This window comes from Methanococcoides sp. LMO-2 (assembly GCF_038432375.1).
Taxonomy (GTDB): domain Archaea; phylum Halobacteriota; class Methanosarcinia; order Methanosarcinales; family Methanosarcinaceae; genus Methanococcoides; species Methanococcoides cohabitans.
Genome location: NZ_JBCAUS010000006.1, coordinates 288,358 through 344,831, shown reverse-complemented (window position 1 = coordinate 344,831; position 56,474 = coordinate 288,358). Strand labels below are relative to the sequence as shown.

The 56,474-nt window shown below is 46.7% G+C and carries 58 protein-coding genes and 1 tRNA gene (2 of these 59 only partly in view); 38 read left to right on the top strand and 21 right to left on the bottom strand.

The genetic code is table 11. The annotated features are described in order from the left end of the window. The 4 genes in view from WOA13_RS09325 to cyaB are tightly spaced (at most 11 nt apart) and all read left to right on the top strand, a layout consistent with a single transcriptional unit that may run on beyond the window. Positions 1–877, top strand: partial view of a hydroxymethylglutaryl-CoA synthase gene (locus WOA13_RS09325; protein WP_342127625.1) — the 3' portion only. The gene continues 173 nt to the left of window position 1, outside the view; 877 of the gene's 1,050 nt are visible here — the last part of the coding sequence; its start codon lies off the left edge, out of view; it ends in the stop codon at positions 875–877. A gap of 11 nt (positions 878–888) precedes the next feature. After that, positions 889–2,061, top strand: a complete 1,173-nt coding sequence (locus WOA13_RS09320) for an acetyl-CoA acetyltransferase (RefSeq protein WP_342127624.1) — start codon at positions 889–891, stop codon at positions 2,059–2,061. A 5-nt stretch (positions 2,062–2,066) separates the two neighbouring features. Next, a complete protein-coding gene (locus WOA13_RS09315) occupies positions 2,067–2,456 on the top strand; it encodes a Zn-ribbon domain-containing OB-fold protein (protein ID WP_342127623.1) in 390 nt (129 codons plus the stop codon). A 1-nt stretch (position 2,457) separates the two neighbouring features. Beyond that, the gene (gene cyaB / locus WOA13_RS09310) at positions 2,458–2,976 is read left to right on the top strand and encodes a class IV adenylate cyclase (RefSeq protein ID WP_342127622.1); all 519 of its coding nucleotides are present in this window, start codon (positions 2,458–2,460) and stop codon (positions 2,974–2,976) included. Positions 2,977–3,049: 73 nt separating this feature from the next. On the opposite strand, the gene metG is transcribed toward cyaB, so the two are convergent. Next, complete coding sequence (metG, locus tag WOA13_RS09305; RefSeq protein ID WP_342127621.1) at positions 3,050–5,095, bottom strand: methionine--tRNA ligase; 2,046 nt, start codon at positions 5,093–5,095, stop codon at positions 3,050–3,052. A 130-nt stretch (positions 5,096–5,225) separates the two neighbouring features. On the opposite strand from metG, the gene sppA reads away from it, so the two are divergent. Continuing rightward, positions 5,226–6,503 carry a signal peptide peptidase SppA gene (gene sppA, locus WOA13_RS09300; RefSeq protein ID WP_342127620.1) on the top strand — a complete coding sequence of 426 codons (1,278 nt, stop codon included), beginning with the start codon at positions 5,226–5,228 and terminating at the stop codon, positions 6,501–6,503. A gap of 72 nt (positions 6,504–6,575) precedes the next feature. On the opposite strand, the gene WOA13_RS09295 is transcribed toward sppA, so the two are convergent. Beyond that, positions 6,576–7,502 (bottom strand): ribose 1,5-bisphosphate isomerase, encoded by a 927-nt coding sequence (locus tag WOA13_RS09295; RefSeq protein WP_342127619.1) that lies wholly within the window; start codon positions 7,500–7,502, stop codon positions 6,576–6,578. A gap of 194 nt (positions 7,503–7,696) precedes the next feature. On the opposite strand from WOA13_RS09295, the gene WOA13_RS09290 reads away from it, so the two are divergent. From WOA13_RS09290 to rpl12p, 10 genes are all read left to right on the top strand, one after another. Beyond that, positions 7,697–9,061, top strand: coding sequence for an NAD-dependent succinate-semialdehyde dehydrogenase (locus tag WOA13_RS09290; protein ID WP_342127618.1), 1,365 nt, complete (start codon positions 7,697–7,699; stop codon positions 9,059–9,061). A 46-nt stretch (positions 9,062–9,107) separates the two neighbouring features. Further along, positions 9,108–9,902, top strand: a complete 795-nt coding sequence (locus tag WOA13_RS09285; RefSeq protein WP_342127617.1) for a class I SAM-dependent methyltransferase — start codon at positions 9,108–9,110, stop codon at positions 9,900–9,902. A gap of 139 nt (positions 9,903–10,041) precedes the next feature. After that, positions 10,042–11,478 (top strand): D-aminoacyl-tRNA deacylase, encoded by a 1,437-nt coding sequence (locus tag WOA13_RS09280; protein ID WP_342127616.1) that lies wholly within the window; start codon positions 10,042–10,044, stop codon positions 11,476–11,478. Positions 11,479–11,581: 103 nt separating this feature from the next. After that, positions 11,582–12,685, top strand: a complete 1,104-nt coding sequence (gene ftsZ / locus WOA13_RS09275) for a cell division protein FtsZ (protein ID WP_048204453.1) — start codon at positions 11,582–11,584, stop codon at positions 12,683–12,685. A 194-nt stretch (positions 12,686–12,879) separates the two neighbouring features. Further along, positions 12,880–13,077 carry a protein translocase SEC61 complex subunit gamma gene (locus tag WOA13_RS09270; protein WP_342127753.1) on the top strand — a complete coding sequence of 66 codons (198 nt, stop codon included), beginning with the start codon at positions 12,880–12,882 and terminating at the stop codon, positions 13,075–13,077. Between the two features lie 4 nt (positions 13,078–13,081). Further along, positions 13,082–13,540, top strand: a complete 459-nt coding sequence (locus WOA13_RS09265) for a transcription elongation factor Spt5 (RefSeq protein ID WP_342127615.1) — start codon at positions 13,082–13,084, stop codon at positions 13,538–13,540. Between the two features lie 72 nt (positions 13,541–13,612). Further along, entirely contained in the window at positions 13,613–14,098 is a 486-nt protein-coding gene (locus WOA13_RS09260; protein WP_342127614.1) for a 50S ribosomal protein L11, read from the top strand. Positions 14,099–14,335: 237 nt separating this feature from the next. Beyond that, positions 14,336–14,977 carry a 50S ribosomal protein L1 gene (locus WOA13_RS09255; RefSeq protein WP_342127613.1) on the top strand — a complete coding sequence of 214 codons (642 nt, stop codon included), beginning with the start codon at positions 14,336–14,338 and terminating at the stop codon, positions 14,975–14,977. Next, the gene (locus tag WOA13_RS09250) at positions 14,974–15,999 is read left to right on the top strand and encodes a 50S ribosomal protein L10 (protein ID WP_342127752.1); all 1,026 of its coding nucleotides are present in this window, start codon (positions 14,974–14,976) and stop codon (positions 15,997–15,999) included. The genes WOA13_RS09255 and WOA13_RS09250 overlap by 4 nt, the downstream gene beginning before the upstream one ends. Before the next feature lie 45 nt (positions 16,000–16,044). After that, the gene (rpl12p, locus tag WOA13_RS09245; RefSeq protein ID WP_342127612.1) at positions 16,045–16,347 is read left to right on the top strand and encodes a 50S ribosomal protein P1; all 303 of its coding nucleotides are present in this window, start codon (positions 16,045–16,047) and stop codon (positions 16,345–16,347) included. 234 nt (positions 16,348–16,581) lie between these two features. On the opposite strand, the gene WOA13_RS09240 is transcribed toward rpl12p, so the two are convergent. Beyond that, positions 16,582–17,604, bottom strand: coding sequence for a DUF7544 domain-containing protein (locus WOA13_RS09240; RefSeq protein ID WP_342127611.1), 1,023 nt, complete (start codon positions 17,602–17,604; stop codon positions 16,582–16,584). 44 nt (positions 17,605–17,648) lie between these two features. Beyond that, positions 17,649–19,028: a DEAD/DEAH box helicase gene (locus WOA13_RS09235; protein WP_342127610.1), complete on the bottom strand. Its 1,380-nt coding sequence runs from the start codon at positions 19,026–19,028 to the stop codon at positions 17,649–17,651. A gap of 373 nt (positions 19,029–19,401) precedes the next feature. Here WOA13_RS09235 and WOA13_RS09230 point away from each other — a divergent pair, with 373 nt between their 5' ends. From WOA13_RS09230 to WOA13_RS09220, 3 genes are all read left to right on the top strand, one after another. After that, the gene (locus tag WOA13_RS09230) at positions 19,402–20,376 is read left to right on the top strand and encodes a radical SAM protein (RefSeq protein WP_342127609.1); all 975 of its coding nucleotides are present in this window, start codon (positions 19,402–19,404) and stop codon (positions 20,374–20,376) included. 240 nt (positions 20,377–20,616) lie between these two features. After that, a complete protein-coding gene (locus tag WOA13_RS09225; protein WP_342127608.1) occupies positions 20,617–22,533 on the top strand; it encodes a sodium:solute symporter family protein in 1,917 nt (638 codons plus the stop codon). Between the two features lie 108 nt (positions 22,534–22,641). After that, positions 22,642–23,562, top strand: coding sequence for a DUF5803 family protein (locus WOA13_RS09220; RefSeq protein WP_342127607.1), 921 nt, complete (start codon positions 22,642–22,644; stop codon positions 23,560–23,562). A 57-nt stretch (positions 23,563–23,619) separates the two neighbouring features. Here the strand turns inward: WOA13_RS09220 and WOA13_RS09215 are convergent, their stop codons facing one another. The 3 genes from WOA13_RS09215 to WOA13_RS09205 form a co-directional block, all read right to left on the bottom strand. Then, complete coding sequence (locus tag WOA13_RS09215; protein WP_342127606.1) at positions 23,620–24,366, bottom strand: MBL fold metallo-hydrolase; 747 nt, start codon at positions 24,364–24,366, stop codon at positions 23,620–23,622. A gap of 6 nt (positions 24,367–24,372) precedes the next feature. Then, positions 24,373–25,662 (bottom strand): ATP-binding protein, encoded by a 1,290-nt coding sequence (locus WOA13_RS09210; protein WP_342127605.1) that lies wholly within the window; start codon positions 25,660–25,662, stop codon positions 24,373–24,375. Positions 25,663–25,809: 147 nt separating this feature from the next. Beyond that, positions 25,810–26,361 carry a DUF5817 domain-containing protein gene (locus WOA13_RS09205; protein ID WP_342127604.1) on the bottom strand — a complete coding sequence of 184 codons (552 nt, stop codon included), beginning with the start codon at positions 26,359–26,361 and terminating at the stop codon, positions 25,810–25,812. A gap of 88 nt (positions 26,362–26,449) precedes the next feature. On the opposite strand from WOA13_RS09205, the gene rimI reads away from it, so the two are divergent. Next, positions 26,450–26,869, top strand: coding sequence for a ribosomal protein S18-alanine N-acetyltransferase (rimI, locus tag WOA13_RS09200; RefSeq protein ID WP_342127603.1), 420 nt, complete (start codon positions 26,450–26,452; stop codon positions 26,867–26,869). An 18-nt stretch (positions 26,870–26,887) separates the two neighbouring features. Here rimI and WOA13_RS09195 read toward each other — a convergent pair whose 3' ends face one another. Together WOA13_RS09195 and WOA13_RS09190 are read right to left on the bottom strand one after the other, a co-directional pair. Then, entirely contained in the window at positions 26,888–27,547 is a 660-nt protein-coding gene (locus tag WOA13_RS09195) for an undecaprenyl diphosphate synthase family protein (protein WP_342127602.1), read from the bottom strand. Between the two features lie 40 nt (positions 27,548–27,587). Beyond that, on the bottom strand, positions 27,588–28,775 hold the full coding sequence (locus WOA13_RS09190; protein ID WP_342127601.1) for a redox-regulated ATPase YchF: 1,188 nt from the start codon (positions 28,773–28,775) through the stop codon (positions 27,588–27,590). A 142-nt stretch (positions 28,776–28,917) separates the two neighbouring features. On the opposite strand from WOA13_RS09190, the gene WOA13_RS09185 reads away from it, so the two are divergent. From WOA13_RS09185 to WOA13_RS09150, 8 genes are all read left to right on the top strand, one after another. After that, positions 28,918–28,989 (top strand) — tRNA-Arg (locus WOA13_RS09185). A 215-nt stretch (positions 28,990–29,204) separates the two neighbouring features. Further along, positions 29,205–30,848 (top strand): thermosome subunit alpha, encoded by a 1,644-nt coding sequence (thsA, locus tag WOA13_RS09180; RefSeq protein WP_419095420.1) that lies wholly within the window; start codon positions 29,205–29,207, stop codon positions 30,846–30,848. 522 nt (positions 30,849–31,370) lie between these two features. After that, on the top strand, positions 31,371–31,931 hold the full coding sequence (locus WOA13_RS09175) for a biotin transporter BioY (protein ID WP_342127600.1): 561 nt from the start codon (positions 31,371–31,373) through the stop codon (positions 31,929–31,931). 22 nt (positions 31,932–31,953) lie between these two features. Then, on the top strand, positions 31,954–32,763 hold the full coding sequence (locus tag WOA13_RS09170) for an ATP-binding cassette domain-containing protein (protein ID WP_342127599.1): 810 nt from the start codon (positions 31,954–31,956) through the stop codon (positions 32,761–32,763). Continuing rightward, positions 32,748–33,572: an ATP-binding cassette domain-containing protein gene (locus WOA13_RS09165; protein ID WP_342127598.1), complete on the top strand. Its 825-nt coding sequence runs from the start codon at positions 32,748–32,750 to the stop codon at positions 33,570–33,572. The genes WOA13_RS09170 and WOA13_RS09165 overlap by 16 nt, the downstream gene beginning before the upstream one ends. Continuing rightward, a complete protein-coding gene (locus WOA13_RS09160) occupies positions 33,572–34,342 on the top strand; it encodes an energy-coupling factor transporter transmembrane component T family protein (RefSeq protein ID WP_342127597.1) in 771 nt (256 codons plus the stop codon). Before WOA13_RS09165 ends, WOA13_RS09160 begins: the two co-directional genes overlap by 1 nt. An 18-nt stretch (positions 34,343–34,360) precedes the next feature. Continuing rightward, entirely contained in the window at positions 34,361–34,717 is a 357-nt protein-coding gene (locus WOA13_RS09155) for an ArsR/SmtB family transcription factor (protein ID WP_342127596.1), read from the top strand. Next, entirely contained in the window at positions 34,714–35,829 is a 1,116-nt protein-coding gene (locus tag WOA13_RS09150) for an SO_0444 family Cu/Zn efflux transporter (protein WP_342127595.1), read from the top strand. The genes WOA13_RS09155 and WOA13_RS09150 overlap by 4 nt, the downstream gene beginning before the upstream one ends. A 43-nt stretch (positions 35,830–35,872) precedes the next feature. On the opposite strand, the gene WOA13_RS09145 is transcribed toward WOA13_RS09150, so the two are convergent. Next, entirely contained in the window at positions 35,873–36,013 is a 141-nt protein-coding gene (locus WOA13_RS09145; protein WP_342127594.1) for a hypothetical protein, read from the bottom strand. Between the two features lie 533 nt (positions 36,014–36,546). Here WOA13_RS09145 and WOA13_RS09140 point away from each other — a divergent pair. Together WOA13_RS09140 and WOA13_RS09135 are read left to right on the top strand one after the other, a co-directional pair. After that, entirely contained in the window at positions 36,547–38,478 is a 1,932-nt protein-coding gene (locus WOA13_RS09140) for a hydantoinase/oxoprolinase family protein (protein ID WP_342127593.1), read from the top strand. Between the two features lie 237 nt (positions 38,479–38,715). Further along, entirely contained in the window at positions 38,716–38,862 is a 147-nt protein-coding gene (locus tag WOA13_RS09135; RefSeq protein ID WP_342127592.1) for a hypothetical protein, read from the top strand. Positions 38,863–38,920: 58 nt separating this feature from the next. Here WOA13_RS09135 and WOA13_RS09130 read toward each other — a convergent pair whose 3' ends face one another. Then, entirely contained in the window at positions 38,921–39,103 is a 183-nt protein-coding gene (locus WOA13_RS09130) for a hypothetical protein (protein ID WP_342127591.1), read from the bottom strand. Between the two features lie 167 nt (positions 39,104–39,270). On the opposite strand from WOA13_RS09130, the gene WOA13_RS09125 reads away from it, so the two are divergent. Beyond that, on the top strand, positions 39,271–40,410 hold the full coding sequence (locus WOA13_RS09125; protein WP_342127590.1) for a class II fructose-bisphosphate aldolase: 1,140 nt from the start codon (positions 39,271–39,273) through the stop codon (positions 40,408–40,410). Positions 40,411–40,444: 34 nt separating this feature from the next. Here the strand turns inward: WOA13_RS09125 and WOA13_RS09120 are convergent, their stop codons facing one another. Beyond that, on the bottom strand, positions 40,445–41,002 hold the full coding sequence (locus WOA13_RS09120) for a YdeI/OmpD-associated family protein (RefSeq protein ID WP_342127589.1): 558 nt from the start codon (positions 41,000–41,002) through the stop codon (positions 40,445–40,447). Positions 41,003–41,127: 125 nt separating this feature from the next. On the opposite strand from WOA13_RS09120, the gene WOA13_RS09115 reads away from it, so the two are divergent. Together WOA13_RS09115 and WOA13_RS09110 are read left to right on the top strand one after the other, a co-directional pair. After that, complete coding sequence (locus WOA13_RS09115; RefSeq protein WP_342127588.1) at positions 41,128–41,919, top strand: hypothetical protein; 792 nt, start codon at positions 41,128–41,130, stop codon at positions 41,917–41,919. A gap of 4 nt (positions 41,920–41,923) precedes the next feature. After that, positions 41,924–42,235, top strand: coding sequence for a hypothetical protein (locus WOA13_RS09110; protein ID WP_342127587.1), 312 nt, complete (start codon positions 41,924–41,926; stop codon positions 42,233–42,235). A gap of 73 nt (positions 42,236–42,308) precedes the next feature. On the opposite strand, the gene WOA13_RS09105 is transcribed toward WOA13_RS09110, so the two are convergent. The 5 genes from WOA13_RS09105 to WOA13_RS09085 all read right to left on the bottom strand — a co-directional run bounded on the left by WOA13_RS09105 (position 42,309) and on the right by WOA13_RS09085 (position 46,496). Beyond that, the gene (locus WOA13_RS09105; protein WP_342127586.1) at positions 42,309–43,472 is read right to left on the bottom strand and encodes an ABC transporter permease; all 1,164 of its coding nucleotides are present in this window, start codon (positions 43,470–43,472) and stop codon (positions 42,309–42,311) included. Next, positions 43,459–44,145, bottom strand: coding sequence for an ABC transporter ATP-binding protein (locus WOA13_RS09100; protein ID WP_342127585.1), 687 nt, complete (start codon positions 44,143–44,145; stop codon positions 43,459–43,461). Before WOA13_RS09100 ends, WOA13_RS09105 begins: the two co-directional genes overlap by 14 nt. 10 nt (positions 44,146–44,155) lie before the next feature. Next, the gene (locus WOA13_RS09095; protein ID WP_342127584.1) at positions 44,156–45,496 is read right to left on the bottom strand and encodes a COG1361 S-layer family protein; all 1,341 of its coding nucleotides are present in this window, start codon (positions 45,494–45,496) and stop codon (positions 44,156–44,158) included. Beyond that, positions 45,489–46,112 (bottom strand): Yip1 family protein, encoded by a 624-nt coding sequence (locus tag WOA13_RS09090; protein WP_342127583.1) that lies wholly within the window; start codon positions 46,110–46,112, stop codon positions 45,489–45,491. Before WOA13_RS09090 ends, WOA13_RS09095 begins: the two co-directional genes overlap by 8 nt. 72 nt (positions 46,113–46,184) lie before the next feature. Continuing rightward, positions 46,185–46,496 (bottom strand): DUF167 domain-containing protein, encoded by a 312-nt coding sequence (locus WOA13_RS09085; protein ID WP_342127582.1) that lies wholly within the window; start codon positions 46,494–46,496, stop codon positions 46,185–46,187. A gap of 82 nt (positions 46,497–46,578) precedes the next feature. On the opposite strand from WOA13_RS09085, the gene WOA13_RS09080 reads away from it, so the two are divergent. The 5 genes from WOA13_RS09080 (at position 46,579) to WOA13_RS09060 (ending at position 51,695) form a co-directional block, all read left to right on the top strand. Beyond that, positions 46,579–46,743, top strand: a complete 165-nt coding sequence (locus WOA13_RS09080; protein ID WP_342127581.1) for a hypothetical protein — start codon at positions 46,579–46,581, stop codon at positions 46,741–46,743. Between the two features lie 383 nt (positions 46,744–47,126). Then, positions 47,127–48,374 carry a Glu/Leu/Phe/Val family dehydrogenase gene (locus WOA13_RS09075; protein WP_342127580.1) on the top strand — a complete coding sequence of 416 codons (1,248 nt, stop codon included), beginning with the start codon at positions 47,127–47,129 and terminating at the stop codon, positions 48,372–48,374. 133 nt (positions 48,375–48,507) lie between these two features. Continuing rightward, the gene (locus WOA13_RS09070; protein ID WP_342127579.1) at positions 48,508–49,236 is read left to right on the top strand and encodes an NAD(P)-binding domain-containing protein; all 729 of its coding nucleotides are present in this window, start codon (positions 48,508–48,510) and stop codon (positions 49,234–49,236) included. A gap of 351 nt (positions 49,237–49,587) precedes the next feature. Next, positions 49,588–50,916: a type I glutamate--ammonia ligase gene (gene glnA, locus WOA13_RS09065; protein WP_342127578.1), complete on the top strand. Its 1,329-nt coding sequence runs from the start codon at positions 49,588–49,590 to the stop codon at positions 50,914–50,916. Positions 50,917–51,128: 212 nt separating this feature from the next. Further along, positions 51,129–51,695: a hypothetical protein gene (locus tag WOA13_RS09060; RefSeq protein WP_342127577.1), complete on the top strand. Its 567-nt coding sequence runs from the start codon at positions 51,129–51,131 to the stop codon at positions 51,693–51,695. Here the strand turns inward: WOA13_RS09060 and WOA13_RS09055 are convergent, their stop codons facing one another. The 4 genes from WOA13_RS09055 to WOA13_RS09040 form a co-directional block, all read right to left on the bottom strand. Further along, positions 51,696–51,974, bottom strand: a complete 279-nt coding sequence (locus WOA13_RS09055; protein ID WP_342127576.1) for a DUF1894 domain-containing protein — start codon at positions 51,972–51,974, stop codon at positions 51,696–51,698. A 2-nt stretch (positions 51,975–51,976) separates the two neighbouring features. Further along, entirely contained in the window at positions 51,977–52,978 is a 1,002-nt protein-coding gene (gene purM, locus WOA13_RS09050) for a phosphoribosylformylglycinamidine cyclo-ligase (RefSeq protein WP_342127575.1), read from the bottom strand. Positions 52,979–52,992: 14 nt separating this feature from the next. Further along, the gene (locus WOA13_RS09045; RefSeq protein WP_342127574.1) at positions 52,993–54,393 is read right to left on the bottom strand and encodes an aspartate kinase; all 1,401 of its coding nucleotides are present in this window, start codon (positions 54,391–54,393) and stop codon (positions 52,993–52,995) included. 141 nt (positions 54,394–54,534) lie between these two features. Beyond that, positions 54,535–55,752, bottom strand: coding sequence for an S-layer protein domain-containing protein (locus WOA13_RS09040; RefSeq protein WP_342127573.1), 1,218 nt, complete (start codon positions 55,750–55,752; stop codon positions 54,535–54,537). A gap of 120 nt (positions 55,753–55,872) precedes the next feature. On the opposite strand from WOA13_RS09040, the gene WOA13_RS09035 reads away from it, so the two are divergent. Next, positions 55,873–56,474, top strand: the beginning of a protein-coding gene (locus WOA13_RS09035; RefSeq protein WP_342127572.1) for a cofactor-independent phosphoglycerate mutase. 604 nt of this gene lie beyond the right edge of the window; only the first 602 of its 1,206 coding nucleotides appear in the window; the start codon lies at positions 55,873–55,875; its stop codon lies off the right edge, out of view.

Here is a 56,474-nt window from a genome sequence, read left to right as displayed (position 1 = left end):
TGCAAGGTCCGCAGTAGCACGAAACAACATAGATCCCAAACGTATCGGAGCCGTATATACCGGTTCTGAAAGCCATCCTTATGCTGTAAAGCCTACCAGTACCATTGTGGCTGAGGCAATTGAGGCAACTCCTGCCATGACAGCAGCTGATTTTGAATTTGCATGTAAGGCAGGTACGGCTGCTATCCAGGCATGTATGGGTCTGGTCTCCAGTGGAATGGTGGATCTCGGAATGGCCATCGGCGCAGATGTTTCCCAGGGAGCACCTGGCGATGCACTGGAATACACTGCAGCAGCAGGTGGTGTCGCCTGCATTATAGGTAACAAGGAATCTGAGATGGTGGCAGTTATTGAGGACACCTACTCATTTACCACTGATACTCCTGATTTCTGGAGGCGTGAAGGTATGCCTTATCCTGAGCACGGCGGAAGGTTCACCGGTGAGCCGGGATATTTCAAGCACGTTAGTGGTGCTGCAAAGGGCCTGATGGAAAAGATGGGTACATCACCTTCAGATTATGATAACGCTGTCTTCCACCAGCCAAACGGCAAGTTCCCTTCAAGGGTCGCCAAGATGCTGGGATTCAGCAAAGAGCAGATCAAACCGGGTCTGGTCGTGCCAAGGCTTGGTAACACTTACTCAGGTTCATGCATGATGGGCATTGCCGCAACACTTGACCAGGCAAAACCAGGTGACAGGATATTCGCAACAGCATTCGGTTCAGGTGCAGGTGGAGATGCATTCAGTCTCAGGGTTACCGACAAGATCGATGAGGTCCGCGATGCAGCACCAACAGTTGAAGGACTGCTGGCAGATCCGATCTACATGGACTATGCAATGTATGCCAAACACAAAGGAAAGATCAGGCTCGCATGAGGGGTGTTGATATGAGAGACGTAGCAATTATTGGTGTAAAGAACTCAAAGTTCGGAGAAATGTGGGACCGCTCCTTCAGGGACATCGTTGTGGAAGCAGGTGTCGGAGCTATTGAGGATTCAGGAGTTAGCGGCGACAGGCTTGATGGCATGTATGTCGGTAACATGAGTGGCGGACAGTTCGTTGAACAGGAGCACATTGGTGCATTGATAGCAGATTATTCAGGTCTGTCACTGGACCTTCATGTTCCTTCAACACGTGTTGAAGCAGCATGTGCCTCAGGCGGACTTGCATTCAGGCAGGCTGTGATGGCAGTTGCCTCAGGGCATGAGGACATTGTGATGGCAGCAGGTGTCGAGAAGATGACCGATGTCTCATCCACAGCAGCTTCTGCAGCTCTTGCAGCAGCGGCAGACCGTGAGTGGGAAGGCATAATGGGTGCAACGTTCCCTGGCCTTTATGCAATGATCGCAAGGATGCACATGCACGAGTATGGCACCACCAGTGAACAAATGGCAGAAGTTGCTGTCAAGAACCACAAGAACGGTTCCATGAACCCCATCGCACAGTACAAGAGCCCAATTACAGTGGACAGCGTACTGAACTCTATCATGGTAGCAGATCCACTGCACATATTCGACTGCTCCCCGATCACAGACGGTGCTTCAGCAGTTGTACTGGCACCTGCGGAGATCGCACACGAGTACACCGACACTCCTATTTACATAAAGGCAACAGCACAGGCAAGCGACACCATTGCACTGCATGACCGTCGTGATATCACAACACTGGATGCATCCGTTGCAGCAGGCAGGCGTGCATTCGAGATGGCAAAGATGACTACCAAAGACATCGACCTTGTAGAGGTCCATGACTGTTTCACCATTGCCGAGATATGTGCTATCGAGGACCTTGGTTTTGCAAAGAAAGGTGAGGGCGGAAAGATGACCGAAGAGGGAGAGACAGCAATCGGAGGTAAGATCGCTGTGAACACTTCCGGTGGTCTGAAGGCATGTGGTCACCCTGTAGGTGCTACCGGTATCAAGCAGGTGGTAGAGGTAACTCAGCAGTTGCGCGGTGAGGCCGGCGGACGTCAGGTCGATGGCGCAGAGGTTGGAATGACCCACAACGTCGGAGGTTCCGGCGCGACCGCAGTTGTACACATTCTAGCGAGGGAGAGGTGATATCGATGTCTGTAGCAAGATTCTGGAGAAAACAGATCAACAGGTACAACCTTGTCGGAACACACTGCAAGACCTGTGATACATACTATTATCCACCACGTAACGTCTGTCCCAAGTGCAGGCGTGACGGGGAGATCGAGTCACACAAGTTCTCCGGTCCCGGAGAGATCGTGACATACACTGTCATCCACACAGCAGCAGAAGGGTTTGAACACCAGGCTCCATATGTTCTTGGAATCATCCAGCTGGACGAGGGGCCAAGGTTCACAAGCCAGGTCGTCTGCAACCCCGAGGATGCACATATTGGTATGAGGGTCAAACCTGTGTTCAGGAAGCTCGGCGAGAGCGGTGACAAGGGTATGATCTACTACGGAACCAAATACGTTCCTGCATAAGATGATAGAGATCGAGATCAAAGTGCGTGCCGACCATGGTCCTGTCCTGGGCAGGATACTGGAAATGGGCGCACTCAAGGTCCGCACTGAAGATCACCTTGATGTGTATTACAATGCACCTCATCGTGATTTTGCTAAGACCGACGAAGCATTGAGATTGCGCAGTGTCAACGGCGGCACGCGCATGACATACAAGGGCAGGAAGCTCGACAGCATCTCCAAGACAAGGGAGGAATTTGAGACTCCTGTGGACGGGACAGCTGCAAAGGGCATTCTTGTCTCCCTTGGTTTTTTTGAATCCGGTATTGTGAAAAAGACACGTGATATCTATAGATACGGAGACATTACCATCTGCCTTGATTCGGTTGATGGTCTTGGAGAGTTCGTTGAAGTGGAAACCGTGGCAGATTCGGATATTGATCTTCACAGGGAACGGTTGTTCGATTTCCTTGAAAATATCGGAATAAAAAAAGAGGATTCCATCAGGACATCCTATCTTGAGATGCTGATGGAGAAGTAAAGGAGATAATTTCTCCTTTTTTGATTTTTAGAGTTTTTGAATATCAGTTATCTTAACAAATGTGATCGGATGATCACATTATGCTGTTTCCGGCACCGGTACCTTTCTCAGGCTGCAACAGGATAGCCTTGCCGTCCTCGTCGGTTCCTGCAAGTACCATGCCGTTGGACTCCACTCCGCAGAGCTTTGCAGGTGCGAGGTTTGCAAGTACAAGTACCTGCCTGCCAGGAAGTTCTTCCGGTGAGTGTGATTCCTTGATACCGGCAACTATCTGGCGTGTTTCTTCTTCGCCAAGGTCGACCTGCAGCTTGAGCAGTTTCTTGGATTTCTTTATCTCCTCAGCGGAAACAATGGTCCCTATTCTCAGGTCAAGTTTTGAAAAGTCGTCGAATGTGATCAGTTCTTTCATCTCCTTAGGTTCTTCTTTTTCTTCCTTGCCACTTTCTTTTGCAATGGCTTCCTTAACTCTTGCAGACGCAATGGCTTCCATCTGCTCGGTCTTCTCATCCTCGATCTTCTCGAAGAGGATGGATGGTTTTTCAAGTGGTGTGCCGGCCTTTACGAGCTCTGTAGCTTCGGCATATCCTGCTTCGTGTACATCGGTTGACATTCCGATCTGTTTCCATGCATCTTCCATTTTTTCCGGCAGGATCGGCTCAAAGAGCAGGCACAGTGCCTTTGCGAGCTGGATGCAGTTCGCAACAACCTCTCCGCATGCATCCTTATCCTCTTTTATGAGCTTCCATGGTTCGTTGGACTGGAAGTAGCTGTTTCCGTATGATGCAAGTGCCATAGCAGCGTCAGCATATTTCTTGAACTCATAGTTCTCCATGGCCTCGTTTGCAGCTTCGATGGTGGAATTGATCTCATCCAGGGTCTCCTGTTTGATGTCGCCTGCAGGGATCTCCTTGAAGTTCTTGTGTGTGAACAGGAGCGTCCTGTAGAGGAAGTTTCCGAAAACACCTACAAGTTCGGTGTTGATCTTGTCCTGGAATACCTCCCATGAGAAGTTCAGTTCCTTGGTGTGGGATGTGTAGCTTGCCAGGTAGTAACGGAGCAGGTCCGGGTGGAATCCGTGGTCAAGGTAGTCCTCTCCTACCCATACCACATATCCGCGGCTCTTTGAGAACGTCTTGTCCTCGATCTTCACCATTCCTGATGCAACAACTGCCCAGGGCTGGGTGTATCCGGCACCTTTGAGCATAGCAGGCCAGAAGATGCAGTGGTGGTATATGATATCTCCGCCGATGAAGTGAACGATGCGGGAATCTTCTTTCCAGAACTTTTCCCAGCTCTCATTATTTGCCTCTGCCCATTCTTCAGTGAATGCGATATATCCGATAGGTGCATCCACCCAAACATAGACCACAAGGTCATCATGACCCGGGAAGCGCACTCCCCATTCAAGGTTCCTTGTGATGCACCAGTCGGTGAGCTCCTGCTTGACCCATCCAAGGGCGTAGTTCCTTGCATTGAGTGTTCCTCCAAGGTTTTCAAGGTGCTCTATAAGATAATCCTTGAACTCGGACAGCTTGAAGAAAAAGTGTTCCTGGCTCCTGTATTCAGCAGGTCCGTTGCATGTTGTGCAGGTCGGGCTCTCAAGTTCTCCCGGCTCAAGATGCTTACCGCATCCCTGGTCACACTCGTCTCCCCTTGCTTCTTCCTTGCAGTGGGGGCATGTTCCTTTCACATACCTGTCAGGAAGGAAGCGGTCGCATGAAGGGCAGTATGCGATCTCGATGGTCTTCGGGAAAACGTAGCCATTCTCGATGAGCTTGTTGACAATATCGGTTGTGCGGTCGTGATTTGTCTGGTCATCGGTCGTGCCGAATGCATCGAACATCACGCCCATCTGCTTGAAGGTCTCATCGAAATGCTTGTGATATATCTTGATAAGCTCTTTTGGGGTTGTGTTCAGCTCTTCCGCGTTGAATACGATAGGTGTTCCGTGAGTGTCGGAACCACATACGAAAGTGACCTCCTGTCCTGTTTTTCGGAGGGATCTTGTGAATATATCCGCAGGGATATATGTACGCAAATGGCCGACGTGTGCCTTTCCATTTGCATATGGCAGTCCGCATGTTACGAGGACCGGTTCATCTGATGGGAATTTGGACATCTTTTATCTCCATTATCATTAGTTTCCTTTTGCATGGCGTGCAATAATAAAATATATTTCGCTTATAGTATCAGTAAGAGAAGCTTTTTGAATGTTCAGGTCAATTTACAATATATCTCAGAGGTATTTAATGACCGATAGTGAAGAACCCGTTAACAGAAAAGATGATACAGAGGAACTTCGGGAAGAGGTTCTGGTAGAATCCACCGAGGAGGTACCGGATCTCGGGGCATTTGAGATGACCCCTGAACCCGAGTATACGGAGATACTGGACAACGTTCATGAGGACGGTGACATGACGGAAAACGTTGTTGTGCCTTCGGATGAGTCTCCGGGAGAAGATATCGAAGCATATAATCCTCCTGTAGAGGTAAGTGAAGGGCCAGTCGGAAAGCCAGATGTAAAGGTCTCCGACAGGGTTCAAGGTACCGGGGAAAGTACACCATCTCCGGCCGTGACAAAAGAACCTCCTGTCACTCCACCAGCTCCAAAGAAGAGTCACAAGTTGCAGTATGCTGCATTGTTCGTTGCTCTGATGCTGATAATCGGTGGAAGTTTTGCGGTCATTTACCTGTCCTTTGGTGGCGAGATCTACACTCACGATGACAGGGTTGCAGTGATCTACGTCCAGGGAACCATGCTTACAGGTAATCTCCCTTCAGGTTTTGGATATGCAACATCCGAGGATATCTGTAACAGCCTGCGTGAAGCGGCAGCCGATGAGAGTGTAAAGGCCATTGTTCTCAGGGTGAACAGCGGAGGCGGATCGCCGGCAGCTGCCGAGGAGATCATCACTGAGATCGAGAATGTGCAGGCTCAGGGTATCCCGGTTGTAGTTTCCATGGGCGATGTGGCTGCAAGTGCCGCATATCATATTTCCGCACCTGCCGACCTTATCCTGGCAAACCCTTCTTCCATAACCGGAAGCATAGGTGTGATCGGGGTCTACACGAACCGTTCGGAGTATTATGATAAGGAAGGAATAGATTTCTACATCTCCAAGTCTGGTGAGTTCAAGGACATGGGCGGCGACTGGAGAGGCCTTACATCTGAGGAGAAGGAGTATGCTGACACTGTAGTTCTGAAGGTATATGACCTGTTCATCACCAGTGTTGCAGAGCACCGTAATATGACGAAGAGCGAGGTGAAGGATATTGCAGATGGCCGTATCTATATTGCTACGGAAGCAAAAGAGATCGGGTTGATCGATGACTTTGGCAATCTGTATGATGCTATCGATGCAGCCGCCGAACTTGGTGGCATCGAAGGTGAACCTGCAGTATATTATATTAATAGACCTTCCCTCTCGAGCATACTTTTCGGCACAGAGGAAACATTTTCAAAAGACACTGTAAAGCAACTGGCAAGTTATTATGAGGAAAGTCCGGTTGGAATGATCGTCGAGTGATCGGTGTTCAATCTTTCTGTTTTTGTTTTGATTAATGTGAAAAAAGGAAAGTGATCTTTTTATTGATCACTTTTATCCCATATGTGAGAGCTCCCATCCGAGATGTTCCTTGATGATGGTGTATGCCATCTGTGGGGGGAATGCTCCTACTTCTGTGATTATCATATCGATGTATTCAGCAGGCGTTATGTCGAATGCAGGGTTCTTTACCTTAACATTTGGAAGCTCTGCAAGGATCTCCTGATCAATGACTTCGTCTGCAGATCTCTCCTCGATGTCGATCATGTCTCCAAGGATGGTGTTCGGACTGAACTTGAAGGTCTCAGCAACACTTAACACATTCTTCCTTGCTTCATGTGCAGCATGTGCAAGCTGTGAGGTCCCGACCTTGTTCACAAGGGCACCATTTACCGTAATGGCATCCGCACCGACTATTACGGTGTCGACCTCCTTCATGCAATACCTGACAGCAGAATCCACTATCAATGTGGTAGGGATTCCGTAGTCGTTCAGTTCCCTTATAGTAATGAATCCCTGTCTCCTTGGGCGTGATTCAGTCGCAATGACCGAGATGTCCTTGCCCTGTTTGAAGGCTGTGGATATAACAGAAAGCGCTGCGTGGGAGTTGCAGTGTGTCATGATGACGTCGCCGTCATGTATCCTTTTGGCACCGATCTTTCCCATCCTTTCAAGAGCTTCTCCTGCCTGCTTCAGGAATACTTCTGCGTTGTGCAGTATCTCTTCCCTTGCTCCTGCAACATCTTCTGAAGTGTGGCGTTTAGTGATCTGAACTGCATTTGGGAGTGATACGGCTGTAGGTCTTGTCTGGATGAGGATATTGGCAGCCTCGTCGACCTTCTTGTTGAAATCCTTTATGTTGGTGACCTTCAGGTCCAGTACATAATCACGAAGTGCAGCAGAAGCGGCTTCAGCTATTCTTCCTGCTCCACGTATTTCCATCGTCCTGATCTTCTCTGCTGTGTCAAGTAATTGCTGCATGACGATATATTTGGAGTTTATGCATTTATATGTATTCGGTTGACCCCTTCCAACCTTAAGTGTATGTAGCTTTCTCTTAATAGGGTCGTTAAGCTTTGATCTGGTGTTATGTGTCATGAAGTGGGCTGGTATGATCTTGCGATATCAGGTTCAAATCCGCCTCACTTATATCGAATCAGTAACAATTCCCAACCATGAATTCGATGATATCGGTCAATCCCGCTACAGGGAAGGTCAATGGTGAGTTTGAGATGCACTCTCCTGAGGAGGTCGACACTATCCTCAAAAAAGCAGGTGATGCATTTCTTGAATGGAGCTCACTTGCTCCTGCAGAGCGGGCAGTTTATCTCGAGGAAGTGGCTGCTGTGCTTCGAAAGGACAAGCAGGAACTTGCAGAGACCATTACAAGGGAAATGGGCAAACCCATAAAACAGGCCCTTCCTGAGGTTGAGAAATGCGCTACCATGTTCGACTATTTTGCAGAGAACATTGAATCCCTAATGGAGCCTGAGGTAGTGGATGATGATCCCTCTGCCCTGATATCATTTGAGCCCATGGGTACCATTCTAGCCATCAAGCCCTGGAACTTCCCGATCTGGCAGGTCCTGAGTGCTGCTTCCCATGTACTTGCAGGCGGCAACACAATGTTGCTGAAACATTCCAGTTATGTTCCTATGTGTGCCCTCAAGATCCAGGATGTCTTTGAGAAGGCAGGAGTTCCGGAAGGTGTGTTCCAGACCCTTCTCGTGGACGGTGCAACGGCATCCTCACTGATCACAAGGCCGGAGATTGCAGCAGTTTCATTCACCGGCAGCCTGCCTTCAGGTCAGAAGGTGGCTGAAGCAGCCGGCAGGAACATGAAGAAATGTGTCCTTGAGCTCGGTGGCAGTGATCCTTTCATCGTACTGGATGATGCAGATCTCGAGGAGGCGGCAAAGGTCGCGGTTGCAGGCCGTTTTATCAACACGGGACAGACCTGTATCTCTTCCAAGCGCTTCATTGTGGCCGAATCAGTTGTGGATGAGTTCACAAACCTCTTTGTGGAGAAGACCCGTGCGCTTAAGCGTGGCGATCCAATAGATCCTGAAACAGACCTTGGGCCGCTGGTAAGTGAGGATCAAGTCTTACTGCTTGAAGAACAGGTACATGAAGCAGTTTCAATGGGTGCAAAAGTGGAACTTGAGGGTGGGATTGTGGAAGGTGAAGGTTACTATTTCTCACCGGTGGTATTGTCAAATGTGACCACAGAAATGGAGGTCATGAAGGAAGAAACATTCGGCCCTATAGCTCCTATCATTTCAGTTAATGATGAGGTAGAGGCTTTAAAGATCGCGAATGCAACTGAGTTCGGGCTGGGTGCAAGTGTCTGGAGCTCCGATGAAGTGAAAGCATCCTCCCTTGCCTGTCAGATCCAGGCCGGTGTTGTTGGTGTGAATGGTTTTTTCAGACCACAGGCTAACATGCCGTTTGGTGGTGTGAAGAAAAGCGGAATCGGAAGAGAACTTTCAAAGTTCGGATTCTATGAATTTATGAACATCAAATCTACAAGAGTTTACTGATGATCCCTGGAAGGTTGTGGTTTCTGCATATTACGGAAGCTTTCCAATGAAGTACTTTAAATGTCCCGAAGGTATTCCTGAAGATCTATGTCATCTGGTCCCAAAACGTTTTGATGCCATAGGGGATGTTGCAGTTGTATCGATCCCTCCTGAGCTGGAGGGTCATAAGGTCCCTGTTGCAGAGTACATCTCCTCAAAAAGAGGTAACATCAGGTCAGTGCTCAACAAGGTGACGAAGCTGGAAGGTGACCACAGGGTTGCAGGGTACGAGCTTCTGCTTGGTGACAGTTCGATAACGACGCATGTGGAATTCGGATTCAGGTACAGGATGGACCTAAATGATGTTTTTTTTAACGGAAGGCTTGCTTTTGAGAGAAAAAGGGTAGCTTCCATGGTTCGTGAGAGTGAGGATGTACTGGTCCCCTTCTGCGGGGTTGGGCCGTTTGCAATTCCCGCTGCAGCAAAGGGCGCAAAGGTCATTGCACTTGAGAAGAACCCTGCAGCCTGCAAGTGGCTGGCTGAGAATATCCGGCTGAACCATGTGGGGGATAATATCGCTCCTGTACTTGCAGATGCATCATGTATCGGAAACCTCCTGAAAACAAAGTTCGACAGGGCGATCATTCCGACACCTTACGGGATGGACCATTTCCTTGAGGGTGTGCTCCCTCTTGTGAAACATGGTGGGAATTTGCATTTTTATACGTTCAAGGCCCGGGAAGATGTCGGAGAAGTTATCGACCACTGTTCGGAAATGGGGCTTGAAGTTACAGGTTATCGAAGGTGCGGAAATGTTGCTCCTGGTATCAGCAGGTGGGTATTGGACATGTTGAAGTTATGATCTTCATGTCCTGCGATATGCAGGCGGTAAAGATTATTAGTTGTGCTATTCTAATTGTTGTGAAAAGTTTGTGAGTTAGGTATTAATTAAAAATGAGGCGTGAAACTAGAAAACAACTCACTATTGGAGCTCTTTGATCATGCAGAAAACAATCGATAAGGAAAATCCTGCCAACATAATCATAATCTGTTCTACTGTCGATATGGCGGGTCAGAACATAAAAGGTCATTTGCTTAATTTACGGGAATGGGATCAACCGGAGGTTCCTTTGCCTCTGGTCGAAGACGTGTCCGAGGTCTATGAAAGTGGAAATTTCCGGATCGTTGAGGTCAAAGAACATCATATTTACCAGGATGGGATCGATAGGAAGTTAAAGGAAGCAGGGTTGCCATGTGATCTCATTGTCTTTGCTTCCAAGCACAGGAGTGCGGATGGAAGGCGTTTGCTTACATCCCATTTCACAGGGAACCCGGGATCTGCTGATTTTGGTGGAAATCCGGGGGAGCTGGCAATGACCGCTCCTTTTGCTTTGCGTTCCATTTTGCTTTCAATGTCTGAAAAGGCAGATGATATCGGGTTCGACGTATCCATGGAATCAACACACCATGGTCCTTCGGACCTGAGCGTTCCTTCGGTGTATGCGGAGATAGGAAGTTCGGAATCCGAATGGGTGAACACTGATGCAGGTGCTATTGTTGCACGTGCCATTCTTGGGGTAAAGCAGGAGGTATGTCCTGTGGTACTTGGGTTTGGTGGCGGGCACTATGCTGCAAGGCAGACGAACCTAATTTTCGGTTCGGATGTGACATTCGGTCACAACTTCCCGGATTACCAGATACAGCATGTGGACGAGGAACTTTTCAGGCAGGCAGTTGAGAAATCCGGTGCTGATCTTGTGTACTGTGACAGGAAGTCCATGTCATCTAAGGACAGGAAGAAGATCAGTGATCTGGCAGAAGCATCAGGTCTTGAGCTGTTGAGGGAAAGTGACATCATGGAGATGAAAGGTCTCCACCTGGGCGATTTCAGGATCTTTCTGGACAAGGTAAGGGAGCATGATCCTTCAGGTCGTGTGAAGTTCTCCGATGGGTTCAGGAAAAGGCTTAATGAGGAGCGATCTGATGAATGGGATCTGGATGATGTGTCCGTCACAACAGTTAAGATGGACCCTCAGCTGATAAAGCTTACAAAATCTGTTGATCTTGCAGCTTTGAAGAAAGTGCTCCAGAGTTCGGATATGGTGTACTTCGAATTGGGGGATGCAACTGTTTCAAATGTGTTCTTTACTTTCTGGAAGCAAGATGCGGAGAGTTTCCTTACTTTTATGCTAAACGAATGCATTAAAATACTAAAAGAACGTTATGATACTGAATACATTTTCGATGAAAATGTATTGTGCATTACGGATGATAGGTTCAACCCCGATCTCGCACGTAAGATGGGAGTTCCTCCCGGTCCCATGTTCGGGAAACTGGCTGGAGGCGAACCAGTTACAGTAGATGGAAGGATCATCGAGCCAGGGATGGTACGTGAGAGGGTCAATAAAAGTTTTGTGCTGAATAACGCAATCTTTTGATTTAATGGTGGTAAATTCTATAGAAATCTAACATGTGTATTGCAGTAGTACTGTATAATACTAATAATACATTTGATCATTTCGCTATAGTGGAGGATAAGTTATGAAATCCATAGTAGAAGAGGCATTGGCACGATCTGCAGAAGAGGGGGATATACGTTCCGTTGCCCCACAACAGAATGACATCAATGCGGAACTCGAAGCAATGTTACGAGATCTGCAGACAAATATCAAGGTCATTGGTTGCGGTGGCGGTGGCTCGAACAGTGCTCAGCGCATGGCACAGGAAGGTATCAAGGGCGCAGAGCTTGTTGCAATAAACACGGATGCACAACATCTTTTGAATGTTTCTACCGAGAGTAAGATCCTTATCGGTAAGAAAAAGACAAGAGGTCTTGGTGCTGGCAGTCTGCCACAGATCGGCGAAGATGCTGCACTTGAAAGCATTGACGAGGTACGTGGGATCGTAGATGGCACTGACATGGTGTTCATTACAGCAGGACTCGGTGGAGGTACCGGTACCGGTTCCGCTCCGGTTGTTGCAGAGGCTGCACGTGATACAGGTGCACTGACGATCGCTGTGGTAACTCTTCCATTCGCTGTTGAAGGTCAGGTAAGGCGCACTAATGCCGAGGCAGGACTTGAAAGGCTCAGGGACGTTGCAGATACTGTTATCGTAGTTCCTAATGACAAACTCCTCGAGGTTGTTCCAAGGTTGCCATTACAGGCTGCTTTCAAGGTATCCGACGAAGTTCTTATGAGGGCTGTGAAAGGTATTACCGAACTTATCACAAAGCCTGGTCTTGTGAACCTTGACTTTGCTGATGTAAGGACCGTCATGCAGAACGGTGGCGTGGCAATGATAGGTCTTGGTGAGGCAGACGGTGAGAACAAGGCTGTGGAATCTGTCCAGAAGGCCCTGAGAAGCCCGCTTCTTGATGTGGATATCTCCGGTGCTACATCTGCTCTTGTGAACGTTGTTGGTGGTCCCGATATGACCATTGCAGAAGCAGAGAGCGTTGTACAGGAAGTCTACAGCAGGATCGATCCTAACGCAAGACTGATCTGGGGTGCCCAGGTTGATCCGGAGCTTGAACACTCCGTACGCACAATGCTTGTTGTGACCGGTGTAAAATCTCCGCAGATCTATGGAAGCGGAAGTTCCCAGAACGTTACCCGAAAATATGGTATCGATTTTGTAAAATGAAAAGGAGTGATCTCCTTCTCTTTTTAATTTGAGATGCCTCAGTTGCAGGGATCGAATCGAAAGGTATTTTATATAGTACGTTATTTAAACGCCGCTACTAATTTATACTATGATCGAGGTGTTGGTATTCCCGATTTGATCACCCCGATCAATCATATACAATATAACTGGTTGTGAGAAGTTTGGCAGATAATATGTTTGAAGCGCCTAAGATTAACCGCAATGTCGGTCAAGTCCTTAAGTCATACCTGAGGGTATTGAAATTGTCCAAAAAGCCTTCGGGAGAAGAGTTCTCCATGATATCCAAGGTCGCTGGCGCTGGTATCCTAGTGATAGGCTTTGTTGGCTTTGTCATCTATATACTGCTGACAGAAGTACCAAAGTGGGTGTAACTTTATGGTTGAAGATGCCGCTATATTTGTTGTTAAGACAACTGCTAATCAAGAGCGCTCAGTTGCCGGAATGCTGGCACAGGTTGCCAGGAAGGACAATCTTGATATCAGGGCAATAATCGCTCCTGATGAACTTAAAGGATATGTACTTCTGGAATCATCTGATTCTGGTGCTGTGGAACAGGCTATACAGACAGTTCCTCATGCAAGGGCTGTTGTTAAAGGTCAGTCCAGTATAGCGGAGATCGAACATTTCCTTACACCAAAACCAACCGTTACCGGTATTGTCGAAGGTGCAATTATCGAAGTAACTTCCGGTCCTTTCAAGGGCGAGAAGGCACGTGTCAAGCGTGTTGACGAAGGCCACGAGGAGATCACGGTCGAGTTGTTCGATGCTGTCGTACCAATACCTATAACTATACGTGGTGATACTGTACGGATACTTAGTAAGGAAGAGGAATGATCCTGATCCGTAACGTATGCTTATATTTATAAACAAAACTTAAATTACAAAATTTAAAAAGGTGAATCTCTAATGGCAAGTGTTGTAGAAGCCTTGGTTCCTGGAGGTAAAGCAAATCCGGGACCTCCACTTGGTCCGGCATTGGGACCTCTTGGTGTAAATATCAAAGATGTGATCGACCAGATCAACGAAAAAACTAAAGATTACAATGGAATGCAGGTTCCTGTTAAGGTAATTGTCGACGATGACAAGAGCATCGAGATCGAAGTGGGAACACCACCAACATCCGCATTGATCCTTAAGGAACTTAACATTGAGAAAGGCTCCGGCGAGTCCGGTACCGTCAATGTTGGCGATCTTAAGATTGCACAGGCTGCAAAGATCGCTCGTATGAAGAAGGATGATATCCTTTCCTATTCCCTCAAGGCTGCAGTGAAAGAGGTCATGGGTACTTGCGTACCAATGGGCGTAACTGTAGAAGGTCTTGATCCAAGGGAATGCCAGAAAGCTGTTGATGAGGGCCAGTTCGACGAAGCTCTTGCAGCAGAAGCATGGTAATTGGACTGATATCTGATATTAAATCCAAATAATTTGGTCGGCCTCTCAGGCTGACCGATAAGTTTAAAATAATTGCTTCATTATTGAAGTGCTCGTAATTGAGATGAAAATCTCCTTACTTTAACCGTAGTAGGCCGCAGCGGCCGCATCGGTTGGCATGCAATGCTGTGTGCCCGCCGGATGCCGGGTTAAGACCCGGTATCTGAACATTTGTTCATTAACTACGGGAGGAATAGAATGGTAGAAGAGACTACATTAAATATGGTAAAAGAGTTGGTCGAAGGATCACCGGAGCGTAAGTTCTCCGAAAGTGTGGATCTGGCAATCAACTTAAAGAACCTCGATATGAGTCAACCAAAGAATCGTGTGGATGAAGAGATCATTCTTCCTAACGGTCTTGGTAAATCCCTGAAGATCGCTGTTTTTGCAAAGGGTGAAGTTGGACTCAACGCTAAAGAAGCTGGTTCAGACTATGTTCTGACCGAAGAGGATATCAAGGAACTTGGCGAGGACAAGTCCAGAGCAAGAAGTCTTGCAAATGAGTGCGATTTCTTCATTTCAGAAGTGCAGTACATGCCTCTGATCGGTAAGACCCTCGGTGCAATTCTCGGTCCTCGTGGAAAGATGCCTGTACCTTTAACACCTGATAAGAACGTAACAGATCTTATCAACAGTACGAAGAACTCAATTCGTATAAGGTCAAAAGACAGACTTACCTTCCACGTATCAGTCGGTCGCAGGGACATGGATGTCGAGAAACTGGCAGAGAACATCGAGACAGTTCTGTACAGGATCGAACAATCACTCGAAAAAGGTAAACATAACCTTAAATCGGTCTATGTTACAACCACGATGGGTAAATCTGTGAGGTTGGTATAATGGCAGAAGTTCACCACAGTGAGCATATTCCTAAATGGAAGAAAGACGAGATTGAGGACATAAAGAACCTCATCGAATCCTATCCATTAGTAGGTGTCGTGGGTATTGGTGGCATTCCTGCAAAGCAGCTTCAGTCAATGAGAAGGAGCCTTAAGGATGTTGCTGTCCTGAAGGTGTCCAGGAACACTCTCATTAAGAGAGCACTTGATGAGTCATCCGATGATATCAAGAAGATGGATGATTTTATCGAGGTTCAGACTGCACTGATATTCACAGAACAGAACCCTTTCAAACTCTTCAAGTTGCTTGAGAAGAGCAAGAGCCCTTCCCCTATCAAAGGCGGAATGGTAACTCCAAATGATATTATTGTGGAAGCAGGCCCAACAAGCTTCCCACCAGGACCTATACTCGGTGACCTGCAGGCTGCAGGCATTCCTGCTGCTATCGACGGCGGCAAGGTTGTGGTCAGGGAGACATCCGCGGTCGCAAAGGCCGGAGAGGCCGTATCCCAGAAGCTCGCAGCCATGCTTACAAGGCTGGAGATCTATCCACTTGAAGTTGGTCTTGATCTAAGAGCAGTTATGGAAGAGGGTTCTATCTTCACTCCTGACGTCCTTGCAATTGACGAGGAGCAGGTCTTCGCAGACTTCGTACAGGCTAGCCAGCAGGCATTCAACCTGTCTGTCAACGCAGTCTATCCAACATCCGAGAACATCAGCACATTGCTTGCAAAGGCAGCTGCAGAATCCAAGAACCTTGGTATCAATGCTGTAGTATTCGAGCCAGATGTCATGGGCTCATTGCTTGGCAAGGCACAGTGCGAGATGCTGTCTGTTGCATCAGTAGCATCCGGTAAGGATGAAGGCGCAGTAGACGATGAGCTGAAAGAGGCACTTGGAGCAGCTGCATCCGCAGCACCAGTTGAATCTGCAGCTGAAGAGGTCGTTGAAGAGAAGGAAGAAGAAAAAGAAGAGGAAGAAGAGGGCGGCATGGCTGCTGGTCTTGGAGCACTCTTTGGATAAACTACTATCAAAAACTAATACTAATAACATAAAAGGTGATTTACAATGGAATACATATACGCAGCACTTTTACTACACAACGCTGAGAAAGACATTACAGAAGAAGCAGTTACTGCAGTACTTACTGCAGCAGGAGTAGACGTTAACGAAGCACGTGCAAAGGCACTCGTCGCAGCACTCGAGGACGTTGACATCGCAGACGCAATGGCAACCGCAGCAGTCGCAGCACCAGCAGCAGCAGCACCTGCAGCAGCAGCTGAGGAAGCAGCTGAGGAAGCACCTGCAGAAGAAGAGAAAGCTGAAGAAGAAGAGAGCGGCATGGCTGGTCTCGGAGCACTCTTCGGATAATTCTTTTCAAAACCGATGCTCGCATTATGCGAGTATCACCAATCTTTTTTTTCTTTGTTTAATTTCAATAACTGTTATTTCAATAACTTGTGTTTTCAACAAGTTTGTACTTTCAACAGTTAATTTTCAGTAGCTTTTCGCTTAAGCTGCTAGCTATTCAAATGATATTATCTCTATGCCGTATCCGGTTGGTCTTCTTACTAAATACTAAAACGAGTGGTTGTGAGAACAGACTCAGTTCTCATCTGTGAGCTCAAAGAAAGGGATCGTCGTAAGTGGTCTCCACTTCTTAAGAAACACCAGCATATGGTATTTCATAAAGATATGCAATGGCATAATTGCCATAATTGAAAGCATTATCAGCAACACTATCTCTATGATGGCAAACGGTGCAAGGGCCAGCCAGATAATGCTCTGTTGGAGTATTTCAGAAAGGATAAAGTAGATTATCCCATCGATGAGCAGGAAGAGCAAACCTGGTATCAGTATTATGGTGAGTGCAAGTATGCCGAAAGCAACTCCACCACCTGCCCACAACAAAAATCTTCCTGCCCAGTATCCTATAATTTGTTTCCAGTCCTGCCTGAAAGTTGCAACTACTTTTTCCAGTGCCTCGATTATTCCCACTTGATCATACATTGCGATAGGGATGCACAGATATATGAAAGAGTAAATGATGGAACTGAAAATAGATATCATCAATATGATTGCAATAAGACTTAATCCTCCGGCTATCAACATCGGCCAGAAATTGCCGGATGGATCATTTATTATCTGCAGGATCATTGGTAATGCTGCCATGGCAAATATGGCAAAGAATCCAATTGCCAGTACAAGACGCATTACAAAGAGGTTCAAACCCATTCTCATATACTTTCTAGTGTACTCTCGCAACCTCACCTCATTTTTTGTAACGGATTCTACAAGGACGAAGTCCATTACTGATGAGATATACCAGAAAATGAGGACCAATAGTATTATGGATCCTATGATCGCAATTATGATCGGAAGATCTTGCATGGATGTGATCGGGTCAAGGAATCGGTTTCCGTTTGCCGGATCAAAAAAAGGAAGTTGTGGTAATTCCCTGGTTTGGTAATCGGATGTTGAACCGTTGTATCCGGAACTTCCCCCGCCACCTGCCAGGGCGACGATGATGGCAAGTTTGAACCATTTCATCAGGTTGAATGGTTCCAGCAGGCATTTCCTTGTTCTTTTGAAGGATTCACCCACTGCATCTGCAACAAACCAGGTCATGTAAAAAACTAGATTATATTTATATAAAAAGGTGACCGGTATGGTCACTCCTTTCTGACCTTTACTCCCGTACGCTTCTTAAATCCGGTCTTTCCTTTTGGTTTCCTGGATTCGCCAGAACTTTTGAATCCTTTACGGTCATTTGATCTTTCAGTTTTCCCGGACCTCTCACGTCTGTCCCGTCTTTTCTGGCCTTCACCTTTTTCGGACTTCTTTGATTCTCCGCGACCTTCACCTTTCTTGAAGTTGCCACGGCCACCAGACTTCTTCCCACCTCTCTTGAAGCTGTTCTTGTCATGGCGTTTGTTCTTTTCGTCCTTTATAACGACTCTCTCGACCTCAGGTACATCTTCCTTTGTGATCGTGAATTTCCGGTGATGTCTCACTAACTTTCCGAAAGCATCTGCTTCCCTGTCTGTGACAACATTAATGACCTTTCCTTCCCTGCCGGCCCTTGCAGTCCTGCCTATCCTGTGAACATATTCATTCACATCTTCAGGGATATCATAGTTGTAGACGTGTGATACGTAAGGAATATCCAGGCCACGTGCAGCAACATCTGTGCAGACAAGTGCATGTGCTTCACTGGAGTGGAACTTGCTGAGTGTGCTCTTCCTCTTTGCCTGTGTGTGACCGCCGTGTATGGCAATAGCATCAACACCGTTCTTACGCAGGTTCTTCTGGACGAAGTCCACATTGCTTCTTGTGTTACAGAATACCATTACCAGTCCTGATTTCTCACTTTTCAGGAGGTGAACAAGAAGTGAGAACTTGATGGGCTTTGGTACATCATAATAGGTCTGTTCAAGCTTGCTGGAGTCCACATGAGCCTTTGCAAAGACCTTCTGTGGATCGTTCATGTACTTGCGTGAAAGGTATTTTATATCCTTTGAAACGGTTGCTGAGAACAGAAGTGTCTGCCTGTCATCCGGGCATTCCAGTACGATCTCTTCCACATCATCGATGAATCCCATGTCAAGCATCCTGTCCGCTTCATCAAGAACAAGCATTTCCACGTTGTCCAGATCGATGGTTCCTCTTCCTATATGGTCCAGCAGTCTTCCGGGGGTTGCAACAACAATATCTGCCCTTTCCAGCTTTTTGACCTGTGGTCCAATTGCAACTCCGCCGTAAACGGATGCAATTTTAAGTTTCTTATGACGTGAGAATTCTTTCAGTGAGTTATGAACCTGCTCGGCAAGTTCCCTTGTAGGTGTCAGTACCAGAGCCCCGATACCGTGTCCTCTTTCGATCTTTTGGATGATGCCGCATCCAAAAGCAAGCGTTTTACCGGATCCGGTAGCAGCTCCTCCGATGATGTCCTTTCCTTCCAGGATAAGCGGGATAGCCATTTCCTGAATCTCAGTGGGAGCCTCAAAACATTTTTCTTCGATTGATCTCAGGATCGCGTCTTCGATCCCCAAGTTTTTAAATGATTCCATGGTGATTACCTGTTAATTATATCTAATTCTTAAAAGAAGAAGAGCGCCTTGTCTCTCTTTCTTGGCAAATCCCCACCGGAAATCTTGTCAGAAATCATTTTTTATGTTAAATTATGATGGGAATTTAGGCTTTTTAGTTTCAGATGCCCTCTCATACATCTTTCTACTTATAAACATTGTCCTATGTGAGGTATATGAAAATTTTTTATTTTTCCCTTCCAAAAAGATAGTGTGGGACGAAATGACTGGTAAGGGGGTGGGGTTGCAGGGCGAATGTCGGAAAAATGCCAAGTTTTATCAATAACGATAAAAGATATAGACCACCTTAAAAGAGCATTCTATCAAAGAGATTACCATGTCAAAATTTTCTCCCGTCATCGCAGCACGTGCGGTCTGGCAGATGAGAGTCCGAAAGAGGCCTTTTGTTCTCTCACATGCGGTCAATTCCAGATGTAACATGAGCTGTAGCTTTTGTGAATACTGGAAGGAGCAGGGCGAGGAGATGGGTCTTGATGAAATTTTCAGGATGCTTGATGATGCCAGCTCTTTTGGTATCGGTGTTTATAATGCCTGGACCGTTGAACCTCTTCTTCGGGAGGACCTGCCACAGATCCTTGCTTATGCAAAAAGTAAGGGTATGATAACTTCCCTGATTACCAACGGAAAATTGCTGAAAGAGAGAGTTAACGATTTCGGTGACCTTGATTATCTCTCTGTTTCCGTGGACGGGACTAAAAGCTACAGGGAGATCCGGGGCATGGATTTTGAGGTCCTTCTTGATGCGATAATGACCGTTAAGGACAAACTGAAGAATCCTCTGCTTATGAACTGTGTGATCAGCGGAAAGAATCTCGATGACATCGAAGAGCTCATTCAGCTGGCACGAGATATCGATGTGAAGATATCCTTTGAACCGCTGTATGAGTTCAGCGGGATCAGGGAGAATGTATGGGAAAGCATGGGCATTCGTGACGTGGACAAATATCACAGTACCATCGATCGGATCATTGAGATGAAAAAGGAAGGTTATCCTGTCATAAATTCGTTTACATATCTTGAAATGATCCGGGAGCTGAAAAAAGGCTATAACTGCCATGTCAACAACCTGATCCTGGATGTGACTGCAGATGGTTCCATTGAGCATTGCCGTGTTCACAGGGAGAAGATGGGTAATGTAAAGGATGGTATCATCAATGTGTGGAATGTTTCAAAGGACAGGCAAAAGGCACTGGCAAAGAATTGTGAGGGGTGCTTTTTCTTTGGCTATGTTGAGAACAGCCTGATGTATGACCTGAACCTTGAGGTCATGCAGCATTATGAGTGGATGTGATCTCACTTCATTTGATCATTATCCGGAACTATCAGTTAATCCATTGGTTTTAACTTCGATTATTATGTGTAAGGATATTTTCCCGGATTTCTTTTGAAAGAGCTTATATATTAAAGCAAATATGTCCTTATTGCCTTTTAATAGGTGAATCTTTAGTTTGTTAATTAGTTAGTTAGTTTGTATCAATGTTTCAGGAATAACATTTGGATAAATAAAAAATTATTATTTTGAGGTTTAGTTATGGATGGTTATCAATTATTTATGGCAATGCTTGCAGTCTACCTTTGTGGATTGATCGGCATTGGCTGGTACTTTACAAAAAGACAAAAGACAGTAACCGATTTCTGGCTTGCCGGTCGTAAGATCGGTACGATAGGGGTCGGATTTTCCTCGGCAGCTTCATGGCTGACCGCTGGTGGAATATTAGCCGTGATAGGATTCTTCATGCTACTTGGAATGGGCTCCATATGGGGTTTCGTAGCACCGAACATTCTTGCACTGCTTATAATCGCTATATTCGTGAAGAGGATCAAACACCTTCCTGCTATCACACAGGCAGAGCTGCTTGAGCAGAGGTACAGTTCCGCTATCCGTGCTCCTGTGGGAATTATCATCACTATCGTAATGATCCTTTTCGCAGTTGCTGATATTAAGGGATTCGCTCTTGTGCTGCAGATATTCTACGGCCTTGATCCGATATATGCAGCTCTGATAGTTGCCCTTGCGGTATCCGTGTATGTTACCCTTGGTGGTCTGCATGCCGTTGTCTGGACCGATGTGATCCAGTTCGCGTTCCTTTCCATATTCGCGATCATTATGGCATTCCTTGCAGTTGATTCAGTTACTTCAAATGTTGCTACTATCTCAACAGCATCCGATCTTTTCTCCGGTGTTTCTGGCGACTGGTGGAACCCGTTCATCATCGGTATGCCTATGGTCCTGATCTTCGTATTTGCTATCGTCCCCGGATGGATCACTGAGCAGGACCCATGGCAGAAGGTCTGGGCAGCTAAGGATTCAACATCCGCAAGGAATGGTCTTGTACTTGGTTCTCTTCTTGTAACAATTGTGTTTGCTGCATGCGCGGTAATTGCTATTGCCCTTAGTGCATTGTATCCGGAGATCCCTGCAGCAGGGTTCCCAATGGGAATGGCACAGGCAGAACCTGCATTGCTGACCTACATCGTAAGCACATTCTCTCCTGCAATTATCGGCCTCAGCGCGATCGGTCTTGCAGCAGCTTCCATGTCCTGTGCTGATACCTTTGCTACATCCGGTGCATCATGTGTTTCACGTGATATCTACCAGAGGTTCGTAAAGCCTGATGCAACAATGAAGCAGATGCTCGCTATCAACAGGCTTAGTGTCCTTTTCATAGTCGCTGCAGCAACTGTGGCTTCATTCTTCATTGACGGTATCATCGATGCGATCCACATTGCAACCTTCATTGCAAGTGCATCCTACTTCTTCCCGCTCATGGGCGGACTTTACTGGAAGCGTGCTACCAAGGAAGGTGCACTGGCCGGTCTTATTGTCGGTGCTGTTGCACAGATCAGCTTTACAGTATATGATCTCTCAATGACCGCACCTATGGCTCCACCATATCTTGAGACCGTAAATCCTATTCTCATGGGTCATGGTGTTATTGTGGGAATGGCCCTTAGCGGAGTTGCATTCTTCGGTGTTTCATTCATGACAAGACCATCAAACATTGTCAACCTTGCTCCTTTCTTCAAGGAAGCAGCAGAAGAGCTGGCAAGCCACGAGGCTCAGGCTGTTGATGAGGAAAGTGCAGAGTACAAGAAGTTCCTGAAGAACGTCGATGAGCAGATCACAGGAGAACGTGCACACCTTCACCTGAGACTTGAAGGTTCTGCAACTGTTAACTGGACAAGGTTCGTTGAACAGCTCAAGGAGTCCTATGCTGCATGGGTCACACCAACAGGTATTGATTCCGTGTACAGGCTGATCCAGGCTGACATGCTTGCATGTGTTTCCATCACACGTGGTGAGGGCGAGAAGGAGATCTGGTTCGCATCCGAACCACCTGTTGACTCTGTGGAGATGCAGAAAAGGGAACTTTTCATCGCATACAAAGAGGTTGCAGCCGCTCTCGAAGAGACCGGTGTGATCCTCACAATGGCAAACAACGACTAATCTTAGATTGACACTCCCTCTCGTCAGGGAGTGCTGTCCCTTTTTTTCAATAACCTTTTTTACCAATGGTGCCCATTATTTTTTGATAAACTGTTTGTGATGTGTACAATGAATAGAACAATTATAACAACATTATTCATTTTCGCTCTTGCAGTAATGGCATCAGGATGCATTGATGAACTCGTTCCTGTGGATGAGGAAGCTGTAGCTCCTGACCTTTCCACATATGAGCTGGAAGTCTTTTACGATACCACGGAAGAAGGTGAGCTGTTAAACACGACCACTTTCTATCTTACGGACAACGGATCTGCTAATGTAGTTCATATGGTCGTGAATGCTTCTGTAATTGAGGTGATCCCTCTTGAGGATATACTGAATCCTAACAAGGAGGCAATCTCTAACATAGTCATACTTGCAGGCAACGCTGAGGATACTGAAACCTCCTTTGAGACCTTTGAAACGCTTTCAACATCTTCGATAGATGATGTGCCTGTTTTTAATTATACTATGGAAGAGGAGGTAATCCGGGGACAGAAGCACATCTACATGAAGTTCAATGAGAGTATCACCGGAATTGTGGCTTATAGCATGAAGGCTCCCATGGGGCAGGATTTCATGTATATCCCTTCCCATGATTCGGTCGTAAGGTTCGTCCTTCCTGAAGGCTTTACAACAGGTAATCCGTTTATAGGCAAAGTGAGCCCAGAGCCTGCAGAAAGATACTTTGACGATCTTAACAGGGAGGTCCTTGTATGGTACGACCTGCGTGCAACAGCTGGTTCTTTCACCGAGATGGCAAGGGAGTTCCTTAAGGTAGAGATCACTGAAGATGATCTGCCCTACAACCCTATAGTTGTCAAGTTCTATTCGACATCCGCTCCACGTATGCTTTTAATAGGTACGATAATCCTTGGTGGCGGAGTACTGATCGTGCTTGGTAACTACCTTTCAACAAGAAGAAGACTTCGCAAGGCCCGTGAGGTCATCGAAGAAGGATTCGATGAGAAAGGAAAGAACAAATTGAAATGAGGCCTGTTACAGGCCCACTTTTTTGATTTAGATCTAGATTTAGAACGATATCTATTTTCAGAAATTAAATTCCATTCCGTCATAACCCAGCGGGAATGTAGCGACTGCCTCTTCATGAGGTTTGTAATAATGGCTCAGGTGTGTCATCACGACCTCCTTGGCCCTTATCTTTTCAGCCATTTCCATGGCCTCTTTTGCATCCATGTGCTTCTTTACATGGAAACCGACATCATCCGGTATAATAGCATCCACAATGAACAGGTCAGGGTCCATTATAAGTTCAAGGCTTTCTTCCGGGATATTGTTGTCCGTGTCCCCGCTGATGACAACTTTCCTGTCACCTTCGCGTATGATGACACCTATCGCCTTTTCAACAGGAGGATGATTGACCTCGAAGACCGTGAACTCAAGTCCGATGATCTCAAATGGTTCCCCTGGGATAACATCATGTCTTCGCGGTTTCAAAAATGAGACATAATCGAGTATGTAGTCCAGCGTATCGGTGACCCCATAGACGTCAACATGGCTCTGGACGCGGTGGAACTCACCAAAACCGGTGTAATGGTCGTAATGTCCGTGGGTCCAGATCACCGCATCAATATGCCTTATGCCTTTACTGAGCATCTGCTGCCGCATGTCCGGGCTTGTGTCGATCAGCACTTTTCCCTCATCGGATTCCACAAGGACTGAAAACCGTGTACGGTTACTCTTTCCTCCGTTGCGGGCATCCCTGCAGGTCCTGCAGTCACAGCCGATGATCGGGGTGCCGGGCGCGTCACCGGTTCCCAGAAGCGTGATCTTCATGGGTCCTTAGAAACCCCCGGTATTGACGACATATTCATCGGATTTAATGTGGGCACGCTTGTTGAACCTGCCTACTGCATCAATGAGGTCCTGATGGGTGATGGTTGTACGCTCCTCCACAAGTGCATTGAGCACACTCTCACGGATGATCATACGAAGGTCGGAACCGGAGTATCCTTCGGTGATGGGTGCGATCTCTCCGGTGTTGAAGTCACCTTTTATTTCTATGGTAACGATATCGAGGATCTCCTTTCTCATCCTCTCATCAGGAAGCGGGAAGTCCATGATCTCGTCGAACCTTCTCCAGACAGCAGAATCAAGCATTCTGGGGTGGTTCGTAGCGGCTATCAGGAGCACGCCGTCGTTGGTGAGGCTGATCTGGTCAATAGCCTTGAGAAGCGTGTTCACAGCTCTCTTCAAAGCTGCGTGTTCGTCTGAAGCCCTTGTCTTGGCGACAAAATCGAACTCATCTATGAAGAGGATGCATGGGCTCAGGCGCTTGGCAAGTGCGAACACCCTGTCGATGTTCTTTGCCGTCTCACCGAGGTACTGGTCGGTTATCATGGAAAGCCTGACCTCTACAAAAGGTATGGAGAGGCGCTCTGACATTGCCTTTGCCACAGAGGTCTTTCCGGTTCCGGGTGGACCCACAAGCAGTATCTTTCCGATATCATACAGTCCTATGCTTTTGAGATACTCCCTGTACTCGATCGCCTTTACTATCTTCTCTACTTCTTCTTTCTGCTCATCATTGAGCACAAGGAACCTGAGGGGCTGGACGATGTCCTCCGGAGCCACGATCTCCACAAGTTTGAGCATGTCCTCTCCGCCCTCTTCTTCGGCGATCTCACTTCTCAGGGACTCGATCCATTCCCTGTCAACCTCTTTAGGTCTTGTCACAGAACGTGCTTTCTCATAGCTTGTTCCTGCGACTTCCTTCTTCTCATAATAATATGCAAGTGCCGGGTTCTGGTCGATGCGCTCTGCAGCATTCTCCTGTTTGCGGAACCAGTCTGCAGCAACATCAAAGGAAGTGAACTTGATCCTGGAGGTAAGTTCGTCTACATCCATGAATGGAAGTGAGAATATCTGTCCCTTTATCTCCTCTATCTCAAAGAGCTTCTTTATGTCAGAGCGGGAGACATTAATTGGTTTTGGGACGCCTTTGTGTGCACGGCTCCAGTAGTTCTTCCTTATGTTCTTCGGAAGATCGTTAACATCCATTTGCGGGTATCTGTTGTATATCTCTGCTGTCAGTAGGAGTTCTATAATGTCGAGGGTTGTCTTGTCGGACATGTTCTTACCTTGTATGATGAGAATGATTTGATGAATGATCGTATGCTCGTATTGAGCAGTTCAGTGAACCATAAGATTATGTGGTTCTTTTAGATATAATTTATGTGTTTATGTTCCGGAAGGATGTTATGATCCCATGCTATCATCTCATGGTACTATCCGGACATATCCCTTTTTAGGAGAATAGATGTCCCCCTTTCGCAGCAATTTTTCCATTGTGGTCTCAAAGGTCTCCTCATCAATATCCTGCCGGAGTGCAAGTTCCTGAAGTGCAGTTACCTGCACTGCACCCTGCTTTTTTTCAAGAATTGACAAAATGATCTTTACCGGATCCTTTTTTTTGGGCTTTGGCGTGACCTTGGGGGAAGGTGACTGGAAATTCAGGACAATTTCCTTTTCGGCATTCTCCGATCCGTATTCAGGTCCCGGTGATGAAGTAAATGTGGAAAAAGACGCACCTTTTGAGGAAGTACTGCCTTCTATGGTCTCATATCCTTTTCCGAGGACCTCTGCCTGCAGCCGGGTGCGTACTGCAATGGCCTCTTCAAGGTTGTCTGTTGTGTGGAATACTCTCAGTTTCCTTGTCTGAAGTGTGGCTCCGCAGCGCTGGCATCGTGTGGTCTTTGCACCTTTCTGTTCTATCAGCTGGGCGGACTTCCTGCATTTTGGACATACTATGACCGAATATACTGGCATCATTGAGAGGTTGTGCGAGCTTGTATAAGTATGGTGCCCTGCAACATCCAAACCTTTAATTTATCACTTATGAAGTAAATAATCCTGTCATATGATGCGGATAGCTACCAGTTCGGATATTCCTTCGGTCGTAGAGATCGAGAACCTCTCATTTGGGGTGCCGTGGGAAGCGAATGTTTTCCATTCGTATGCGGACTATCCCGGCTTTATTGTTGTGGAATCTGATGGTGTCATCATTGGATATGCTGTTCTTGTTGTCATTAAAAAGGCGGCACATCTTGCAAGCATTGCAACCCATCCGGAATACCGGAGAATGGGGGTTGCAACGGCTCTTCTTGATGTATGTGGTCTTCTTGCAAAAGAGAACTCTTATTCCTTTATCCGTCTTGAGGTAAGGGAAAAGAACAAAGATGCTCAGGAATTCTACCTGTCGAACGGTTTTGAGGTGACAGGCAATATTCCGCGTTATTACCTTGATGACAATGCTATTGTTATGGAACGCAAGGTCTGATCGGTTTTTGGGACAAGGTCATTTGCCAAAGCGACGCTGCCTTTTCTGGAAATCCCGTATAATTCTAAGCAGGTCTATTTTCCTGAGATCGTGCCAGTTGACATCTGTGAAATAAAGCTCTGAATATGCGGATTGCCAGAGCAGGAAATCTGAAAGGTGGTTCCCGCCGGAGCGTATGATCATGTCAGGTTCTTCCTTTACCAGCAGATGTGACTCTATCACGCTCTCATCTATATCTTCAGGTGCGATCTTACCATCTTTCACTTCAGAGAGTATCGATCGGACTGACTTTGTGATCTCCGCCCTTCCGCCGAAACCGATCGAGAGATGTACGGTAAGGGAATTCCCTTTACGTTCCTTTTTGAGATCGCCTTTCTCATCGTATATGAAAAAGCCAACTTCTTCTGGGAATGATCCAAGTATATCCGTAAGGCCTGTAGTAAGTGTGGATACCATCTGTTTCTGGAACTCTTCCTTTGTGTCCAGTACATCTACGTAGATGCTGATGGTCGTGATGCCAAGCTTCAGGCACCAGCCCATCACTTCCCTGAACTTTTCCTTCCCCTGCGCATCAAGCAGGTCGGATTCAGGGAGTATCATTGTTATATGTTCAGGTATCTGCTCCGGTGCATTGTTCACCTGGTCGAGCAGGTATCTCTCATACAGGCTTCTTATCATAGTGTCATCTTGAATGTTCCCGGGGTATATGCCCGGGTCATTATTTGGCTGTGGATACGATCTTGATCACATCGCCGTCGTTGAGCTCGTGTTTTTCTCCAAGGCGCATCTTTGTCTTGCCGTCCACTGCATAGAGGAACCTGTCCCCGATGTCGGTATGTACCCGGTATGCAAGGTCGTGGGCTGTGGATCCTTTCGGCATGAGGAACGCATCAGGAAGCATCCTGTCGTTCTTGTCGGACCATTTGCCTTCATCCTCTACCGGATATACTACTATGAGGTCGAGCAGGTCGAAGACCGCCCGGTTGATGCACTCCTGGATCCCGCCGCCACCGGTTCCCAGCTGTTTCATGAGGCCTTTCAGGCTTTCCAGTCCTTTTCTCTGTGCGTCGTTCACGTCCTCGGAGATGATGTCGAAGTCATCGTCACCCGGAAGGTACTTGATGATCTCGTTCTTTGCAGCTGACCTTAATGCAAGCTCTGCAGCAGCACTGGTGGGCACTACTATAAGGTCGAGGCTCTCGAGGTTGCTGACGTTTTCCTCAGGCGCCACATCGATCTTGTTGGCGGCTATCATTGTAGGTTTGCTGATGGCACGGATCGCTTCACAGAGATTGATCATGTCCTCATCGGTCCACTGGGTGCATTCTCCGGGCATGGGGCAGGAAAGCAGGGCTTCGTGTGCCTGGGATTCATTGACCCCGGCGCCCATGAGCTGGTCGGAGATAACCTCTGACATCTTGAGGCCTTCTGCCTTTATCTTGCGTGAGAGCTTGTCCCAGTTACGTTTAAGGATGCCTGTCATCCACATGGTGATCTCACGGTTGAGGAAGTCCACGTCCTCCATCGGATCGTGGTCCCCGATATCCACAGGGTTCCCTTCAATGTCCGTACCACCGGATGCATCGATCACATGGATGATGGCCTGCGCCTGCCTGAGCTCGTCAAGGAAGGCATTACCAAGACCACGGCCGGTGTGAGCATCAGGCACAAGGCCTGCCACATCGATCATCTCGATGGGGACGAACCTGATCCCGTCCTGGCAGTTGCCACAGCGTTTATCTTTCTGCATGCATGGACATTCAGCCCTTACGTATGTTACACCTCTGTTGGCATTGATGGTGGTGAACGGATAGTTCGCGATCTCCACATCCGCAAGGGTAGCTGCCTTGAAAAAAGTTGATTTACCTGCATTTGGTTTTCCTGCAAGGCCTATGGTCATTGACATGTTCTACACATCACCCTCGAAGCATTTAACTTTTTTTAGTGGATGGTCTAAGGTTATCTGACATATCCATGAATTTGCCTTAGTTTGATCTCCGACCAGCAATATTTATATTGCAGTAAGTTATTAGGAAGCTGTCCAACCTGTCCCGGTAGGGTAGCGGATATCCTGGAGGCCTGCGGAGCCTTCGACCCGAGTTCAAGTCTCGGCCGGGACGTATCTTATATCCTTTTCTTGTGTTCTTATTCTCTATTTCTTTTGCAGGTTTTGCAGCATTGTGTTTATTGTTCTCTTCTACTTTTTGTTTTCTTCTTGTTCAGCCTGGTTCAATACAAGTACCAGTTATCCTTATATAGAAGTTCATTCATCTAGAACGAACAGATAGAGCGCATATTGTGTAATATCTAACCAAATTCAAATTAATCGAAATTAATCTATCAACGCTATTTAGGAGGGCTAAATATCTTATCAAATGGAAGTCAGACAATCCAGGGCAGGGATGCTCAGAGCATTAATATCCTTGCAGGAAAGGCCGTTGCAAATTCAGTTCGTACAACACTTGGTCCAAAGGGAATGGACAAGATGCTCGTAGATTCTATGGGTGACATCGTCATCACCAATGATGGTGCTACCATTCTGAAGGAAATGGACATCCAGCATCCTGCAGCTAAGATGATCGTCGAGGTATCCAAGACCCAGGACGACGAAGTAGGAGACGGAACAACTTCCGCTGCTGTCCTTTCAGGTGAGCTTCTTGCAAAGGCAGAAGAGCTTATTGACAAAGGTGTCCACCCAACTATTATATCTGAAGGTTACAGGCATGCTGCAAAGAAATGCCGTGAGATCCTTGAGACCATCACAATCGATGTAACTCCTGAGGACACAGAAGCTCTCATGAAGATCGCAGCAACCGCTATTACAGGCAAAGGCGCTGAGGCATACAAAGAGAAGCTTTCAAAGCTCACAGTAGATGCTGTAAGGAACGTTGTTGAAGAGGAAGACGGCAAACTTGTTGTCGACACCAGCAACATCAAGATCGAGAAGCGTGCAGGCGGAAGCATCATGGATTCCGATCTCGTGGAAGGTCTCGTTATCGACAAGGAACGCTCACACCCTAACATGCCTGAGCGTGTAGAGAACGCAAAGATCCTTCTTGTAACCTGTCCTATCGAGTTCAGGAAGACTGAGATGGATGCTGAGATCAAGATCACCTCACCTGACCAGATGCAGATGTTCCTGGACCAGGAAGAGAAGATGATGAGAGAGATGGCTGAGAAGGTCATCGCCAGCGGTGCAAACGTCGTATTCTGCCAGAAAGGTCTTGACGACATGGCACAGTACTACATCGAGAAGGCAGGCATCTACGCTGTCAGAAGGGTAAAGAAGAGCGATCTTAAGAGACTCAGCAAGGTAACCGGCGGTACACTCATCCAGGACCTTGACGAGATCACAGCTGAAGACACAGGAACTGCAGATCTTGTTGAAGAGAAGGAGATCAGAGGCGCAAAGATGACCTACGTCACCGGATGCCAGAACTCCCAGGCAGTAACAGTACTTCTCCACGGCGGAACCGATCACGTGGTCGCTGAACTTGAGCACGCATTGACAGATGCTCTCCGTGTTGTCGGAGTTGTCATCGAAGATGGTAAGGTCGTAGTAGGTGGCAGTTCACCTGAGATCGAACTTTCATTAAGGCTCAACGAGTACGCAGCAACCCTTAAGGGAAGGGAGCAGCTCGCAGTCAGCAAGTTCGCTGAAGCACTCGAGGTCATTCCACAGACACTTGCAGAGAACGCAGGTCTTGACCCAATAGACATACTTGTAGAACTCCGTTCCCAGCACGAGCAGGGCAACAAGAACGCAGGTCTCAATGTCTACACCGGTGACGTTGTCGACATGTGGGAGAACGATGTTATCGAACCACTGCGTATCAAGACACAGGCAATCAACGCTGCAACCGAGGCTACTGTCATGATCCTCAGGATCGACGATCTTGTAGCAGCAAGTCCTTCATCAGGTCCTATGCCAGGAGCTCCTGACATGGACATTGACCTTGATGCAACCGCTAATTACTGATCCGAAATTAAATCTAACTACCCGTGTCGGGTTTACCGACACGTTCTTTTTTCTTTTCTTTTTTTGACCCGGCAGAAATGCTTTATTTCTTCTATAGGGATGGATTGATCTGGCAATATTGGAAATATCTCATAATAATAACAATCATAACTCCCAAAAATCATTCATTAAGTTAATATAGTATAATTATATTTGTATATTCCATCGACCATACTACGAATTATAATTTCGTGGTACGGTCTTAAAAACGAAACTTGTGGTTGTGGTTCTGCTTGGTGGTGGTGCTACGATATCAACAATTTAGGGGATTATCATTTGTTCTTAATTCCCCCTCCATTTTTCCTCTCATTCTTCTGTTATTGAGAATTCTAAATTCCGATCATCATGTTTTGTTCTCTCAGAATTTTGAATATTGCTCAAATTACCCTGTCAGGCACTCGTTAGTAACCCCTTTTAGAAAAATCTCCGGAAGTATAGGTTCTTAGAGTAAAGTATATATTCATTGTTAACCAGTAAAAAAACATGGTTAACGAGTATACTATCTCGATTCATAAGGCTCCTCTTAGCTCTAGTAGCGATATTAAAAAAATGGTCTATGCATCTCTGTTTGCTGCACTGACCGCAATTGGTGCCTACATCACCATACCCCTTGGTCCGATCCCCTTCACCCTTCAGGTCGTTTTCGTCCTGCTGGCAGGCGGAATGCTTGGAAGTAAATGGGGTTCAATAAGTATGGTTGTCTACACCTTGCTTGGAATTGCCGGTCTTCCGGTGTTCTCAGGAGGTGCTTCGGGAATTGGCGTGATCCTGGGTCCAACCGGCGGATACATAATTGGCTTCACTGCAGCGGCATTTGTTGTGGGCTTCCTTTTTGAAAATAAAAGAACGGAAAAGATTCTCATCAATGGGCTCTACGTCCTCGCCGGTTCAGCTGTGATATATGCTTTCGGCCTGACCCACCTGATGATCGTAGCAGACATGTCTTTCATCCAGGCGGTCACTGTGGGACTACTTCCTTTCATCGGTGGCGCCCTTGTAAAAGTAGCAGTAGCTGCTTATATTGCTACAAGGTACAGGATATGATCAAAAAAGGGTCAGGTTTCTCATGATCAGGTTCGAAGGTGTAAGCTACAGTTATCCTGATGGTCACAGGGTACTCGACGAAGTGGACCTTCAGATAGAAGAAGGTACATTCACCGCAATAATAGGTGACAATGGTAGTGGCAAGTCTACTCTTGTGCGTCACATGAACGGCCTTCTTACACCTTCGAAAGGCTCCGTTTCGGTATGCGGGATGGATACTCTTGACCCCGCAAACCTATGGCAGGTCCGTCAGCTCGTCGGGATGGTGTTCCAGGACCCTCATTCCCAGGCAGTGGGTGCGACTGTGGAAGAAGATATCGCTTTTGGTCCTGAGAACCTTGCACTTGAACGCGGTGAGATCCGCAGCCGTGTATCCGGATCGATCCTTGACGTTGGTCTCGAAGGCCTTGAGGAGCAACTTTTGATAAACCTCAGCGGGGGTCAATTACAAAAGACAGCAATTGCCGGTGTTCTGGCAATGAGGCCTGAGATCCTTGTGTTCGATGAGATCACATCGATGCTGGATCAGGATTCCCGCAGTCAGGTGCTGGATATAGTAAGCAAGCTCAACCGGATGGGCAAGACCATCGTATATGTGACCCACCACATGGAAGAGGTCCTTGTTGCAGACCGTGTGATCCTGATGGAAGAAGGCTCTGTTGCTTTTGACGGGTCCCCTGAAGGTGTCTTCCGTGAACTCTATTCCTCAGGCCACAGCATTCCCCCTCTCATGGAGCTTGCACTCAGGCTTCAGGATGCAGGCATACTGGATGCTAATGTGTTGCCGGTGAGCTCTGATGAACTGAAGGAGGAACTATGTCGATTGATGTAAAGGACCTGTCCTTTTCTTACGGGAAAGGAAAGAACGCAACTTCGGTCCTTAAGAACATCTCCTTTTCCATTGGTGCCGGTGAGTCCGTGGGAATAGTGGGCAATGTCGGATGCGGTAAGACCACTTTGATAAAGCACCTGAATGGTCTGCTGCTCCCTGATTCCGGGAGTGTGGCCGTTGATGGTGAACTCTCTTCTAAGAAAGGTACCTGCAAAAAAGTGGGAATTCTTTTCCAGCACCCTTCAAGGCAGCTGTTCTGCAACACCGTCCATGAGGACATTGCCTATGGTCCGAAGAACTTTGGGATCAGTGGGGATGAGCTTGATGTCTGTGTGCGTGAAGCTGTCAGGGAAGTTGGTCTTTCCGACTCTATCCTCGAAAGATCGCCTTTCAGCCTGAGTGGCGGTGAGATGCGTCTTGTTGCTCTTGCAGGCGTTTTGTCATCCTCTCCGGATTATCTGGTTCTGGATGAGCCGACCTCTGGCCTGAGCAAAAGCGGAAGGTCCAACCTATTCCGGATACTGAACTCCCTGAAAGAAACCGGTGTGGGGGTCGTACTGGTCTCACATCAGATCGAAGACGTACTTGATGTTGTGGACAGGCTGATCTGCCTGGATAATGGCGAAATAGCATTTCAGGGAACCCCTTCGGAATACCTCTCATCGATGCCTTCCCCGATCCCGCAGGTCACAGAATTCATGAGGGATCTGAAGCGAGCAGGTATCGATGTAAGGGACGATGTCTTTTCTGTGGATGATGCATTCGGTGAGATCCATGCGGCATGGTCTGACAAACGGGGTGAGCTCTGATGGCAGGGCCTGTTTTCTCCTATGTGGCCGGAAGTTCTTTTCTTCACACCCTGGACCCGCGGGCAAAGGTCATCTCCGTAATGTCCCTGAGCATCCTGATCTTCAACCTATCCCAATTTTCACATCTTCTCTTTGTGTCATTTCTCTTTGCGGGACTTGTCATAATTGCAGGGCTGAGTGCATCCTCTATTGTTCGCTCTCTTCGTCCTATGGCAATATTTTTTGGATTTATCTTCTTTATTCATCTGTTCTTTACAGGTGGAAGTCCGATCTTATCCTTCGCTTTTTCACCAACTTATGAGGGTCTTGAAAAGGGAGCAGTTGTGACCGGTCGTTTCATCCTGTTGATCCTTTTTGGGTCCCTTCTCACTTCCACCACAAGGCCTGCCCTTTTGACAAGTGCCATCGAGCGCCTGCTTCGTCCTCTTCCTTTGAGGAGACTGGGCACAACATCCTTTGAGATTGCAACAATGATGTCCCTGGCGATCCATTTTATTCCGCATCTCCTGTGGTATGTGGGACAAGTCCGCGATGCACAGGTGTCCCGTGGCCTGAGATCCGGTCATCATCCTGTCGCCGGGATGCTGTCCCTTGCGATACCTGCCTTAAGGGGTTCCATGCGCATGGCCGACGATGTTGCACTGTCCATGGAATCCAGATGTTACCAGGGCGAATACAGGACTTCACTTTTTGAGATGAAGATGAGGATGTCCGATTGGTTAGTGTGTGCATCTGTTGTTCTCGTGACAGCAATAATCCTATATACATGAAAATATGTTCATATATTCATGGGACGGGAAAATGACTGTGAACGGGTCGATGTGGAGTATATCAATTCTCTTGCTTCCGACCTGCCTGATGAAGCTGCAATATTGAGGCTCTCCAGGATCTTCCATGCACTTCGATCAGAGCCCCGCCTGAAGATCATGTATCTCCTTCTGGAAAAAGAGATGTGCGTATGCGAACTTGAAGCGGCTCTCGGAATGAGCCAGTCATCCATCTCACACAACCTTCGCACCCTTCGCCAGCTTGACCTTGTCAGGACCATAAAGAATGGTCGCTTTGTTGTCTATTCACTTGCTGATGAACATGTGAGACTTCTTCTTGAACTCTCACGCAAACATGTGACGGGGTGTGTGCAATGAGCTTTGCAGATGCAGTCTTGGGGACACTTGCAGATATAATGCTCGAGTCGTGGGATATTTTTGCAGAAGCTGCTCCCTATCTGTTGCTGGGCTTTGGTATAGCCGGGCTTTTGCATGTATTTGTTCCCGATGATAAGGTAATGCAATACCTGGGCAGTTCCGCAGGGAAGTTCAGGTCTGTTATCAATGCATCCTTTCTGGGAGTGCCCCTGCCACTTTGCTCATGCGGGGTCGTCCCTGCTGCCCTGTCTCTGAGAAAAAGAGGGGCTACAAAAGGTGCAACTCTTTCGTTCCTCATCTCGACCCCTCAGACAGGGGTTGATTCCATTGCTATAACCTATGCACTTCTGGATCCCATCATGACCGTCTTCAGGCCGGTGGCAACATTTATTACTGCTGTTGTTGCGGGTGTTGCCGAGAACATGCTGAACCTTTCAAAGGATGGGGTGGATAAGCTTTCTGGAAAAGCAGCTCCATTGAATGCGCTTCCCATGTTTTCCGCTGAGCCGGACAGCTGTGGCTGCAGTTCATGTGGTCCTCATGAAGAAAAAGCTGGAAGCTTTGTACAGAAAGTGAAGTCCGGACTTAAATACGCTTATATTGAGCTGCTTGGGGAGATAGGTTTCTGGCTTATTGTCGGGGTCGTTGTTGCAGGAATTATCTCTTATGTTGTACCTGAGAACCTGGTGGGCAACTATCTTGGCGGTGGAATTGCTTCCATGCTGCTTGCTCTTATTGTGGGCATACCGCTTTACATTTGTGCTACTGCTTCCACTCCTCTTGCAGCGGTCCTCATCCTGAAGGGAATGAGTCCCGGGGCAGCATTCGTTTTCCTGCTTGCAGGGCCGGCAACGAATGCAGCTACGATCACAATGGTCCTGAAGTTCCTTGGCAGAAGGACAACGGCAGTTTATCTTGCATCGATAGCTTTGTGCGCGGTCGTATGTGGACTGGTCCTGGATCAGATATATTCCAGGCTCGGCATAGATGTAATTTCAATTGCAGGAAGTGCCAGCGAGGTAATGCCGGATGAAGTGAAGAACATATTTGCAGTGATACTGCTACCGTTGTTACTATATGGTATGTATGCCGGTAAAAAGTGTACTGAATGAGTACTGCATGTATTTGCCAGCCGGGCAGAAATTATCTCCACTTTCAGTGGTTCTGGTTGTGCCTGTGATCTGACAGCAGGTTACGCATACGTTCTTTGAAAGTATCGATCACGACATCCCCGATCTCTTCATTTTTGAGTGCCATGCGGTTGTTGACCATTTTCTGGTCATCGCAAGCTATCATTTTTTCTTCTGATGGGGGAATTGCAACAATTTTGCCGAAACTTTCGGGATATTTAATTTCGTTGTTTTTCCATGAGAAATCATGTTTTTTCATCTGGGCCACTTCCTACAGTTCGTCGATATATCCTCAAGTTTGACTATGTAGTTATTGCTATATATACATCACGACAAGCAAATAATATATTTTGATGGCTATTCTTATAGTTATCCTGTCTATGTTTCTTTGATAAAACGTTACAAATTTTATACGTGGCCTATTCAGGTCCGGATCCCAATGCCGGAGAGATCCGGACTTTTTTACTCTTAATACCTGTTGTTTGCTTGTCGTTGGGATAATTGTCCTTCTTTTTAGCCTCCTTGTCTCCTGTTTTATATTTCTCATGAGCCGACTGGTGCTGTTTTTGGATGTTAACAGTGATAAATAAATACGATATCTTTATGTACTGGTCTATTTTTTTAATCGTTTAGTTATTGGTCATTTTAAAAGACCACTGTTCAAATTGTTCATTTCATAAGATAAAGGAGTTGTTTTGTATGAAATACAGTCTTGGTATAGACGCAGGTGGAACTTACACAGACGCTGTACTCCTAAGGGACTCGGATGAGGTTATTGTTGCTTCTAACAAAGCGCTTACTACTTATCCCGATCCTCTGGAAGGTATAAGGAATGCTATTGATGGTATCGATGAGGAATATCTTCAGGACGTGAGGGTTGTCTCAGTTTCAACCACACTTTCCACGAACAGTATTCTGGAAGGCACAGGTTTTCCTGTGGGTCTGGTCCTTGTTGGTAACTATGAGGTCAATCAGGAGCTTCCAACCGAATACTATGTTCAGGTAAGCGGAGGTCACAATTACAATGGTGTGGAGTCAGCACCTCTGGACGAGGATGCTGTAAGGGCCTTTGCAGAAAGTGTCAAAGGCGATGTAGCAGCATTTGCCGTTTCTTCATATTTCAGTATTCGTAACCACGATCACGAACTTAGGGTAAAGGAGATTATCAGGGAAGCTACCGGACTTCCTGTCGTCGGTGCACACGAGCTTTCCCAGGACCTTGGAGCTTTTGAAAGAGCAGTTACTGCATTCTTCAATGCCCAGCTTATTCCTATTACTGAAAAGTTCATGGGAACTGTGGAAAAGTACATCGAATCCAAGGGAATGAACGCAAAGGTGTTCATGCTCAAATGTGATGGTTCTGTCATAGGTATCCAAAGTGCTCTCGAAAAGCCTATTGAATCTGTATTCTCAGGTCCTGCAGGTAGTCTTGTCGGTGCATCATTCCTGACAGGCAATGAGACCTGCGCTACGATAGATGTTGGTGGAACAAGTACTGATATTTCCGTTATCACCAGTGGTGTCCCGGAAATGAGTGAGTCCGGTGCCGTGGTAGGCGGCTGGAGAACAAGGGTCAAGGCCATCAAGATGGAAACCTCTGCCATGGGCGGTGACAGTGATGTGTGGGTCAAGGACAATCACGTCAATATCGGGCCAAGAAGGGTCATACCACTTTGCCGCGCTGCAGACCTTTATCCAGGTTTCCTCGAGCAACTTAAGACAAACCCCATGCCTTCTAAAGGCATTCTTGGTATTCATTTCCAGCCAACCAAGTTCTTCATCAGGACAGGGTATGAGCCTCTGGGTCTGACGGATCTGGAAAAAGAGGTACTTAATTCAATATCAGAGACTCCCACTTCACTAAAGGAGCTCAAGTTCCGTATGAAAAAGTACCCTGCATCCAAACACATTGATACTCTGCTTCAGAAACGTCTGATCCAGACCATCGGATTTACACCTACGGATGCTTTGCATGTACTTGGTGATTATGAAGAGCATACCGTTGAGGCATCGGTTATCGGCGCAAATTATCTCGGTTCCCTTTGCAAGAGGGATGGCAATGAATTTGCTGCTTTTGTGAAACAGGAGTTTGCCAAGAACATGGCATCTGACCTTATGACCTTCTTCCTTGAAGGTGTTTCAAAGGAAGAGATACGCAAGATATTCGATATCGATTCCCCGACAAAGTTCAAAGTGGAGATGCCGGTGGTTCTCATAGGTGGTCCTGTTGTGGCATACCTTAATGAGCTCAAAAACATACTTGATGCTGATATTGTGGTTCCTCAATATTCTAACGTTGGTAATGCAGCAGGTGCTCTGGCAGCAAAAGGTATTCGCAGGGTGGATTTCCTTGTCAGGCCGGTCTCAATGGCAGCACCGGACTGGGAGTTCTATGTCTTCTCTGAGAGTGGAAGAAAGAACTTCTATGAGTATGAAGAAGCACTGGATTATGCGAAGACAACAGGAAAGGAAACTATCATACAGTACATGATCGATGCAGGACTGGATCCTGAGCATGTTCAGGTCGATGTGAAGCAGGAAGAGATCGTTCCTGACGGCTGGGACCACCCGCTTGAGACAAGGATACGTGTGATGGGTGTTGGTACCAGTCTTATGGAAGAGGAATGCTAAAAGGCATTTCTCTTTTAATTCCTTTTTTCTTTTCCAGCTAACTTTTTTCTTTTTGTTCTCTACCTTTATATTTCTCCTGACGAGCCTGCTATCTTTGATCATCAGTTAATTAATTGCCTGACTCCGTTCATTATTCCGGGAATCCGGCTATCTTTAGCCAGGTGTATAAAATTTAATATAGTTTCAAAATCAATTTTTATATGTTGATCTCTTCTGTGCAGTGGGATGTGATGCCGGATGAAATTGTGTATCGGTAAAAATAAAGATGACAGGATGACCTGTCCGGCAGTTGGTCTGATCTCTATACTGATCTTTGTGATACTCAGTATCTTGATCTATGAAATTGTAGTGGTAAGGTTGCTCCAGACGATCTCCGGTTCCTGAACATTATTATAATGTCCTTTGAAGAAGGATTGGAACGTAAAAAAGAGTAGAGGTTAGTTTACTCTGTGTTTTCTTCGCTGTTCATTTTGTTCCTTTCATAATTGACGATCCTGCGAACTACCAGTTTTTTCTTCCCCATCCACATGTTCGGTTCTTCAGGGTAGTTCTCTTTTGCGTAGTTGTAGATCTCATCAGTTGTCATATTTGAAAGTTTATTTTCCAGTTCAAGAAGATGTTTCATTGGCTTAGCCCCCTTATTTTATCTTAATCTCATTGGATGTTGTGTATTTATTGTTTTTGGTATTTTCCTTTCCTATTTAGATGCCTGCATTCCCGGATAGAAATGATTATGAATTGAGACGTGTATTTAGTACCAAAAATAGATGAAATTAATTTGAAGGTAATCACATGACCAATAATAATTTTGAGCCAATACCAAGTTCATTTATGTTTAAGAGTCTGCTTGACAAGGACACTATTATAATGACCGCGAATCCAAGGATCGCGCTTGTCATGAAAGGTATCATGCAGGCAGCCAAAGATATGGACGCACCTCTTATCTTTGAGCTGGCAAGGTCCGAGTGCAATCTTGAAGGCGGATATGCAGGATTGACTCCATCTGATCTCTCAAGGATGTCAAGAGAGGCAGCAAAGGAAGTAGGTTTTGATATGTGGGCTCTCCATGCAGACCACATAGGTATCAAGAAAGGCACCGATGAGGACATTGAGTCCACAAAGGAACTTGTAAGTGCACAGATCGAAGCAGGATACACCTCCTTTGCCATCGACGCATCCCACCTTTTCAACTTCCAGGGCGGCAACCTTCGCGAAGAACTTGCTGACAACATCGATGCAACTACAAAGATCGGTCTTCACATCAAGGAGAATATGGGAGACAAGGAATACGGTCTTGAGGTAGAGGTAGGAGAGATCGGCAGGGAAGATGAGCACGGCAGGGTCCTTACAAGTCCTGAAGAGGCTGTCACATTTATCACTGCACTTAATGAGAATGGTGTCTTCCCTCACTTTTTGGCTATCGCTAATGGAAGTGCACACGGTAACACCTACGATGCAAACGGAAATCTCATCGAGCAGGTTTCCATCGATATGGACCAGACAATTGCAGTTGCACAGGCGCTCAAGGACAACAACCTGGACGTAAGGATCGCACAGCACGGAATCACTGGAACACCTCGTGACCTGATTCACAACCACTTCCCACACGGTGACATCGTCAAAGGAAATGTTGCAACCTTCTACCAGAACATCGTCTGGGATATTTTCAAGGTCTACGAGCCTGAACTCTACAAGGACATCTATGACTGGACCATTGCAACTCACAAGGAGAAAGCACCTGGCAAGAACGATACCGAGATCTTCGGCAAGTTCAGTAAGTTTGCAGTAGGTCAGTTCTTTGACAGGATCTACTCTGTTGGAGATGACACAAAAGCTGCTATCGATGCAATGTGCTATGCTGAGACCCTTTTGTTCATAAAGGCATTCAATGGCGAGGGTACAGCCCAGATCGTCAGGGACTCAATTAACTAATCTTTTCAATTAAGTGATGTGATCAATAGACCGATCACATCATTCCTGGTTTTTTATTTTCTCTTGCTCTTTCTACCACACTGGCAATTCTTCTGAGCCTTGTTTCTTCACGTTTCGCATCCATTACCCATTCGATGTAGTTTCTTCTGTAACCGGGAGCAAAGGCAGAAAAGTTCTTCCAGGCCAGATCATCGGACATTAAGGCTGCTTTCATATCTGCCGGGATATCATCAGGGCTTACTCTTGGGGGATCCGGTGGTTCATTGAGTGCATTTCCCAGTTTTTGTAATCCTGCTTCTGTCATTTTACCCTGCTCGATCATCTTTCGGGCCCTTTGCCTGTTTATCTCCGACCATTGACTCCTCTTGTTTCGGGGTGTATATCTCTGGGCATAGGTTTCCTCATCGATCCTTCGAACCTTGCCGTCTATCCATCCAAAACAGATCGCTTCCTCAACTGCATCATCGTATGGGATCGCAGGCTTGCCGGTGTGCTTCTTGTAGTGGACCAGCCAGATCTCTTCTTCAGTGGAGTGATGCTTTTCAAGCCATTTTCTCCATTCTTCCCGGTTTACCACATGCAAGGTTTTCATCAACATTATTTTTGGAAGAGGTCGGTTATATCCTTTGTCACGAGGTCGGCTTGCTGCAAGTTTATCTTTCGACGCCATAATGGTTATATTGATGATGTCTGCATCTTTAATGCGGGAGACTGGACATGAAAATAAAAAAATTATCTTTTATTTCATTACTTGTGCTGATCATGCTTCTATTGCAGCCACTAGCAGTAAGTGCATTGTCTGCAAGTGAAGCTAAACAGGATTGGCATGACGCAAAGCAAGCAAGTGTGGAAGCTCAGGCTGAGCACAGGGATGCAAAGATCGACTGGGCAGCAGACAAGACCGAGGAAAATAACCAGAGGGTCATCGATACCGGAAAAGATGCATTACATGCTGCACTTGATGAAGTGGAAGCATGGCTGATCTGGAAAGACCTGGAGGTTGAAGAGAACCCAAACATTCCCGATGACCTGAAAGAGACCATTCAGGAAGATGTCGATACCAATCTCGGGAAGATCGATGAACTGAGATCTGAAGTAGATGCTGTGGAGAACAGGTTCCAGCTGGGTGTTGTTTTCCTGAAAATGGTTGGTAGCTACTTTGAGCTCGTATCCGATGTTGCAAGGAACAGCGGGTTTGTGTGGGTCCATACAGCAAATGAGCATGCAGATACCCTTGAGGAATATGAGTTAAAACTGCGTGAAGCAGCCGAAGACATGGATAACAATGAACAGATCATTGAAAAACTGGACATGGCAAGGGTCGAGATCGAGGATGCAAGGGAAAATATCGGCAATGCTGAAGAACAATACGAACAGGTGCGTATCCCGGGTCAGCCGTTGATAAAGTTCTCCAACGGGAACAACCATCTACGGATCGCCAGGGGAAACATGCTTTCTGCACACAGGAACCTGAACGAGGCCTATGGCCTGATGGTCAGGGGGGATTGATACTATGAAACGAATGATAATTGCGATCCTGATCGTAGCTGCAATGTTGCTGGTCAGTGGCTGTGCCCAGAATACCGATGCCCCTGAGGATGAAATAGGCGATGTCGTGATCGAGGACACGACAGATGTATCAGATGACGTGGTTGAAGATGTGGATGACGCTGTAGCTGAATCTGCAGAAACCGTTCCGGATGAGGAAGATGGGTCTACAGAAACTGAAAACATCTCTTCGATATCACAGGAAGATCTTGATAAATTAAAAGAAGAACTTGAAGGACTTGAGTTCGAAGACATGGGTGGACTTTCCGAGGAATGACCACCTTTTCTTCATTTTAGCAAAATTCTCTTTTTCTCTATTTTTGTATAACGAATTTTTCATTCCCACGTTCTTACTCATAACGCAATGCATCCAGAGGTCTCATGTTCGATGCCTTCCAGGCCGGATACATGCCACCAATAAGGCTTGTTGCAACTCCGAACAGTATGCCTTCAAATATATAGAACATCGTTGAAAGTGAGAACAGGTATGATGTGTTCTTCACCACAAGCGCGAGTATGAGGTAACCTGCACCGATGGTGAACAGGCCACCGATAAGGCTTGCTGCAACTCCAAGCAACAGGGCTTCCAGAAGGAACATTGTAAGCACATCCTTTCGTGAAGCTCCAACGGCTTTCATCACGCCGATCTCTCTGGTGCGTTCCATCGTGGACATCAGCATGACGTTCAATATGCTGACACCCGCTACAAGCAGGGATATCGAACCGATCCCCATCAGAAACAGGGAGATTGATTTGAATGCCTCATTGATGCTTTCGAGGATGATATTGGTTGCAAAAACTGTGATAACTTCTTCTTTGCGGTTCAACTGTTTCTCAATATCTTCCTGTATATCATTCACTTTCTCAAGTTCCTCTGCCCGGACTACGACGAAATCATATTCCTCTCCTTCACCCGGGTACATTTTTTCATACATCTGGGCCGATGTGAAGATCCCTGTGTCCGCATTGATATCGAATCCCATTCCACGCTCTTTCAGGATCCCTACGACCCTGAGCCTGGAATCTCCGATCTCGATCTTGCTTCCGAGCTTCAGTTCAAGGTTACTGGCAATTGCGGACCCGACCACACAATCGGTAGATCCGGATTTAAAGAACTGTCCATCCTCCACTTCTACGAGCTTTCCCAGGTCTTCCCGGTCAATACTATAGATGGACCCGAAGGTATAGCTGTTCTTATATTCGACCCGGTCTCCTGTGGAATAGGCGGGAATTATGGCATCGATCCCGTCCACCTTCTTCATCTGGGATATCTGCTTTTCAGTTACTCCGTCCTCTCCGGGTGCAGGGTATATGAGAAGCTTGTCGCCAATGTCCCCGAACGAATCGGTGACAGACATCTTCAGGCTGTTCCCCAGGATTCCCATGGATGAGATGGCAATGACGCCGATGATTATGCCGATGGCTGCAAGGACCGTCCTGAATGTCTGTCGGCTGAGGTTTCTCCTTGCAAGCTGCAGGTACATGTTGTTCCGGATATCTTCAATAGATATCATCAGAGACCTCCCCGTCCATCAGCACGATGGTCCTGTTGGAATATTCGGTAAGTTTCTGGTCATGGGTGACAACGATCAGGGTCGTGCCCGCATCATTTAGCCTGACAAGTAGTTCCATAATGCTTTTCCCGGTCTTTGAATCAAGGTTTCCGGTAGGCTCATCAGCAAGAAGTATGGGTGGCCTGTTCGCAAGGGCACGGGCTATAGCAACCCTCTGCTGCTGCCCGCCTGAAAGTTCGTTGGGCCGGTGGGATGCATATTCAGCATCAAGCTGTGCCTGTTTCAGTGCCCACATTGCTCTCCTTTTACGTTTTTCCGGAGATATCCGGCTGAATATCATCGGGATCTCAACATTCTCGAGTGCTGTAAGGGTGTGTATCAGGTTGAACTGCTGAAAGATGAATCCGATGTTGTCCCTGCGGATGGTTGTAAGCCTGTCATCGTCGACCTTTGTCACATCCGTTCCATTGATCTTCACTTTGCCGGATGATGGTTTGTCAAGACAGCCTACCATGTTGAGAAGTGTGGATTTTCCGGAACCCGATGCACCCATAATTGTGACGAAATCTCCTCTTTCAATGGATACGCTGACTCCGTTGAGGGCGTGTACCTCGTTTGTACCGAGGATATAGTTCTTCTTCACTTTCTGCAACCGGACTATCGGATCGGACATATGTTCTCCATCAGTCTTTGTCTTCATCGGTCTCGGTGTCATCGAACTCTTCAGTTCCTTCTTCATCGTCGAAGTATTCGTCATCAAGATCATCTTCGTCGAGATCGTCATCTTCCGGGTCATCATTTTCTTCAGTCTCTGCTGTTTTTCTCTTCTTCCAGCTATAGACTATAACTCCGGCAATGGCTATGGTGATCACTCCAATGATGCCCCACATCCATACTGGCGTATCATTGTGCTCACCAGGTGCGAATGACGCACTTTCAAGGTCAATGTAACCGGTCACTGATGAATATACATTGTCAGTGTCACGGAACTCTATAAGGATAGGTATCTGACTGACCTCGGAGGACAGGACACGTGCAGACAGTTCGAAACTGCTGAAATCATCGGCTTCCAGTGTGCCTACGAAGTAGTTTGCATAAGGCTGCACGGGTTTGATGTCTTCTGATCCGTCAACGGACACAAGCACGTTCTTTGCGTCGGTTGTGCCGAAATTGTTGATGTCCCCGATGATGGAGTAGGTGTTCCCGATCTTTGTTACTTCAAGGCTTGTGAAGATAAGGGATGGCTGGTCTACCACATTGATCTCCAGATTCTCATTTCCGGAAGTGTGGAAGTTATCACCATTGAAAAATGATGCTATGAATGATATGTTCTTCATTCCGCCCGGAGAGGCCATGGTGTTGAGTGTGATCTCAACTGTGGACTTGTCCCCTGAAGGGATGTTTCCAACAAAAACTTCTGCAGGATTGAATGATACGTTCTCTCCTTCGGGTTTGATGATGACATTGGTGACCTCATTCGGTCGGGTGTTGATGATATCGATCTCTATGGTAGAGATCTCGTTCATTACAGTCGTTGGCATGGTTGCCATTATAAGCTTCAGGTTCCTGTCATCGATCTTGACCGGTATGTTGTAGTTAAGATCGTTCATGTCACTGCCGCCCACAAGTTCCATGGTCAGGAAGTGGACGCCATTCTCTGCTGTCTCCTTTGCACGTATGTTGAACGCAAGCTTGATGGTATCCCGGGGTCCCAGCAGACCGATGTCCGTGTGCTCCTTGTTGAGGATCTCGATATCATCGTTACCGCCTAGAGCGATACTGGCAATGTAGGCGTTCATGTCGAACGTCTTGTCATCCTCCTGAACGTATATTTCACCATTTGCCATGTTCTCTATTGATATGGTGATGGTGCCGGTGTCTCCCGGCATTAGGACTGCGGGTTCCATGGAGTAGTCTACGACAACAGTAGGCCTGATATCAGTATCAGCTGCCGCCGGTGCTATCATCGCCAGAAGCAGTACCAATGCTATGCTTATAATGGCCTTTATTGTCACTTTATGCACCTATGAAATGTCTTGCAGTGTATAATATATAGAGTCCTACAGGTACCAGTACGGATATGGCTGCGTTCTTCACAGTCAGTTTCCTTGCATGGACAAGTCCGAATATCCAGATGTTAGCACTCCATAGTGTGAAAAGTATTCCCACGATCATTGACATTCTCATTGTTGGGTCGTTGATGATCGCCTGTTGCAGAAGTTCCGGGTTCTGCAAGTCTAAGTTCTCCACTGAGAATGATGTTGCCATTACGATAATTGCTATGATCCCGCTTGCGATGGAAGGTATGAATCCGTAAGCAACAACTTCGAGCACACGCTTGAACGTTCCTTCTCCCCCAAGGATCGATGAGATGGCGTAGAAAACTCCTGAATAGATCACCCACATGATGATCGAAGCGATGAATGCCCCGATTCCTCCTGCAATTGCGCCAATTCCCGCAAAGGCTGATGCTTCAGGGGGCAGGATCTCCATTATCTTCTGCGTCATTATTACAGCGTTGATAGCGCCGAGCACTGCTATGACAAGGATGATAAGGATCGGAGTTTTCATTTCAACTTCTGTTCTTGTCTTCTCCGCAAAGAAGGCGTTTGGGTTAGTAAGGACCTGTGTTATCGACATGCGTTTTTATATACGAACCATTGTATATATCAGTAATGCTTTCTTTTTATCGACAAGCAATCTGTCCGATATTCAAATGAGGTCTCCAAGCATCCTCACAGCTTCATCATACTTCAGGTCGTTAATCTCAACTGTCTTTTTTGTGCTTCTTGACCCTGCCTTTATAGTAACACCGGATGTACTCGTTCCAAAGAAGTCTGCCAGTGTGGTGATGAGCTCATCGTTGGCCTTGCCCTTCTGTGCAGCAGATGTAAGCCTGATCTCAATACGCTGTCGCCACTGGTTGTAACCTCCGGGAAAAATAGCTTTCTTTGTGCCGGGTGTCACTTCCAGGTCAATGGTAATGCTATCGCCTTTTTCCTTCAGTGCATTTTCAAAAGACATGTCTGTGGTCCTGGTATGATGTGATCCTAGAAGATGTCGATAATGCTGTAGCCCGGCCCACTAACTCCGAAAGATCATCCTAATGGGATCCCCGCTGTCCCTTCCGGTTTCCCTCGTGTCAGGCGTATGTCGCATTATCGTATGTGCCGCATTGAGGTTGTCTGTACATTCACTGAAAGGCTCTGCCATGTTCTCATGCAAGGACCTTACAATGCGCCATGAGCTACTACAAGTTATGGTAATATAAAGATGTCGTATTGCAGTGCTAATTTAAGATTTGATCTTATTGTCAGTGTTCCTTATCTTCCATGGACCTGATGATCAGGCCGAAACTCTGGAATATAATTGTTGTGTACAAATATTTCTACGGAAAAGTTATTATGTTCTCTAATATCGGGGGCTATGGCCTTGTTTTGCTCTCTGTCGACAGATTCTTTATATTTCTCAATAGCGTAACTATTATATACTAGTCATCGGTAATAGCTAGCCTAGTCGTCGCATTGGATATACTATGCTCTAGATTTCCAATGGGGTGATCGAAAAAAATTGTTAACAAAAAAGGCTATATATTTTCCATGGTCTTTTTAAAAAATAACATTATTATCTAAAATTAGATGCGAGGTAAATCACATGGCAGAACAGAACCCATTTGAAAATGCAAGAAAGCAGTTAAAGAAGTGCGCAGACATCATGGAGCTCGACGAAGGTATCCACGAGATCCTCAGGAACCCAATGAGGGAGATGCACGTATCCCTTCCTATCCGCATGGACGATGGAAGCATCAAGGTCTTCCAGGGATTCAGGGTACAGTACAATGATGCAAAGGGTCCAACCAAAGGTGGTATCCGCTTCCACCCAGAAGAGACCGTTGACACAGTCAAGGCACTTGCAGCATGGATGACCTGGAAATGCGCAGTAATGGACATCCCTCTCGGTGGAGGTAAGGGTGGAGTTATCTGCAACCCTAAGGAAATGTCCCAGGGTGAGCTCGAGCGTCTTTCAAGGAAGTTCATTTCAAGCATCTCAATGATCGTAGGTCCTGACAAGGATGTACCTGCACCTGATGTTTACACCAACCCGCAGATGATGGCATGGATGATGGATGAGTTCTCCAAGTTCTCCGGTAAGAACCAGGCTGGTGTCATCACCGGTAAGCCACTCAGCATTGGTGGTTCACTCGGTCGTGGCGACGCAACAGCTCGTGGTGGTCTCTACGCTGTCCGTGAAGCAGCAGCAGAGATCGGTCTTGAACTCAAGGACGCAACAGTAGCAATCCAGGGATATGGTAACGCAGGTTACTTCGCTGGTGTACTCTGTGAAGAGCTCTTCGGATGCAAGGTCGTTGCTGTCAGTGACAGCAGGGGCGGTGTCGTGAACATGAATGGTCTCAGTGCACAGGCAGCACAGGACCACAAGATGGAAACCGGTTCAGTTGTAGGCCTCGCAGGAACAGAATCAATCTCCAACGAAGACCTCCTTGAGCTCGATGTCGATGTACTTATCCCTGCAGCTCTTGAGCACGTCATCACACACGAGAACGCAGACAAGATCAAGGCAAAGATCGTCGCAGAACTTGCAAACGGTCCAACAACACCTGAAGCTGATGAGATCCTCTTCAAGAATGGTGTACACATGATCCCTGACTTCCTCTGTAACGGTGGCGGAGTTACTGTGTCCTACTTCGAAATGGTCCAGAACTTCTACATGTACCGCTGGAGCGAAGAGCGTGTCCACAACAGACTTGACGCTAAGATGACAAACGCATACCATGCTGTCCTCGAGGCATCCAAGGAATACAACATCGAAATGAGAACCGCTGCATACGTCGTCGCTATCAACCGTGTTGTTGAAGCAATGGCAGACCGCGGATGGCTCTAAGTATCGCTTAAGAATTCAAAAATACCTCTTGGGTCTTGAAGAGAGAGGTCCTATCCCTCTCTCTTTTTTGCCCATACCGCTTTTTTACTTAACAAAACAGATATAACTAACCTGGACGATTAGTGGGATTGTTATGAAGATCGCAATACTTGGTGGAACTGGTAATATTGGTAAAGGATTTGCTCTTCGCTGGGCTCAGAAACATGATGTGGTAGTAGGCTCCAGAAGTGCGGAAAAGGCCATGGAAGTAGCAGCCGAATATACTAAGGTCCTGCAGGATAGGGGCATTGATGCCACTATTGAGGGCATGGACAACAAGGCTGCAGCAGAAGTTGCAGATGTCATTATAGTTGCAATACGCTATGCACAGGTTCCATCAGTTGTTGAACTTATTACACCGGTATTAAAGGACCAGATCGTGGTATCTGTGGTAGTTCCTATGGAGAAGGACCGCTGCTATATCAAACAGGAAGGTTCCAACAATTCTCCTGTGACAATTGATGCCAAGGATTCTGAGTACAATGCCGATTATTTCTGTTACACAACTCCTGAAGCAGGTAGTGCAGCCGAGGAGATGGCGAGTCTGCTTCCGGAAGGCATTGAACTTGTGTCTGCTTTCCACAATGTTCCTGCAAAGAAGCTTGCAGACCTTGATATCGATCTTGACTATGATATCGCTGTCTGTGGAAACTGCATGCATTCCAAGAACATAGTCTTTGATCTTGTAAGGGATATTCCTAGCATGCGTCCTCTTGACATTGGTCCAATCGAGACCTCCGGAATGGTAGAGTCACTGACCCCTCTGGTGATCAACATTGCCATACGCAACAAGATGCATGATGTAGGAATTCGCTTTGTTTAAAATGACCATTAAGCAGGTCAGGGATGTGTGAGGGTCGCCGGGGTTTACCAGTGACTATATATCCTATTCCTGCCAATTAATGATTGGCTTCTGATAAGGGAAACTGAAAGATTCCGTCCGTCAAAATTAATTTGGATTTCAACAAATATCCCCTCAAAAGGGATCTGCAGTTTCCTTCCTTTTCCTTATTCTTTTGCACAGTGCTGGCCAAAAATTTTAAACACACTTTTGTAAATAACTTTATCATCGATCTACCAAAAACATGATATATTAAAGGTAGGTTTTAAACCATAAAATCATATATTTGTAAAGCAATTAAGCGCAAATCGATCTATTGATGTGGGCGATGCAATGAATATCAATACCAAAGAAGATGTACTCAAGGCCATTGAGGCAAACAATGTTAAGTTTATCAGGTTGCAGTTCACGGACATTCAGGGTGTCGTGAAAGATGTTGAGATCCCCGTTACACAGGTAGAAAAAGCTCTTGTTTCGGGAATATCCTTTGATGGTTCTTCTGTTGAAGGTTTTGTCCGTATCAATGAATCGGATATGGTCCTGAAACCGGATGTCTCCTCATTTGCGATACTTCCATGGAACCAGGCAAAAGGCGTTGTTGCAAGGATGGTGTGTGATGTCCATCTGCCCGATGGAACTCCCTTTGCAGGAGACCCCAGATATGTCCTCAAGAAAGTTATGAAGGAAGCTGAGGATATGGGCTTTACACTTAACGTAGGTCCTGAGCTTGAATTCTTCCTGTTTGAAAAGGAGAATGGCAAAGCAACAACAATACCTCATGATTTCGGCAGGTACTTTGAGTTTGCACCTGCTGATCTTGCAGAGGATGTACGCCGTGATATCGTACTGACACTTCTGGATCTTGGATTTGATATCGAGGCATCTCACCACGAGGTTGCTTTCGGTCAGCATGAGATCGATTTCAAGTATGGCGGTGCACTTTCCACTGCTGACGATGTAATGACCTTCAAGTATGTTACACGTACTATTGCAAAGCTCAATGGATTACATGCAACCTTCATGCCAAAGCCTATCTTTGGTGAGAACGGTTCCGGTATGCACGTGAACATTTCCCTTTCAAAGAACGGGGAGAATGCGTTCTACGATCCTGAAGGTGATATGCAGATCAGTGATGAAGCACGCTATTTCATTGGCGGCTTGCTCAAACACGTTAAGGCTATCACAGCTATCTGCAACCCACTTGTAAATTCATACAAACGCCTTGTACCAGGCTATGAGGCTCCGGTATACATTGCATGGTCCGGTGCCAACAGAAGCTCACTTATCCGTATCCCTGCTGCAAGAGGCAAGGGAACTCGTGTGGAGCTCAGAAGCCCTGACCCATCATGTAATCCATACATAACCTTCGCTGCAATCCTTGCAGCAGGTCTTGACGGTATCAGGAACAAGATCGATCCGGGAGAGAACAGGGAAGAGAACATCTTCGAGCTTTCCGATAAAGGTCTTAGCGATCTTGGTATTGAGACACTTCCGCCAACTCTGAAGGATTCTGCAAATTATCTTGCTGAGAACGATCTGCTTCGTGAGGCTCTTGGTGAGCACGTCCACGAGAACATCCTCAGGCTTGCAAGAGCCGACTGGGATGCATATCGCATCCAGGTTCACGACTGGGAAGTTGAAAGATATCTTAACACTATATGAGGGTCTTGAACTCTCATATTTTCTCTCTTTTCTTCATTTCTTTTTCTGAATTTCAGGTTGGGTCAACTATCTGCCCCCTTATGTAATATTTTGTTATTACTTTCGTTGTTCTGAAGGCCTGCTGGTTATCATCCGTTATTCTGTTCATGGTGAAAAGTCTCATTTTTTGATACACAGGAAAATTTAAGAGCCTTCAATGTTTAGTTCCTTCCATGACAGACGTGATGCTTCTCTGGGACAACCCATTGCTTTTTGAGAAACTCTTTGAGGAAAACGGCCTGAAATGCCAGCGCATCCTTTCCACCGCTTTAGGTACGCCTTTTCTTCCTGCATGCAAGTGTGTCATCGTCCCTACAGGGTTTGCCAATTCAGCATATACAAAGATCCTTCCGGGTATCGAAAGGAATGGCAAAGCTTTTGAGAAGTTCATAAGTGCCGGAGGCGTACTTGTTGTTTTCGGGGCACTTGTTACAACATATGATCACAAATGGCTGCCCATGCAGCTCACATATGCGGAAAAGCACGGTGAGACCCATCTTCACCGCGTGGGGGAACATGAAGCACAGTGCATAGTTTCAGATCCTGAGATGGCAGTGGAATGTGATGGTTACTTCTCTTCCACAGACGGTGATGTCATCTTAAATAATGACGATGGTCAGGCTGTAATGGTGGTAAAAAAAGTAGGAGAAGGTATGATCATTGCCACGACGGTGCACGAGTTCCCTTCCCCGGATTTCCTCGGTTGTGTCATGGACAATGCCAGAAGATCGAAGTTATGATCATTTCATGGCATTGCGCAGTTTTTCGATCTCGTCCTGTGCATCCGGGATCCTCAGTATGAAAAGCCCGCTGCATGGTTTTATGAACTGGAATATCAGGTCGTTGCCTTTGACCCCTATGGGGATGGAATCTCCTCCGCGAAGGAGCACTCCTCGTATCTTGTAACCACCTTTAACGTGATACACCTCATCACATTCTTTCCGGATGAACTCTTCACATTGTTTTGGTGATCCCCCTTTCAGGAGGATCTCATAAGGTATGTCGTTGATACAGGCCATATTTACACTATCTCGAGGTCTCCGACACGGATGCCGCTTTCCACGATCTTGCCGACGATCTTTCCGCCGGTCATTTCGGCTGCCTTCTCAGCATCTTCTTCAGGGAGGATGATCAAAAAGCCCATTCCCATGTTGAAGGTGCGGTACATCTCAAGGTCGTCCACATTGCCTTCTTCCTGAAGGAACTTAAAAATATCATTTGGCTCGATAGGGTCAGTGAAGTCAAATCCGAGGTCAGTAACTCTTTTGAGTTTCAGAAGACCGCTTCCGGTAATGTGTGCAAGCCCGTGGACGTCACATTCTTTTATTACATCGAGAACTTCCATGTAGATCCTGGTTGGGATAAGCAGTTCATCGCCCACGGTGGTCTCTTTGTTGTAAGGGAACTCGTCCTGGTATGAGTATTCTGACTGCTCGACTATCTTCCTGACAAGGGTGTAGCCATTGCTGTGGACACCACTGCTTGGAATACCTACAAGTACATCGCCAAGCTGTACTTTCTCCCCTGTGATTATCTCGTCCTTCTTTACCATTCCAAGACATGTGCCTGCAAGGTCGAAGCCGTTTATGATCTCCGGAAGGGTTGCTGTCTCCCCTCCTACGATGGTCATCCTTGAGATCTCTGCACCCTTTGTAAGTCCCTCGCCGATCTGGCGTGCGAACTCGTCGGTGTGCTCTTCAAGTGCAAGATAGTCCACAAAACTGACCGGTTCTGCACCGATTGCCAGAAGGTCGTTCACGTTCATGGCGATACAGTCAATGCCCATTGTGTTCCAGCGCTTCATCTCGTTTGCGATGAGCACTTTTGAACCGACACCATCAGTGGCCATTGCCAGTGCATACTCTCCGAAATCGATAAGTCCTGCATAGTGGCCAATATCAGTGAGAGGTGCTCCAAGGCCTTCGCGTCTGTATGTCATTCCGCCGGTCAGTGCTTTGATCGTGGACTCCTCTTTCTCGATGTCCACTCCGGAATCTGCGTATGTAAGATGTTTATCACTCAACTTTAAGGCCTCCTTTATTGTCCGGTTTCCTCTTTTGATCCAAGGCCGAACTCCTGGTGCAGCACCTTTACTGCATTTTCTGCATCTTTCTCCTTGATAGCGAAGGAAATGTTATGCTGGGATGATCCCTGACTTATCATTATCACATTGATCTTACCTTTTCCAAGGGCTCCGAACACCTTTCCTGCAACGCCCGGTATGCCATCCATTCCGGCACCTACCACAGCAACAACACAAACGTCCTTGTCATGGGCGACTTCTTTGACAACATCTTTGTTGAACTCGGACTTCAGTGCTTTCAGAGCCTTTTTAAGGTGGGCATCATCAATAACAAGGGACATGTTGGCTTCGGATGAACTCTGGCTGATCATGACGATGTTGACGCCTGCCTTTGCCAGTGCGGAAAAGATCCTTGCTGCCGTACCTATTGCTCCCACCATCCCTGCTCCTGATATGTTGATGGCAGTCACATTCCTGATAAGTGTCACTGCTTTTACAACATCCTCACTGCGTGTCTGGTCTGCGACGACAAGAGTGCCGGGATACTCTGTATCGAAAGTGTTCTTGACACGAACAGGGATGCCGTGCTTAATTGCAGGTTCGATGGCACGTGGGTGAAGCACCTTGGCACCGAAATATGACATTTCCATTGCTTCGATATAGGATATCTGCGGTATGGATGATGCTTCGGGTACGATCCTCGGGTCTGTGGTCATGATACCATGCACTTCTTTCCATAGCCAGATCTCGTCTGCATGTATGGAAGCACCTACAATGGATGCGGTAAAGTCGGAACCGCCACGTCCGAGGGTCGTGATGATCCCTTTCTTGTCCTCTGCGATGAATCCGGTTATGACAGGGATCGAGGTCTCCACGAGGACCGAGATGTTGTTCTCCACCTGCTCATAGCTCTTCTCCAATGGCTGTGCATTTCCGTAATCGCTTGTGGTAATTATGCCTGCCTCTCCGCCTGTGAACGGCATTGAGTCAGTTCCAAGTGAGCGTATGGCACCGCTTATGATAGGGACTGCAAGGCGTTCTCCATATGATGAGATATAGTCAATAGAACGTGGTGTCAGCTCACCCAGATAGCAGATGCCGATAAGTGCTTTTTCAAGTTCGTCTATGCGGCTGTCAATGGCCTCGATGACCTCGTCGGCGATCCTCTCATCATCAATTGCAAAGCCGATAGCATCGTAGTGCTTTTTGGCAAGGTCTGTCATGAACTCCTTGATCTGGGCAACCTTTCCTTTCTGTGATGCTTCCGCTGCATTGTTGAGCAACCCGTCAGTAACACCGCCAAGGGCTGAAGTTATGGCAACGACCTCATTACCGGCTTCCCTGTAGCTGATCAAAAGTTGCGCAACATGACGTATCTTTTTACCATCAGCAATGGATGTACCGCCAAATTTCATTACATATCTCATAGTCTGATCACGTTCTGTATTAGGCTTGATTTGGAATGTGGCTATAAACACGGCAGTGTAATATAAAGATTATGAAAGGCAGAATGAACGTAAGGTCTGTTTCCCTCTTATTTAAAAAGAAAGAGTTGATCAGCTGAACTCTCTCTTAAAGAAGAAAACTGTGAGTGCAAGAAGTACAGCAACCACGATGTATGTGAATGCTGTGGAGCCGATCGCATCTCTGGCAGAGTCTGAAACTCCTTCGGTAACATTGGAAGTTGCGTTCTCGCCATCATTTATTATCTCTTCTACTTGTTCTGATACGGATGTGTCGTCTTCTGTTTCACTCTCTCCTGATGAGGCCTTTGCCTGAACTGTGAAAGAGGTCTCTTTGGAGGACACGCTACCGTCTGTTGAAACGGTTTCGATGAGTATCTCATGTGTTCCTTTGTCAAGTTCGTCCGTAACTGCAGGATATGATCCCTCATCGACATCGTATCTGACATCTATCCTGTCATCATCAACATAGATCGTTACTTTAGAAGCATCATCACCAAGGTCATAGAATATGATGGCCCTTTCATCCTCCCTGACAGTGTTCCCGGAAAGTCCTTCGACCCGGATATCAACATCCGTCTCAACTTCCACGTCCTCTCTTTGTGAGATCTCCTTCAGGAAGAGTATGTGATTCTCACTGCTCTCAAAAAAGTCATAGACCTTTGCAATGAAGATCGTACGGGTCTCTCCGTTCACATTCTTGTAGTAACTGAAAATGTCACCTGCTTCCATATCCTTTATTTCTTTGACGACATGATCGTTCTTTTTCAGTGTTACTGTGATGGTCTGCTCGTCTAAATCAAGGTCGGATGCTGAAAGGGTGTAACCTTCCTCCAGTTCCATCTCATCCCCTATATCCACAGAATCCGATCTGTCGTATATCAGGAAGTCCTTTGTGTTCCTTGTAGGATCGCGGAACTGCTCGATCCTTATCCTTGTAGCAGTGTCCTTTCCGCTGGTAACAAGCTCTTTAGGAGTAACCCGGAATATCAGGTATTCTTCATCCTCTTCGTCGTCATCTTCTGCTTCGACGGTGAGTATGTATTCGAAAGGATCGTTCTCCTTGCCGGTCCCGTCACCATCTTCTACCAGTTTCCCGTTGTGACGTACCTCTACCCAGACATCCCCGTTGTCTTCGTTGATGTCAACTATCTTGAGTGAGTATCCCTGGGCAAGGGAAAGTTCCGTGTTTATTTCCACAACACTGTCCGAGTAATGTATTATCGGGTCGGACGGATCAAGGGATGCTGCAGGCGTTGCTGCAAACAGCATGGCAAATATTGCTATGAGTACAAAATGTATATATTTCATTAAACCTCACCATTCACGAAGCACATTTAAACATTGTTAGAATGAGCATATTGTCTTTATAGTTTTGTCGATACCTTCATCTGAAGGTTGCATGATTATCATACAAAAAGAGGTGTATCATTGAAATATATTATTCTCATCGGTGATGGAATGGCGGATTATCCCCTGGATGAGTTGGGAGGGAAGACGGTTCTCCAGAATGCCAGCACTCCGAACATGGACTACATGACAAAGAACGGGCTGGCAGGGCTTGCTATCAATGTTCCCGAAGGCCTTCCTCCGGGAAGCGATGTTGCGAACATGTCGGTCATGGGCTATGATCCGGATGTCTATTATTCAGGGCGCGCCCCCCTCGAGGCTGCCAGCATGGGCATACCTCTGGAAAAGAACGATGTTGCGTTCAGGTGCAACCTCATCACATTGAACGATGATCATATTGCAGATCACAGTGCAGGGCATATTACGAGCGAAGAGGCAAAGGAGCTCATGGAGGCCATCGACCGTGAACTTGGGACCGATGAGCTGAGATTCTATCCGGGTATCAGTTACAGGCACCTGCTTGTGGCATCCAATGACCTTGGTGCTAAAGCAGATTGTACGCCACCCCATGACGTGATAGGCGGGGAGAGGAAGGACCACATGCCAAAAGGTGAAGGCAGCGATGTCCTTTCCAGCCTGATCGAGAGATCTATCCCGATACTTGAGAGCCATCCTGTAAATGA

Bases quoted from the DNA above. Each gene is read 5' to 3' on its own strand.
- WOA13_RS09320 (WP_342127624.1), top strand. From the start codon at position 889: ATGAGAGACGTAGCAATTATTGGTGTAAAGAACTCAAAGTTCGGAGAA.
- WOA13_RS09315 (WP_342127623.1), top strand. From the start codon at position 2,067: ATGTCTGTAGCAAGATTCTGGAGAAAACAGATCAACAGGTACAACCTT.
- cyaB (WP_342127622.1), top strand. From the start codon at position 2,458: ATGATAGAGATCGAGATCAAAGTGCGTGCCGACCATGGTCCTGTCCTG.
- metG (WP_342127621.1), bottom strand. From the start codon at position 5,095: ATGTCCAAATTCCCATCAGATGAACCGGTCCTCGTAACATGCGGACTG.
- sppA (WP_342127620.1), top strand. From the start codon at position 5,226: ATGACCGATAGTGAAGAACCCGTTAACAGAAAAGATGATACAGAGGAA.
- WOA13_RS09295 (WP_342127619.1), bottom strand. From the start codon at position 7,502: ATGCAGCAATTACTTGACACAGCAGAGAAGATCAGGACGATGGAAATA.
- WOA13_RS09290 (WP_342127618.1), top strand. From the start codon at position 7,697: ATGAATTCGATGATATCGGTCAATCCCGCTACAGGGAAGGTCAATGGT.
- WOA13_RS09285 (WP_342127617.1), top strand. From the start codon at position 9,108: ATGAAGTACTTTAAATGTCCCGAAGGTATTCCTGAAGATCTATGTCAT.
- WOA13_RS09280 (WP_342127616.1), top strand. From the start codon at position 10,042: ATGCAGAAAACAATCGATAAGGAAAATCCTGCCAACATAATCATAATC.
- ftsZ (WP_048204453.1), top strand. From the start codon at position 11,582: ATGAAATCCATAGTAGAAGAGGCATTGGCACGATCTGCAGAAGAGGGG.
- WOA13_RS09270 (WP_342127753.1), top strand. From the start codon at position 12,880: ATGTTTGAAGCGCCTAAGATTAACCGCAATGTCGGTCAAGTCCTTAAG.
- WOA13_RS09265 (WP_342127615.1), top strand. From the start codon at position 13,082: ATGGTTGAAGATGCCGCTATATTTGTTGTTAAGACAACTGCTAATCAA.
- WOA13_RS09260 (WP_342127614.1), top strand. From the start codon at position 13,613: ATGGCAAGTGTTGTAGAAGCCTTGGTTCCTGGAGGTAAAGCAAATCCG.
- WOA13_RS09255 (WP_342127613.1), top strand. From the start codon at position 14,336: ATGGTAGAAGAGACTACATTAAATATGGTAAAAGAGTTGGTCGAAGGA.
- rpl12p (WP_342127612.1), top strand. From the start codon at position 16,045: ATGGAATACATATACGCAGCACTTTTACTACACAACGCTGAGAAAGAC.
- WOA13_RS09240 (WP_342127611.1), bottom strand. From the start codon at position 17,604: ATGACCTGGTTTGTTGCAGATGCAGTGGGTGAATCCTTCAAAAGAACA.
- WOA13_RS09230 (WP_342127609.1), top strand. From the start codon at position 19,402: ATGTCAAAATTTTCTCCCGTCATCGCAGCACGTGCGGTCTGGCAGATG.
- WOA13_RS09225 (WP_342127608.1), top strand. From the start codon at position 20,617: ATGGATGGTTATCAATTATTTATGGCAATGCTTGCAGTCTACCTTTGT.
- WOA13_RS09220 (WP_342127607.1), top strand. From the start codon at position 22,642: ATGAATAGAACAATTATAACAACATTATTCATTTTCGCTCTTGCAGTA.
- WOA13_RS09215 (WP_342127606.1), bottom strand. From the start codon at position 24,366: ATGAAGATCACGCTTCTGGGAACCGGTGACGCGCCCGGCACCCCGATC.
- WOA13_RS09210 (WP_342127605.1), bottom strand. From the start codon at position 25,662: ATGTCCGACAAGACAACCCTCGACATTATAGAACTCCTACTGACAGCA.
- WOA13_RS09205 (WP_342127604.1), bottom strand. From the start codon at position 26,361: ATGATGCCAGTATATTCGGTCATAGTATGTCCAAAATGCAGGAAGTCC.
- rimI (WP_342127603.1), top strand. From the start codon at position 26,450: ATGATGCGGATAGCTACCAGTTCGGATATTCCTTCGGTCGTAGAGATC.
- WOA13_RS09195 (WP_342127602.1), bottom strand. From the start codon at position 27,547: ATGATAAGAAGCCTGTATGAGAGATACCTGCTCGACCAGGTGAACAAT.
- WOA13_RS09190 (WP_342127601.1), bottom strand. From the start codon at position 28,775: ATGTCAATGACCATAGGCCTTGCAGGAAAACCAAATGCAGGTAAATCA.
- WOA13_RS09175 (WP_342127600.1), top strand. From the start codon at position 31,371: ATGGTTAACGAGTATACTATCTCGATTCATAAGGCTCCTCTTAGCTCT.
- WOA13_RS09170 (WP_342127599.1), top strand. From the start codon at position 31,954: ATGATCAGGTTCGAAGGTGTAAGCTACAGTTATCCTGATGGTCACAGG.
- WOA13_RS09165 (WP_342127598.1), top strand. From the start codon at position 32,748: ATGTCGATTGATGTAAAGGACCTGTCCTTTTCTTACGGGAAAGGAAAG.
- WOA13_RS09160 (WP_342127597.1), top strand. From the start codon at position 33,572: ATGGCAGGGCCTGTTTTCTCCTATGTGGCCGGAAGTTCTTTTCTTCAC.
- WOA13_RS09155 (WP_342127596.1), top strand. From the start codon at position 34,361: ATGGGACGGGAAAATGACTGTGAACGGGTCGATGTGGAGTATATCAAT.
- WOA13_RS09150 (WP_342127595.1), top strand. From the start codon at position 34,714: ATGAGCTTTGCAGATGCAGTCTTGGGGACACTTGCAGATATAATGCTC.
- WOA13_RS09145 (WP_342127594.1), bottom strand. From the start codon at position 36,013: ATGATAGCTTGCGATGACCAGAAAATGGTCAACAACCGCATGGCACTC.
- WOA13_RS09140 (WP_342127593.1), top strand. From the start codon at position 36,547: ATGAAATACAGTCTTGGTATAGACGCAGGTGGAACTTACACAGACGCT.
- WOA13_RS09135 (WP_342127592.1), top strand. From the start codon at position 38,716: ATGAAATTGTGTATCGGTAAAAATAAAGATGACAGGATGACCTGTCCG.
- WOA13_RS09130 (WP_342127591.1), bottom strand. From the start codon at position 39,103: ATGAAACATCTTCTTGAACTGGAAAATAAACTTTCAAATATGACAACT.
- WOA13_RS09125 (WP_342127590.1), top strand. From the start codon at position 39,271: ATGACCAATAATAATTTTGAGCCAATACCAAGTTCATTTATGTTTAAG.
- WOA13_RS09120 (WP_342127589.1), bottom strand. From the start codon at position 41,002: ATGAAAACCTTGCATGTGGTAAACCGGGAAGAATGGAGAAAATGGCTT.
- WOA13_RS09115 (WP_342127588.1), top strand. From the start codon at position 41,128: ATGAAAATAAAAAAATTATCTTTTATTTCATTACTTGTGCTGATCATG.
- WOA13_RS09110 (WP_342127587.1), top strand. From the start codon at position 41,924: ATGAAACGAATGATAATTGCGATCCTGATCGTAGCTGCAATGTTGCTG.
- WOA13_RS09105 (WP_342127586.1), bottom strand. From the start codon at position 43,472: ATGATATCTATTGAAGATATCCGGAACAACATGTACCTGCAGCTTGCA.
- WOA13_RS09100 (WP_342127585.1), bottom strand. From the start codon at position 44,145: ATGTCCGATCCGATAGTCCGGTTGCAGAAAGTGAAGAAGAACTATATC.
- WOA13_RS09090 (WP_342127583.1), bottom strand. From the start codon at position 46,112: ATGTCGATAACACAGGTCCTTACTAACCCAAACGCCTTCTTTGCGGAG.
- WOA13_RS09085 (WP_342127582.1), bottom strand. From the start codon at position 46,496: ATGTCTTTTGAAAATGCACTGAAGGAAAAAGGCGATAGCATTACCATT.
- WOA13_RS09080 (WP_342127581.1), top strand. From the start codon at position 46,579: ATGGGATCCCCGCTGTCCCTTCCGGTTTCCCTCGTGTCAGGCGTATGT.
- WOA13_RS09075 (WP_342127580.1), top strand. From the start codon at position 47,127: ATGGCAGAACAGAACCCATTTGAAAATGCAAGAAAGCAGTTAAAGAAG.
- WOA13_RS09070 (WP_342127579.1), top strand. From the start codon at position 48,508: ATGAAGATCGCAATACTTGGTGGAACTGGTAATATTGGTAAAGGATTT.
- glnA (WP_342127578.1), top strand. From the start codon at position 49,588: ATGAATATCAATACCAAAGAAGATGTACTCAAGGCCATTGAGGCAAAC.
- WOA13_RS09060 (WP_342127577.1), top strand. From the start codon at position 51,129: ATGACAGACGTGATGCTTCTCTGGGACAACCCATTGCTTTTTGAGAAA.
- WOA13_RS09055 (WP_342127576.1), bottom strand. From the start codon at position 51,974: ATGGCCTGTATCAACGACATACCTTATGAGATCCTCCTGAAAGGGGGA.
- WOA13_RS09045 (WP_342127574.1), bottom strand. From the start codon at position 54,393: ATGAAATTTGGCGGTACATCCATTGCTGATGGTAAAAAGATACGTCAT.
- WOA13_RS09040 (WP_342127573.1), bottom strand. From the start codon at position 55,752: ATGAAATATATACATTTTGTACTCATAGCAATATTTGCCATGCTGTTT.